Source organism: Clostridium neonatale (assembly GCF_001458595.1).
Classification (GTDB): domain Bacteria; phylum Bacillota; class Clostridia; order Clostridiales; family Clostridiaceae; genus Clostridium; species Clostridium neonatale.
Map to the genome: position 1 here is coordinate 1 of NZ_LN890323.1, position 57,671 is coordinate 57,671.

At 28.9% G+C, this 57,671-nt stretch carries 45 protein-coding genes, 2 tRNA genes, 1 other RNA gene and 1 pseudogene; 14 read left to right on the forward strand and 35 right to left on the reverse strand.

The window, feature by feature from the left end:
• Nucleotides 1-898: 898 nt before the first annotated feature.
• Entirely contained in the window at nucleotides 899-1,399 is a 501-nt protein-coding gene (locus BN2920_RS00125; protein WP_058293048.1) for a PTS sugar transporter subunit IIA, read from the forward strand.
• A 562-nt stretch (nucleotides 1,400-1,961) separates the two neighbouring features.
• Here the strand turns inward: BN2920_RS00125 and BN2920_RS00130 are convergent.
• The 4 genes from BN2920_RS00130 to BN2920_RS00145 form a co-directional block, all read right to left on the reverse strand.
• Nucleotides 1,962-3,641: a PTS transporter subunit EIIC gene (locus tag BN2920_RS00130; protein ID WP_058293049.1), complete on the reverse strand. Its 1,680-nt coding sequence runs from the start codon at nucleotides 3,639-3,641 to the stop codon at nucleotides 1,962-1,964.
• A gap of 294 nt (nucleotides 3,642-3,935) precedes the next feature.
• Nucleotides 3,936-4,793 carry a glucose PTS transporter transcription antiterminator GlcT gene (gene glcT / locus BN2920_RS00135; RefSeq protein ID WP_058293050.1) on the reverse strand — a complete coding sequence of 286 codons (858 nt, stop codon included), beginning with the start codon at nucleotides 4,791-4,793 and terminating at the stop codon, nucleotides 3,936-3,938.
• 57 nt (nucleotides 4,794-4,850) lie between these two features.
• Nucleotides 4,851-5,807 (reverse strand): GNAT family N-acetyltransferase, encoded by a 957-nt coding sequence (locus tag BN2920_RS00140; RefSeq protein WP_058293051.1) that lies wholly within the window; start codon nucleotides 5,805-5,807, stop codon nucleotides 4,851-4,853.
• Between the two features lie 192 nt (nucleotides 5,808-5,999).
• Nucleotides 6,000-6,764 (reverse strand): tRNA threonylcarbamoyladenosine dehydratase, encoded by a 765-nt coding sequence (locus tag BN2920_RS00145; protein WP_058293052.1) that lies wholly within the window; start codon nucleotides 6,762-6,764, stop codon nucleotides 6,000-6,002.
• Nucleotides 6,765-7,060: 296 nt separating this feature from the next.
• On the opposite strand from BN2920_RS00145, the gene BN2920_RS00150 reads away from it, so the two are divergent.
• Entirely contained in the window at nucleotides 7,061-7,753 is a 693-nt protein-coding gene (locus BN2920_RS00150) for a 5'-methylthioadenosine/adenosylhomocysteine nucleosidase (protein ID WP_058293053.1), read from the forward strand.
• Nucleotides 7,754-7,776: 23 nt separating this feature from the next.
• Here the strand turns inward: BN2920_RS00150 and BN2920_RS00155 are convergent, their stop codons facing one another.
• The 15 genes from BN2920_RS00155 to dnaX form a co-directional block, all read right to left on the reverse strand.
• Complete coding sequence (locus BN2920_RS00155) at nucleotides 7,777-9,033, reverse strand: DUF1015 domain-containing protein (protein ID WP_058293054.1); 1,257 nt, start codon at nucleotides 9,031-9,033, stop codon at nucleotides 7,777-7,779.
• Between the two features lie 147 nt (nucleotides 9,034-9,180).
• Nucleotides 9,181-10,089: a D-2-hydroxyacid dehydrogenase gene (locus BN2920_RS00160; RefSeq protein WP_058293055.1), complete on the reverse strand. Its 909-nt coding sequence runs from the start codon at nucleotides 10,087-10,089 to the stop codon at nucleotides 9,181-9,183.
• 419 nt (nucleotides 10,090-10,508) lie between these two features.
• Nucleotides 10,509-11,996, reverse strand: coding sequence for a carboxypeptidase M32 (locus BN2920_RS00165; RefSeq protein WP_172437862.1), 1,488 nt, complete (start codon nucleotides 11,994-11,996; stop codon nucleotides 10,509-10,511).
• 212 nt (nucleotides 11,997-12,208) lie between these two features.
• Nucleotides 12,209-13,858 carry a peptide ABC transporter substrate-binding protein gene (locus tag BN2920_RS00170; RefSeq protein ID WP_058293057.1) on the reverse strand — a complete coding sequence of 550 codons (1,650 nt, stop codon included), beginning with the start codon at nucleotides 13,856-13,858 and terminating at the stop codon, nucleotides 12,209-12,211.
• A gap of 70 nt (nucleotides 13,859-13,928) precedes the next feature.
• The gene (locus BN2920_RS00175) at nucleotides 13,929-14,909 is read right to left on the reverse strand and encodes an ABC transporter ATP-binding protein (protein WP_058293058.1); all 981 of its coding nucleotides are present in this window, start codon (nucleotides 14,907-14,909) and stop codon (nucleotides 13,929-13,931) included.
• Complete coding sequence (locus BN2920_RS00180) at nucleotides 14,909-15,916, reverse strand: ABC transporter ATP-binding protein (RefSeq protein ID WP_058293059.1); 1,008 nt, start codon at nucleotides 15,914-15,916, stop codon at nucleotides 14,909-14,911. The genes BN2920_RS00175 and BN2920_RS00180 overlap by 1 nt, the downstream gene beginning before the upstream one ends.
• Nucleotides 15,917-15,930: 14 nt before the next feature.
• The gene (locus BN2920_RS00185) at nucleotides 15,931-16,872 is read right to left on the reverse strand and encodes an ABC transporter permease (protein WP_058293060.1); all 942 of its coding nucleotides are present in this window, start codon (nucleotides 16,870-16,872) and stop codon (nucleotides 15,931-15,933) included.
• A gap of 13 nt (nucleotides 16,873-16,885) precedes the next feature.
• Nucleotides 16,886-17,803, reverse strand: a complete 918-nt coding sequence (locus BN2920_RS00190; RefSeq protein ID WP_058293061.1) for an ABC transporter permease — start codon at nucleotides 17,801-17,803, stop codon at nucleotides 16,886-16,888.
• Nucleotides 17,804-18,777: 974 nt separating this feature from the next.
• Nucleotides 18,778-18,948, reverse strand: coding sequence for a hypothetical protein (locus BN2920_RS21600; RefSeq protein WP_058293062.1), 171 nt, complete (start codon nucleotides 18,946-18,948; stop codon nucleotides 18,778-18,780).
• Nucleotides 18,949-19,062: 114 nt separating this feature from the next.
• A complete protein-coding gene (locus BN2920_RS00200; protein WP_058293063.1) occupies nucleotides 19,063-20,208 on the reverse strand; it encodes a CHAP domain-containing protein in 1,146 nt (381 codons plus the stop codon).
• 148 nt (nucleotides 20,209-20,356) lie between these two features.
• Nucleotides 20,357-20,626, reverse strand: coding sequence for a pro-sigmaK processing inhibitor BofA family protein (locus tag BN2920_RS00205; protein WP_058293064.1), 270 nt, complete (start codon nucleotides 20,624-20,626; stop codon nucleotides 20,357-20,359).
• A gap of 25 nt (nucleotides 20,627-20,651) precedes the next feature.
• Nucleotides 20,652-20,945 carry a DUF2508 family protein gene (locus BN2920_RS00210; protein WP_058293065.1) on the reverse strand — a complete coding sequence of 98 codons (294 nt, stop codon included), beginning with the start codon at nucleotides 20,943-20,945 and terminating at the stop codon, nucleotides 20,652-20,654.
• A 207-nt stretch (nucleotides 20,946-21,152) separates the two neighbouring features.
• Entirely contained in the window at nucleotides 21,153-21,749 is a 597-nt protein-coding gene (gene recR, locus BN2920_RS00215; RefSeq protein WP_058293106.1) for a recombination mediator RecR, read from the reverse strand.
• Between the two features lie 138 nt (nucleotides 21,750-21,887).
• A complete protein-coding gene (locus BN2920_RS00220; protein ID WP_058293066.1) occupies nucleotides 21,888-22,226 on the reverse strand; it encodes a YbaB/EbfC family nucleoid-associated protein in 339 nt (112 codons plus the stop codon).
• Nucleotides 22,227-22,316: 90 nt separating this feature from the next.
• Nucleotides 22,317-23,960, reverse strand: coding sequence for a DNA polymerase III subunit gamma/tau (gene dnaX / locus BN2920_RS00225; protein ID WP_058293067.1), 1,644 nt, complete (start codon nucleotides 23,958-23,960; stop codon nucleotides 22,317-22,319).
• Between the two features lie 477 nt (nucleotides 23,961-24,437).
• Between dnaX and BN2920_RS00230 the strand changes: the two genes are divergently transcribed.
• The 5 genes from BN2920_RS00230 to BN2920_RS00250 all read left to right on the forward strand — a co-directional run bounded on the left by BN2920_RS00230 (nucleotide 24,438) and on the right by BN2920_RS00250 (nucleotide 31,283).
• Complete coding sequence (locus BN2920_RS00230) at nucleotides 24,438-26,069, forward strand: PucR family transcriptional regulator (protein ID WP_058293068.1); 1,632 nt, start codon at nucleotides 24,438-24,440, stop codon at nucleotides 26,067-26,069.
• A 199-nt stretch (nucleotides 26,070-26,268) separates the two neighbouring features.
• Nucleotides 26,269-28,275 (forward strand): oxidoreductase, encoded by a 2,007-nt coding sequence (locus BN2920_RS00235; protein WP_058293069.1) that lies wholly within the window; start codon nucleotides 26,269-26,271, stop codon nucleotides 28,273-28,275.
• 36 nt (nucleotides 28,276-28,311) lie between these two features.
• Entirely contained in the window at nucleotides 28,312-29,460 is a 1,149-nt protein-coding gene (locus BN2920_RS00240) for a methyl-accepting chemotaxis protein (RefSeq protein WP_058293070.1), read from the forward strand.
• A 222-nt stretch (nucleotides 29,461-29,682) separates the two neighbouring features.
• Nucleotides 29,683-30,525 carry a thymidylate synthase gene (locus BN2920_RS00245; RefSeq protein ID WP_058293071.1) on the forward strand — a complete coding sequence of 281 codons (843 nt, stop codon included), beginning with the start codon at nucleotides 29,683-29,685 and terminating at the stop codon, nucleotides 30,523-30,525.
• A gap of 266 nt (nucleotides 30,526-30,791) precedes the next feature.
• Nucleotides 30,792-31,283, forward strand: coding sequence for a dihydrofolate reductase (locus BN2920_RS00250; RefSeq protein WP_058293072.1), 492 nt, complete (start codon nucleotides 30,792-30,794; stop codon nucleotides 31,281-31,283).
• A 314-nt stretch (nucleotides 31,284-31,597) separates the two neighbouring features.
• Here BN2920_RS00250 and ffs read toward each other — a convergent pair.
• The 4 genes and pseudogenes from ffs to BN2920_RS00265 form a co-directional block, all read right to left on the reverse strand.
• An RNA gene (gene ffs / locus BN2920_RS20825) (signal recognition particle sRNA large type) lies at nucleotides 31,598-31,864 on the reverse strand.
• Between the two features lie 254 nt (nucleotides 31,865-32,118).
• Nucleotides 32,119-32,571: pseudogene (locus BN2920_RS00255) on the reverse strand (amino acid ABC transporter ATP-binding protein); the annotation flags it as partial.
• Nucleotides 32,565-33,851, reverse strand: a complete 1,287-nt coding sequence (locus tag BN2920_RS00260) for a hypothetical protein (protein ID WP_058293073.1) — start codon at nucleotides 33,849-33,851, stop codon at nucleotides 32,565-32,567. The gene BN2920_RS00260 and the pseudogene BN2920_RS00255, both read right to left, overlap by 7 nt.
• 152 nt (nucleotides 33,852-34,003) lie before the next feature.
• Nucleotides 34,004-34,093: transfer RNA gene (locus BN2920_RS00265), tRNA-Ser, on the reverse strand.
• A 265-nt stretch (nucleotides 34,094-34,358) separates the two neighbouring features.
• Here BN2920_RS00265 and BN2920_RS00270 point away from each other — a divergent pair.
• Nucleotides 34,359-35,975 (forward strand): Na/Pi cotransporter family protein, encoded by a 1,617-nt coding sequence (locus BN2920_RS00270; RefSeq protein ID WP_058293074.1) that lies wholly within the window; start codon nucleotides 34,359-34,361, stop codon nucleotides 35,973-35,975.
• 98 nt (nucleotides 35,976-36,073) lie between these two features.
• On the opposite strand, the gene BN2920_RS00275 is transcribed toward BN2920_RS00270, so the two are convergent.
• From BN2920_RS00275 to BN2920_RS00305, 7 genes are all read right to left on the reverse strand, one after another.
• Nucleotides 36,074-36,532, reverse strand: coding sequence for a nucleoside deaminase (locus BN2920_RS00275; protein ID WP_058293075.1), 459 nt, complete (start codon nucleotides 36,530-36,532; stop codon nucleotides 36,074-36,076).
• A gap of 129 nt (nucleotides 36,533-36,661) precedes the next feature.
• On the reverse strand, nucleotides 36,662-37,936 hold the full coding sequence (locus tag BN2920_RS00280; protein ID WP_058293076.1) for an HlyC/CorC family transporter: 1,275 nt from the start codon (nucleotides 37,934-37,936) through the stop codon (nucleotides 36,662-36,664).
• Between the two features lie 230 nt (nucleotides 37,937-38,166).
• Nucleotides 38,167-39,114 (reverse strand): carbohydrate kinase family protein, encoded by a 948-nt coding sequence (locus BN2920_RS00285; protein ID WP_058293077.1) that lies wholly within the window; start codon nucleotides 39,112-39,114, stop codon nucleotides 38,167-38,169.
• Nucleotides 39,104-40,558 carry a sucrose-6-phosphate hydrolase gene (locus tag BN2920_RS00290; protein WP_058293078.1) on the reverse strand — a complete coding sequence of 485 codons (1,455 nt, stop codon included), beginning with the start codon at nucleotides 40,556-40,558 and terminating at the stop codon, nucleotides 39,104-39,106. Before BN2920_RS00290 ends, BN2920_RS00285 begins: the two co-directional genes overlap by 11 nt.
• 27 nt (nucleotides 40,559-40,585) lie before the next feature.
• A complete protein-coding gene (locus tag BN2920_RS00295) occupies nucleotides 40,586-41,575 on the reverse strand; it encodes a LacI family DNA-binding transcriptional regulator (RefSeq protein ID WP_058293079.1) in 990 nt (329 codons plus the stop codon).
• Nucleotides 41,576-41,775: 200 nt separating this feature from the next.
• Entirely contained in the window at nucleotides 41,776-43,134 is a 1,359-nt protein-coding gene (locus BN2920_RS00300) for a sucrose-specific PTS transporter subunit IIBC (protein WP_058293080.1), read from the reverse strand.
• A gap of 425 nt (nucleotides 43,135-43,559) precedes the next feature.
• Nucleotides 43,560-44,033, reverse strand: coding sequence for a hypothetical protein (locus BN2920_RS00305; protein WP_058293081.1), 474 nt, complete (start codon nucleotides 44,031-44,033; stop codon nucleotides 43,560-43,562).
• 244 nt (nucleotides 44,034-44,277) lie between these two features.
• On the opposite strand from BN2920_RS00305, the gene BN2920_RS00310 reads away from it, so the two are divergent.
• Nucleotides 44,278-44,802 carry a helix-turn-helix domain-containing protein gene (locus BN2920_RS00310; protein ID WP_058293082.1) on the forward strand — a complete coding sequence of 175 codons (525 nt, stop codon included), beginning with the start codon at nucleotides 44,278-44,280 and terminating at the stop codon, nucleotides 44,800-44,802.
• A gap of 125 nt (nucleotides 44,803-44,927) precedes the next feature.
• Here the strand turns inward: BN2920_RS00310 and BN2920_RS00315 are convergent, their stop codons facing one another.
• On the reverse strand, nucleotides 44,928-46,199 hold the full coding sequence (locus BN2920_RS00315) for a PTS sugar transporter subunit IIC (protein WP_058293083.1): 1,272 nt from the start codon (nucleotides 46,197-46,199) through the stop codon (nucleotides 44,928-44,930).
• A 281-nt stretch (nucleotides 46,200-46,480) separates the two neighbouring features.
• On the opposite strand from BN2920_RS00315, the gene BN2920_RS00320 reads away from it, so the two are divergent.
• Nucleotides 46,481-47,179 carry a GntR family transcriptional regulator gene (locus tag BN2920_RS00320; protein ID WP_242868277.1) on the forward strand — a complete coding sequence of 233 codons (699 nt, stop codon included), beginning with the start codon at nucleotides 46,481-46,483 and terminating at the stop codon, nucleotides 47,177-47,179.
• A gap of 201 nt (nucleotides 47,180-47,380) precedes the next feature.
• Here BN2920_RS00320 and BN2920_RS00325 read toward each other — a convergent pair whose 3' ends face one another.
• Entirely contained in the window at nucleotides 47,381-48,751 is a 1,371-nt protein-coding gene (locus tag BN2920_RS00325) for an MFS transporter (RefSeq protein WP_058293085.1), read from the reverse strand.
• Between the two features lie 622 nt (nucleotides 48,752-49,373).
• Nucleotides 49,374-50,285 (reverse strand): amidohydrolase family protein, encoded by a 912-nt coding sequence (locus BN2920_RS00330; protein WP_058293086.1) that lies wholly within the window; start codon nucleotides 50,283-50,285, stop codon nucleotides 49,374-49,376.
• A gap of 560 nt (nucleotides 50,286-50,845) precedes the next feature.
• On the opposite strand from BN2920_RS00330, the gene BN2920_RS00335 reads away from it, so the two are divergent.
• Nucleotides 50,846-51,547, forward strand: a complete 702-nt coding sequence (locus BN2920_RS00335) for a pirin family protein (RefSeq protein WP_058293087.1) — start codon at nucleotides 50,846-50,848, stop codon at nucleotides 51,545-51,547.
• A 39-nt stretch (nucleotides 51,548-51,586) separates the two neighbouring features.
• A complete protein-coding gene (locus BN2920_RS00340; RefSeq protein WP_058293088.1) occupies nucleotides 51,587-52,207 on the forward strand; it encodes a nitroreductase family protein in 621 nt (206 codons plus the stop codon).
• Nucleotides 52,208-52,423: 216 nt separating this feature from the next.
• Here the strand turns inward: BN2920_RS00340 and BN2920_RS00345 are convergent.
• Nucleotides 52,424-52,498: transfer RNA gene (locus BN2920_RS00345), tRNA-Arg, on the reverse strand.
• Nucleotides 52,499-52,548: 50 nt separating this feature from the next.
• Entirely contained in the window at nucleotides 52,549-54,939 is a 2,391-nt protein-coding gene (locus BN2920_RS00350; protein ID WP_058293089.1) for an HAD-IC family P-type ATPase, read from the reverse strand.
• A gap of 210 nt (nucleotides 54,940-55,149) precedes the next feature.
• On the opposite strand from BN2920_RS00350, the gene BN2920_RS00355 reads away from it, so the two are divergent.
• Together BN2920_RS00355 and BN2920_RS00360 are read left to right on the forward strand one after the other, a co-directional pair.
• Nucleotides 55,150-55,875 (forward strand): lysophospholipid acyltransferase family protein, encoded by a 726-nt coding sequence (locus tag BN2920_RS00355; protein ID WP_058293090.1) that lies wholly within the window; start codon nucleotides 55,150-55,152, stop codon nucleotides 55,873-55,875.
• A 214-nt stretch (nucleotides 55,876-56,089) separates the two neighbouring features.
• On the forward strand, nucleotides 56,090-57,667 hold the full coding sequence (locus BN2920_RS00360) for a DEAD/DEAH box helicase (protein ID WP_058293091.1): 1,578 nt from the start codon (nucleotides 56,090-56,092) through the stop codon (nucleotides 57,665-57,667).
• The last annotated feature ends 4 nt before the right edge of the window (nucleotides 57,668-57,671 follow it).

A 57,671-nucleotide genomic window follows, 5' to 3' on the forward strand; every position in this document is an offset into this window, starting at 1 on the left:
TTCGTCCTGAGCCAGGATCAAACTCTCAATAAAAAGTTTAATCTTTGCTCTTACTCTTATAAAAGAATTGCTGGTTTACTAATTGTTTATTATATTCTGTTCAATTTTCAAAGACCATTTTCTTTTCAACAACTTTCGCTGTTTTTCTCTGTCACCCTCAAGCGACTTACTTAGTTTAACACCGCTTTTTACATCTGTCAACAACTTTTTTCATTTTTTTAATGTTTAATATCAAGTTTAAAATCAATCTAAATAATTTGATATTTTTTAAGTTGTTGTGTCAGTTCCTAGCGACGTGTTACATAATATCATGTTATGTATGCATAAAGAAATTATCTTTTAAGTGATTTTTTCAATTTATATTAATATATCTAGCTTTATCTTCTATTTTTGTTCTTTTTATATTATAGACACGCTTGGACTTGTTTATATATATGTAACATCATATAATAAGCAAATTGTTATTATTCTTGCTTATATATAACTCCAAATTATAATATACACTTCTCATTTTTAATCAGTTAAATCTAAAATTTCTTAAATATTATCCTAATCCATCAACTACTACTTACAATAATAAATTCAATTATAACCATCCCTAATGCTAATTGTGTATAACCAAACTATACAATCTTACTTAAAATTATAATTGTAAATTGATATTTCTATAAATATACGTATTTCTTAGCAAGAATATAATTTAACCATTGACAGTGAATTGACATATATATATAATTTTAATTAAATAACGTGTTACTGTTAAATCAGGCATAAGTTTTCTTTTGTATTTAGAAAATTTATGTCTTTTTTTAATTATATTATCAATATTACGTTATATTTTGTTTAAAAATACTAACAATATATACATAGTATTTAATTTAGAAAGGATGTATTTTTTATGTTTGGATTATTTAAAAAGAAAAAAGAAGAAAATCAAGATAATAGTTTAAGATTAGTTGCTCCTGTTAATGGTAAATCTCTTCCTTTATCAGAAGTTCCTGATCCAGTATTCGCTCAAAAGATGGCTGGAGATGGTTTAGCAATGGATCCTGATGATGATATAATTGTTGCACCAGCTGATGGTGAATTAACTTTAGTCTTCAATACAAAACATGCTTTTGCTATGACTTTAGATAATGGTATAGAACTTTTAGTTCACATTGGTATCGAAACAGTTTCATTAAACGGAGAAGGATTTGAACAATTAGCTGAAGCTGGAACTAGAGTAAAGGCTGGAACTCCTATTATAAAAGTAGATAGAGAATTTGTTAAGTCTAAAAACTTACCATTAATAACTCCTGTTTTAATAACTAACCCTGATATATTAAAATCTATAACTCCAGTTGAAAATGTTAATACAGTTGCTGGAGAAACAACAATATTAGAATATACACTTTAATTTTTTGTATATATTTAAATAAGCTTAAGAAATAAATGAGTAGATTGTAATTAATCTACTCATTTATTTTTTTTATAGATTCCATTTTAATAGTTCATCCTTTAATCTTACATTATAAGTAATCTCTCTATTCTTAAATTAATATATAGAAAAGCAAAGTATAACTTTAAAATTATTATTACTATATTTATTGGTTACATAAAATAATTTAATACTTAACTTTTACTATATAATTTATATTATCATTATTAGTCCTTTTTACAGCTTTTAATTTATCTTGCAACTTTATTTATATAGAGTAAATGGGCCTAGGTCAATATTTTGGACACATCTCTCTTATTTCAATTATAATTTATTTTTTATGTGTCCACAAAACTATACTAGCAACAGTAAATAATTGAATATATAAATATATAAATATATAAATATATACAAATACATATATACAAGAATATACATATACCTATATAGATAAATATATCTATTTTTATATAAAAATAAGACATGAGTCCATATAACCCATGTCTTACTTTATTTCTAAATATTACTTAGTTTAATATCTTTAGTGATTTCCTAATATATCATTAATTGCACTCTTATATCCGTCTGCTTTAGCTCCGAATATAGCTTGAATTCCGTTTCCAACTTCCATAACACCGGCTGCACCTAATGATTTAAGTTCATTTTTATCAACTTTAGATTTATCTTTAACTTCTACTCTTAATCTTGTTATACAAGCATCAACACTTACTATATTAGCTTCTCCACCTAATGCTGCTAATACTGCTGGAGCTTTTTCTGCTATCTCACCTTTACCGCTAGGTGCTGAAGCATTTGATCCGTTAGAACCATTTCTATTTTGGTAATCTGCTTTAGTATATAACTTAGTTTCTTCTTCATTTTCATCTCTACCAGGAGTCTTTAAGTTGAACTTCTTGATTATGAATAAGAATAAGAAATAGTAAACTACCGCATATATTGCACCAACTAATAGAACCATATACCATCTAGTTGGAACTCCTGCACCTGCTGGAAGTAAACCAAATAAACTAAAGTCTATTAATCCACCAGAGAAAGTCATACCTATAAATACTCTAAATATATCCATTAACATGAATGATAAACCTGCTAATACACAGTGTACTCCGTATAATACTGGAGCAACAAAGATAAATGTGAATTCTAATGGCTCAGTTATACCTGTTAATAATGATGTAAGAGCTGCTGCTGCTAATAATGATCCAACTGTTTTTCTCTTACTTGGTGCCGCTGCTCTATACATTGCAAATGCAGCTGCTGGTAATCCAAACATCATGAATGGGAATTTACCTGCCATAAATCTTGTTGTACCACTAACTATAGTTGACATTGTGTCAGCTGAAGCTCCTACTAAATCAGTCATACTTGATAATTGAGCAAAATATGCTGTATTAGCACCAGCAACTGTTTGCCATGTACCATTAACTAATATTTGCCCTTCAACAAATGATCCAAACCAGAATGGAGTATAAAATACATGGTGTAGTCCAAATGGAATTAGTGCTCTTTCTATAAGTCCATATAAGAATGTTCCTATAAATCCTGCATCTCTAACTAGATTAGCTATAACACCTATACCATTTTGAACTATTGGCCATAAAAATGCTAATACTGCACCAACAAGTGCCATAGTAACAGCTGTTACTATTGGAACAAATCTTGACCCCGAAAAGAATCCTATAATTTGTGGTAATTGAATCTCATGGAATCTATCATGTAATACTGCTGTAACTATCCCTGTAATAATACCACCAAATACTGACATATTTAAAGTGAATATTCCTAAATTAGTTGTAACATATGTTCCATATTCGCCAACATTATCTGGAGTTAATACACCTAATTGAGTAACTCCTAAAGTAAGTAATGTTGAAATAACTTGGTTCATTACTATAAAACCAAAAACTGAAGCTAATGCTGCTGTACCCTTGTCTTTTTTAGCAAGACCAACTGCAACTCCAACTGCAAATAATATTGGTAAGTTACCAAATACTATATTTCCTATATCATTCATTACAGTTAATATTGCTGTAACTACAGGAATATTAACAAATGCTATTAATGGTTGGTATACAGCCGGAGCATTTTCTAACCCTGAAATTCCAAGTAAAGCACCGCCTACACCTAATAATATACCTGCTATAGGCAAAGCTGCAATCGGTAGCATAATAGCTTTACCTATTCTTTGTAAATATTGAAGCATAATAATTCCTCCTAAAATTTAAAAAATGTTATTTACTCTATAGTAAGTTCTTCATATTAAATAAAAATTATTCATCAAGCCGGCCAGCTTATATAAATTAACAACAAAAAAAGACTTAAATGTAATTTAAAAAGATTCATTACAGTGCTATAAATATAAAATTATATAGCAATAAATCTTTTATAAATAACATTAAGTCTTGCCTGCATAACCAGTTACACCTTAATTATTTTCTGTCGTGAAATTATAATATCATATAATAAATAGTTTGTAAATGTTCAATGTAAATGTTTTTTATTTATTTTTACTACTTATTCTGAATCGCTCTATATGTATAGTTAAAAAAGCGATTTCATCTTCTGATACTTTTAATTTTAATTCTTCTTCTATAACTTTGCAAATATTTTCAGAAATCTTATATGATTCTTTATATGTATCTTTTATAACTTTAGCTAATTCATTATTTACAGTGGTGTTTTCCATTATTCTTTGTATCGCAAATTTTATATGTGTACAAAAACGTGCATAATCAAGTGATTTTCTATTTATCTTTATATTTAATTCATTTTCAACATGTTCAACTATTACATTGCTTAAATATGTATTTTTGACTGTGTTAGATACCTTTCCATCATTTATTGCAGAATGAATATGCAATGTTATAAATCCTATTTCTCCTTCTGGAAATTTTATATGACAATGCTCTCCAACCATATTAGATATCATTTCTGCTAATTCATATTCTTTAGGATATAGTGTTTGTGTCTCTACTAAAAATGGATTTTCCACTTCCTTATCATTTTTTAATCTTTCTACTGCCACAAATAAATGGTCTATTAGTCCTATATGTATTCTTTCATTCAATTCACAATTCAATTGATTTGATATTTCATATATTCCTTCTTCACATACTCCCAAAAAATCGCTATCAATATTTCTAGTTATATATTTAAAGTTATTAATATTTTCTTGATCTTCAATACTAAACACCTTAGCTATTTCAGTTCCAGAGGGTATTATGCTTCCTTTCTTTTTCCCAAATCCTATTCCTTTAGCAAATAATATCTTTTCCTTATTCTCAGAATTAACTAAAACAATGTTATTATTAAAAACCTTTACTACTAATTCATCCTTACTTAATATCACGCTCATTATTTTACTCCTTCTTAGTTAATTTATACATAATCCTAAAGTTAAACAAAAGCTCTTTTACCCTTGATATTGTTTATAGAAGTCTTCTTTTACAATATAATAGCTAGCATGATCTCTCCATTTCCCATTAATTAATAAATACTTCTCATTTATACCTATTAATTTAAATCCACATCTTCTAAGTACATTTCTAGATTTCTCATTATCAACAAGTGCAGATGCTTCTATTCTATGTAAATCACACTCTTCAAATGAATATTTAAGTACTAGCATAACCGCTTGCTTCATATAACCCTTTCCACAATACTCTTTATCCATAGAGTATCCTATTATTCCACTTTTAAACGATCCATATACAATATTAGATACTTTAACTTTTCCTATCAATTTTTCCTCTTTAAAAATCCCTAAATCTATACTAGTCCCATTCATAAATTGTTTATAACTTTCATTCAAAATCTTTCTTTGAGAATCTATTGTATAAAAATCATTATCTCTTAAAGGCTCAAATGGAGCTAAGTGTTCTTTATTTCTTATATAATATTTTAGTAAATCACCTGCATTTGCTGGAGTTAAATTTTTGACAACTATATCATTTCCTTGTAACTCTATATTAGAATATTGAAGTCCATTTTCATATTCAATTCTAGTTATCCCCAAAATAAGTTCATCTATGTACTTACCATTTTTGAATTCATTTTGACCAATTATTCCTTCTAGAATAAATCCTAAATCTAAAAAAGGACTGATATCTAAATCTTCACAGATTTTTATATTCACCTTAAATATATTTACATTTTTGAATATGGCCCTTAAAATGCAAACTAATGTGTCTTTCAATATTGAATATTTATACTCTTTATAATATATTAAATCAATATCACATCTCTTCTTTTTATTATTGATACTTGCTATATTGAATCGTCCCAATATGATATTATTTAAATCTTTAATCAGATATTCTGATTCAGTTGATTTATCTGGTTCTATCTTTATAATTAAATCTGAATTCATTGTAAAATTCTCCCTATAGTTATAAGCATTAAAAAATTAGAATTTTATATTTTCTATCTTCCTTAATATTATAAACAATAATTATAACATTTTAAATATCCACATCTAAAATTAAAGTATGATAATAATCAACAAAATCCACAATATATTGTTGATAACTAATAAATTTTAGCAATATATTGTGGATTTTTATTATTTTTCTATTTTTAATATGTCCTTAATAACTTCTCCTGCTATTATCATGCCTGCAACTGGTGGAACAAAAGACATACTTCCTGGTATTTGTCTTTTACTTGCACACTTTTTAGTTCCTCCAGTACATACACATCCTGTTTTACAAGTTACTACATCTTCTGTTTTAGGTTTTGTCGGAATTTCTTCTGAATATACTACCTTCAGTTTTTCTACGCCTCTTTTTCTTAATTCATACCTCATTACTTTTGCTAAAGGGCACACTTTAGTCTTGTATATATCAGTAACTCTAAATTGAGTTGGATCAAACTTATTTCCAGTTCCCATAGAACTCATTATTTTTATCCCTTTTTTATAGCAATATTCTGCTAATCCCAATTTAGCTGATACAGTATCTATAGCATCAACCACATAATCCACATCATTAGGAATCAGTTCTTCTAGATTATCTTGTGTTACAAAAACCTGATGTGTAATTACATTACATTTTCTATTAATAGAAAGTATTCTCTCTTTCATGACTTCAACCTTTGGTTGGCTTATAGTTTTTATTGTAGCATGAATTTGTCTATTAAGATTAGTTAAACATACAGTATCATCATCTACTAATATTAATTCACCAATACCAGCCCTAGTTAAAGCCTCAACTGTAAAACTTCCTACACCTCCAACTCCAAATACAATAACTTTACTATTTCTTAATTTATCTAATCCTTCTTTTCCTATTAAAAGTTCAGTTCTTGATAAAGGATGTTGTAATTCCATAAGATTTCTTCTCTCCTTAATTTAAAATATGTATTAAAATAAACTGTCTATATAGTTATATTCCTCATAGTAATATAAACTTATACTGTAATTTTCTAATGCTATTATATCATAAATATAAATTCCTACTATATTTATAGGATAAATATTATTAAAAATAATTAAGCTGTAAGAATTTTTTTATCATTATTAGATAATTTTTATCTTAATTAATATACTTCTCTATTAAATTGTCAAAATTATGTTTATAATATGAATTATAGCAAGTAACATTTTATATATTTTAGGAGGATAATATGGTAATAGGAATCATTGCTGCAATGGCAGAAGAATTAGAAATTTTATTAAAGGATTTATCAATAGAAGATAAAAAAGAAAAAGCTAATATGACATTTCATAAAGGCAAACTATATGGAAAAGATGTTGTTGCAGTAGTTTGTGGAATAGGTAAAGTTAATTCAGCTGTTTGTACTCAAATTTTAGCTTCTGAATACAATGTTGATAAAGTTATAAATGTTGGAGTAGCAGGAGGAATTGGTAAGGATATATATCCTGGAGATATCGTAATTGCTGAAAACTTAATACAGCACGATATGGATACTACAGCTTTTGGTGATAAAATGGGTCAAATCCCAAGATTAGATACATTTGATTTTAAATGCGATCAAAATTTAGTTACTGTAGCTAAGAAAGCATGTGAGGAAATTTCTGAGTTAAATAGTTTTGTTGGAAGAATTGCTTCAGGTGATCAATTCATCGCAAATATCGAAAAAATCCAATGGCTTGAAAAAGAATTTGGAGCCATTTCTTGTGAAATGGAAGGTGCAAGCATAGCTCAAGTTTGCTACTTGAATTCAATTCCATTTGTAGTAATAAGATCAATTTCTGATAATGCAAATAACGGAGCTCATATGGATTATGAAAAATTCACTCCAATTGCCGTTCAAAATTCTACTCGAATACTAAAAAGAATGCTTGAAATGATGTAATAAAAAGTGCCTTTTGGCACTTTTTATTTTAATTTGTGAATAAACAATCCACTTCTAAGTTTTGGTTCAAACCAAGTAGATTTTGGTGGCATTACTTCACCTATATCTGCAACTTTCATGATATCACTAACTTCTGTTGGATACATAGAAAAAGCAATCTTCATATCAGTATGAACTCTTCTTTCAAGTTCACCAATTCCTCTAATTCCACCAATAAAGTCTATTCTATCAGATGTTCTAACATCTTCTATACCTAAAATAGGTCTTAATACATTTTCTTCTAGTATAGATACATCTAAACTCTTAATAGGATCTTCTGGATTATATATTCCATCTTTTGTTTCAAGGGTATACCATTTATCTTCTACATACATTCCAAAAGTATGTTTTCTATATGGTTTAACTGCTTCGTTATTTTCTGATTCTGAAACAACAAACTTTTCATTAAGTTTTTCTATTAAATCCTTAACACTTAATCCATTTAAATCTTTAACAACTCTATTATAATCCATTACCATCAAATCATTATCAGGAAATGCAACTGCTAAGAAATAGTTAAACTCTTCTTCTCCAGTATAGTTAGGATTCTCTTTTCTTCTTTTTAAACCTACTTTAACAGCTGATGCAGATCTATGGTGTCCATCAGCTATATATAAATAATCAACTTCTTTAAACAAATCAACTATTTCATTTATAATTATTTCATTATCTATTACCCAAACAATATGGCTTATTCCATCTTCAGCTATAAAATTATAGATTGGCTTTCTTTTGCTTTCATTTTCAATCCATGCTTCTATTATTTCAGATGCAATTTGATCTTCTTTATAAGTTAAAAAGATTGGGCCTGTATTAGCATCACAATAATCAACGTGATTTATTCTATCTTGTTCTTTATCAGCTCTTGTAAACTCATGCTTTTTGATAACATTATTTAAATAATCATCAATGGATGCGCAGAACACTATTCCTGTTTGAGCTCTTCCATTCATTATTTGTCTATATATATATAAACATGGCTCTTGATCTTGGACATATTCTTCGTTTTCTATCATCTTATCTAGATTTTCTCTAGCTTTTTCATAAACTTTTTTATCATGCACATCAATTGAAGGATCTAAATCAATTTCTGCTCTATCAACATGTAAAAACGAATGTGGATTTCCCTTAACCATTTCTCTAGCTTCTTCACTATTCATAACATCATATGGTAGTGCTGCTATTTTTGATGCCAATTCTTTAACTGGTCTTATACCTTTAAAAGGCTTGACTGTTGCCATTCAAAAATACCCCCTATTTTTATTTTTAATTTACGACTATACATATTAATAAAATCTAGATAATCGCATAAATTTAAATAGACTAATAAATACGTCTACATATATATTATACCTCAGAGATACGTTTCCCTGAGGTATTTATTTTTATTATAAATTAAAGAACTCTTTAATTATTGATACTACTTCTTCACCAATTCTTGTTTGAGCTTCATCAGTTGCTGCTCCAATGTGTGGTGTAACACTAACCTTAGGATGGTTTACTAATGTAGTATTCTTTGTTGGCTCATCTTCAAATACATCAAGTCCTGCACCTGCTATAACTCCATTATCAAGAGCTTCAAGTAATGCTGCTTCTTCAACAACCTTACCTCTAGCACAGTCAATTAGATATGCAGTATTCTTCATCATTTCTAATTCTTTCTTTCCAATTAATGCTCCTGCCTTCTTATCATATGGAACATGAAGAGAGATGAAATCAGAAATTTTTAATACATCTTCTAATGAAACAAAATCATATTCTAATGCTTCATTTTTTCCAAATAAATCTGTATAAATAACTTTCATTCCTAATGCAGTAGCTTTCTTAGCTAATGATTGTCCTATTCTTCCCATTCCAATAATACCCAATGTCTTACCTGCAATCTCAGTTCCTTGGTACTTCTTTTTATTCCATTCGCCATTTCTCATTGTTACATTTGCTATTGCAACATATCTTGCTAAAGAAAACATATGAGCAAGTGCTAATTCTGCAACTGAATCTGAACTTGCTGCTGGAGTATTTCTTACTGCCACTCCTACTCCTTCACCTGCTGGAATATCTATGTTATCTATTCCAACACCAGCTCTAATAGCTAATTTTAAGCTACCACCTTTTTCTGCTTCAAAAACATCAGCTGTAAGCTTTGTAGCTGATCGTATCACTATAGCATCAAAATCCTTTAAATTTTCTCCCAATACAGCTTGTTCGATGTGATCATTAACCACTTCTACTCCTAAAGCTTTTAGCGCTTCAATAGAAGCTTGTTCTAACCCATCGTTTGTTAATACTTTAATCATTTTTGTTCCCCCTAATTAATAAGTATATACTTTATTGCCTTTGCTTATTGTTCATATTATATGGGAGCTTAGAGTGGTAATTTATCTAAACTCCTATTAATTCCAACAAAAATCATCTGAATTAAATATATTAAAGTACTCTAATTTAAACTATAGATTGCACATGTCAATCTTATGTTAGAATACTTCAAATCATATTATAATCAAATTTATCAATTAAACTTATTTTGTTATATTTTACTACTTACTTACGTTTAATTCAATACTTTATTACTTTAAATTATATTTTTTCATAATAATTTTATAATTATATATACATTTTTCATTTAAAATAATTAATATACATATATATTATTATTAATTTTATATGTTTCTTACTGTTCTTCTACATATTTTTCCCATGTATTTGTTATATATTTCTAATATATTTTCATATATTTTTTCTTCAAATATTCCAAGTAATATTTTGTTAATAATTTTTCTCCAGTTGCATTTATAATTAATTCTTCTGGTTCATATATGCATCCATATTTATGAATTTTTTCTTTTAACCATTCATCTATAAAGCTTATATTACCATTTTTCAAATCAATTATTGCATTTTCATTTTCTTTTAAAAGAGCACTTAGAAGTTGTCCTCCATAAAGATTTCCTAATGCATAACTAGGAAAATATCCAAATGAACCATCAGACCAATGTACATCCTGAAGAACTCCTTCGCTATCATTTTTAGGTTCTACGCCCAAATACTCAACATATTTTTCATTCCATATCTTAGGCAGGTCCTTGACTTCTATTTCACCATTAATTAATAGCTTTTCTATTTCATATCTTATTATTATATGTAAACTATACGTCAATTCATCTGCTTCTGTCCTAATAAGAGATGGCTCAACATAATTTACTGCTTCATAAAATTCATCTAAATTCACGTCTTTAAATTCAGGAAATTTATTTTTTATCAATGATAATATAACGCTTAAAAATTCATTGCTTCTTCCAACTATATTTTCATAAAAACGAGATTGTGATTCATGTATTCCCATAGACACTCCAGTACCTAATCCTGTTCCTACTAATTCATCAGCTATATGCTGTTCATATAATCCATGGCCACCCTCATGAATAACGCTAAAAATATTAGACATCAAATCTTCTTCATAATAATGTGTAGTTACTCTTACATCTTTATTCCAAAAATTTGTTGTAAATGGATGCATAGATTCATCTAATCTTCCTGCTTTCATATCAAATTTTATTAACTTTAATAATTCTTTGCTTAATTCTCTCTGTTTTTCTATAGAAAACTTTCCTTTTAATAAATCTCTTTTTATAAACTTATTGCTCTTTTGTATATACTCTAATATCTCTAGTATTCCATCTCTTAACTCACCAAATATTTTGTCTAATTTTTTAACAGTCATACCTGGCTCATATATATTTAATAAAGCATCATATTTATTGTCCTCATATCCATAATATTCTGCAAATTCTCTTGAGAATTTGACCATCTTTTCTAAATGCGGTTCGTATATAGAAAAATCATTTTTTTCTTTTGCCTCTTCCCATGCCGCTTCCGATATAGGTGCAGACATCATAAACTCTCTATATTTATCTTCCGGAATATTTTTTATTTGATTATAATTTTTCTTGATATTTTTTATAATTGCCTTGTCTAAATCATTTAATGTATCCATAATAGGATCAAAATAATCTATAAATTCTTTTATTTTATCACTTGTTCTTAATTTAAATATTTCAGTTGATAAATACCCTAAAACCTCTGATCTTTGTTCTAACGCCTTTTTAGGCATAAATATCATATTATCATAAGAAACTAGATTATAAGTATACTCTAATCTATCTATATTTCTTACATATTCTTTTAATTCATTTATCTTTTTCATTATAATTCCTTCCTTTATAAATATAATTATTTATCTAATTAAATTATACTGGGGCTATCGCATAAATATTAAATTCTACTGTATATAATATTTTTATTTTCAATACTTATACTCTATATTATAATTATATTCTTTAATGTTACAGCCTCATATAAAAATAAGCTATCATAAGATGAATTGAAATTCATCTTATGTAGCTCATTTTTTAATAATTATTTTTCTAAAGTTACTTTATCGAAGTATATAAATCCTAAGTTTGATACTTTAAGACCTTTAACATAAGATTGTACACCCATAGGTTGAGTATAATAATATATTGGCGCAATTGGCATATCTTCCATCAACACATCTTCTGCTTGATGCATTAAATCCATTCTCTTAGCTGCATCTTGCTCTACTTTTGCAGCTTCAACTAATTCATCATATTTAGGATTGTTATATCCTGAGTTATTTAATCCTGAATTTGATTCAAGAAGATCTATGAATGTCATTGGGTCATTATAATCTCCAACCCATCCATCTCTAGCGATTTCATAATTTTTAGAAATTCTTGTGTCTTGGAATACTTTCCATTCTTGGCTTTGTATTTGAACATCAATACCTAAGTTATTCTTCCACATATCTTGAATTGCTTGAGCTATTAATGAATGATCCCCTTCTGGATTTATAAGTAATGTAAGTGTAGGGAAACCTTCTCCATTTGGATATCCTGCATCTGCTAATAATTTTTTAGCTTGTTCTACATCACCCTTAGCTGGAAAATACTCTTTATTTTTAAAGTCTTTTCCTTCAGCATCTGGAATTCCTACTGGCACAAAACTAGTTGCTGCAATTTGTCCACCCTTAGTTACATTATTAACTATTGCTTCTCTGTCAATTGCAAGATTAAGAGCTTTTCTTACATCTACATTTCCTAAAGCTTCCGCTGCTTTTGGATCTGTCACTTTATCTGTAACGTTAAGTGATAAATAATATGTTCCTAATTGTGGATATGTTGTAACATCTCCTTTTTTAACACCTTCTGGTACTTCTGCTGCTGGAACAGAATAAATCATATCAAATTGTCCTGCTTTATAATTTGCCCAAGCTGAAGTTGGTTCTGCAACGAATTTTATATTTAATTTATCAAGAGTAACTTGATCTTTATTGTAATAAGTATCATTTTTTTCTAATACTGCACCGTCTTTAATCTTATAATCTGTAAGTTTGAAAGGTCCATTTGAAACATAAGTTTCAGCTTTAGTTGACCAATCTTTATTTGCTACAACAGCATTCTTATTTACTGGGAAATAGCATGGGAATGATACTAAATCCAAGAAGTAGGCACATGGTGATTCTAATGTTACTTCTAGTGTATTATCATCAATTGCTTTAACCCCTACGTTTTCTCTATCTTCTTCTGTTCCTGATTCATTATATTTTGTTGCACCTTTTAAATATAACATTTGATATGAGTATTCAGCAGCTGTTGCTGGATCTAATACTCTTTTCCAGGCATATTCAAAATCTCCTGCTGTTACAGGATCTCCATTTGTCCATTTAGCATCTTTTCTTAAATGGAATGTATAAACTGTTTGGTCCTCTGATAAGTCATAACTTTCAGCTATTGCTGGTACCGGCTTGAAATCATCGCCTGGCTTATATAATCCTTCAAATAGGTTTTCTAATATAATACCACCATCTACTGCTTGGTTTAATGCTGGATCTAAAGTTTTTATATCTCCACCTATATTAAATGTAAGTTCTTGAGCTCCAGCTGTTGCTCCACTTTCTGATGAAGATCCACATCCAGCCAATACTGAAATTCCAAGTGTTGCAGCTAATACTACTGCACACATTTTTTTAATTTTACTTGTTTTCATTATAGTATCCCCCTCTTTAAATTATTAATTTTATTATTTTTATATAATAATTTGCTATGCAAAGAATTAACTAATCATATAAATGACATGCTACAAAATGTCCTGGCTTTACTTCTTTTAGCTCTGGATCCACTTCACTACATATTGGCATTGCACAATTGCATCTTCCTTTAAATCTACATCCAGGTGGTGGATCTATTGGAGATGGAATATCTCCTGTAAGTGTTATTCTTTTATTATTTTTAGCAATGTCTGGATCTGGTATTGGTACTGCTGAAAGTAAAGCTTTTGTATATGGATGTAAACATTCACTATATACTTCATCACTTAAACCTAATTCAACCATTCTACCTAAATACATAACACCAATTTTAGTTGATATATGCTTAACCATTGAAAGGTCATGAGCAATAAACAAATATGTTAATCCTAATTCTTCTTGAAGTTCTTCAAGCATGTTTATAACTTGAGCTTGGATTGATACATCAAGGGCCGATATAGGCTCATCGCAAACTATAAATGCTGGTTCTACAGCCAAAGCTCTTGCAATACCAATTCTTTGTCTTTGTCCTCCTGAGAATTCATGAGGATATCTATTAATATGATCTCCAGCAAGTCCAACCTTTAATAAAAGGCTTCTTATTCTTTCAGTTCTTTCTTCCCCTACAAATAGCTTATGTACATCAATTGCTTCTCCTATTATATCCCCAACAGTCATTCTAGGGTCTAATGATGCATATGGATCTTGGAAGATCATTTGCATTTCTTTTCTTAAAGACACCATTTCTTTAGGCGAATATTTAGTGATATCTTTTCCTTTAAAGATTATTTGGCCAGATGTTGGTTCATAAAGTTTTAATATTGTTCTTCCAGTTGTAGTTTTACCACAGCCTGATTCTCCAACTAAACCTAATGTTTCTCCTTTTTTTAATGAGAAAGAAACCCTATCTACTGCTTTTACATAACTTTTCCCTTTAAACAAACCTTTATTTACCGGGAAATACTTACATAAATCCTTTACTTCTAAAATTACCTCTTTGTTATCTTCCACTATTTTATCCTCCTTATAGGCGATTCAACTTTTGGTGCATCTTCATGGCATAACCAACAAGCAGCACTATGATTTTCTCCTACTTCAAATTGTGGAGGCTGTTTATTTATACAAATTTTCATTGCATAGTCGCATCTAGCCGCAAACGGACATCCAACTGGTGGTTTTAACAAATCTGGCGGCTGTCCTTCTATTGGTTTTAGCTTTTCTTTTGTGTTTTCTTTGGGATTAGGAACACTTCTTAAAAGTCCCCATGTGTATGGATGTTTTGGTCTATAGAATATATCTTCAGTTGTACCTGTTTCTACAACTATTCCACCATACATAACATTTATTCTGCTGCAAAGGTCTGCAACAACTCCTAAATCATGAGTTATCAATATTATTGATGTATTAAGCTTATCTTTTAAATCTTTCATAAGATCTAGTATTTGTGCTTGTATTGTAACATCAAGTGCAGTTGTTGGCTCATCTGCAATAATAAGCTTAGGTTCACAAATTAAACTCATAGCTATCATAGCTCTTTGCCTCATTCCACCTGAAAATTCATGTGGATATTGTTTCATTCTTTTTTCTGGACTTGGAATTCCAACTAATTTAAGCATATTAATAGCTTGTTTTTTTGCTTCTTCTTTTTTCATTCCTCTATGCTTAAGTAATGGTTCCATCAATTGATCTCCTATTGTAAAAACAGGATTTAATGATGTCATAGGATCTTGGAATATCATTCCTATATCATTACCTCTAATTGAATCCATTTCAGAATCCTTTGCTTTTGAAATATCTTTTCCATCAAAATATATTTGACCATCTGCAATCTTTCCATTATCAGCTAAAAGTCTCATTATTGACATCATTGTTACACTTTTTCCACATCCTGATTCTCCAACAATGCCTAATGCTTCACCTTTATCTAGATAAAAAGAAACTCCTCTTACAGCATGTACTTGCCCAACATTAGTTTTAAATTCAGTTTTTAAATTTTTTACTTCTAATAACTTTTCCATCTGAACTCCTACTCCTATCTCTTATTCTTAGGATCTAGTGCATCACTTAAACCATCACCAAAAAGATTAAATGCTAATATAATTAAGCATATAACTACTGCTGGTGGTACCAATTGATAAGGATATGTATATATAGCTACCATAGCTTCATTAGCTAATGTTCCTAATGATGCTGTTGGAGGAGTAAGTCCAAGTCCTATAAAGCTTAAAAATGCTTCTGTAAATACCGCTTCTGGAATTAATAATGTTAATGTAACCATTATTGATCCTATACAGTTAGGTATTAAATGTCTTATAAGTATTTTAAACTTTGATACTCCAAGTGATCTTGCTGCAAGAACAAATTCTTGTTGCTTTAATTGAAGTACATCACCTCTAACAATTCTTGCCATACCAATCCAATAAGATATGGATAAAGCTAATATTATTGTCCAAAGTCCACTACCACTTTGTCCTGGTTTATTAAAGATAGTCATAAATATAATTACATAAATAGTTAAAGGTATTGAATAAATAACATCAACTATTCTCATTAAGACATTGTCTACTGCTCCACCGAAATATCCTGCAATTCCACCATATAATATACCAATAACTAAATTTATAAATGCCGCAACTACAGCTATTATTAATGAATATCTGGCTCCATTGAATACTCTTACAAAAATATCTCTTCCAAGTGAATCTGTTCCAAACCAATGTTCAGCTGAAGGCTTACTGTTTACTAGTGATAAATTTGTTGCATCATATGTATATTTTGAAAATATTGGGACAAAAATCGCTCCTAAAACTATTAATAAAATAACAACTAAAGATGCTATTGCCATCTTATCTCTTAATAGCCTTTGCCATGCATCTTTCCAATACCCAATACTTGGTCTAACTACTGCCTCAACTTTCTTTTCTTCTGCTGTTAGAGGTGTAAATTCACTTTTGTCTATAATTAATTCTTCCACTTTTACGTTCCTCCTAATTATCTAGCTTTATTCTTGGGTCAATTATCAAATATAACATATCAACAACAAACCCTAAGACTACTAATAAAGTACAATAAAATGCAGTAACACCAAGCAACATAGAGTAGTCCCTATTTGTAACAGATTGTACAAATTCATTACCTAATCCTGGTATTGCAAATATTTTTTCTATAATAAAGCTTCCAGTTAATATACTAGCAATTAATGGTCCTATGTATGTAACTATAGGTATAAGTGAATTTCTTAAAGCGTGCTTAAAAATTATTTTTCCTTTGCCTAGACCTTTTGCTTTAGCAGTTCTTATATAATCGGATTTTAATACATCTAATAACTTATTTCTTGTAAGTCTTGTGATAAATGCTGTAGATGAAGCTGATAATGCAATTACTGGCATAATATAATTTTTCCATCCACTAAATCCAGTAGGCGGTAATAGCTTCCATTCAACACCCAAGAAATAAATTAATACAGCACTAATAACAAAGCTTGGTATTGTTATTCCAAGAGTTACTATAAATACAATTATTGAATCTGCCCATTTACCTTTCTTTAATGCTGCCACTATTCCTAGAGAAATTCCAACGATTATCGATGTCACTACACTCGCCATACCAACCTTTCCTGATGCCGGGAAAGATGTTTCAATAGTTTCAGTTACATTTCTACCAGGGAAAACCATAGATTCACCAAAATCTCCATGAACTACATTTTTCATATACATAAAGTATTGTTCACTTAGCGGCTTGTCTATTCCATATTTAGCCTCCATATTAGCTTTAGCTTGAGCTGTTAACTTTTCACTATCAAATGGACCACCTGGCATAAGTCTCATTAAGAAAAATGTTATTGTAATTACAACCCATATTGTTAATAGACTTGATATTAGTCTTTTGCCAACATATTTAATCAATATATTCCTCTCCTTTTTGATATTAGTATTCTGAATGTTTTATTCATAATCTTGTCTATTTATTTAACAATAAATTAAACTCTGTTTAGTGATTAATTTATCATTATTTAATATCTTTTTACTTTGTTAATCTGTTACCGCTTCCACTATTACAAATCTTCTTTGTTTAATATTCTGGAAATAAAACTAAGAATATCACAAAGGAGTTATTAAACAATTTATATTCTTAGTTTAATAACTCCATAGTTATTTTAATTCAAATCTAAAATAAATAATTTAATTTTTTTATATAATATTTAAATTATTCTCCATTAATTAACACATTTATAATACTATTTTAATATTTTTTTGTCAACACGCACCAGATTGTAGTATATTTATTCATTTACAATTTCATATTCATTTATAATAAAATGCTCAATTTTAATAACTATCTGTCGCATCATCATCCTTATATCACTTAGAAATAATTACATTCCTATGATTATATTTAAATTAATAATAAAATTTTATAAATTTATACTTATATTTTTCCTTATGAATTTTTATTCAAATTTTAATATTATTTTTAAATTTTTATTCATAAAATCACTTTTTTTTCTCAATATATCTATATAGTCACTGGCAAATTTTAAAATTTATCATTAATTTTAAAATTTCATTTCTAAAGTTGTGTATTAATGAAAATTTTTTAGGTTTTACTTACAAATTTTCACTTTACCATAGTATGTCTTATATAATCCAAATTCCCGCAATTTAGCTTAATCACCCACTGAATCATATTTTAACTATCCTAATTTCTGTTTTAAGCAGTAATACTAATCGATATACATTACTATAACGATTTTTATTATTATACATATTAAAAATTTATGAAAAAAGTGGATTCTTGTTGAATCCACTTTTTTCACAACACAGCAAAGAGGCTATCGCAATTTTGCAACAGCCTCTTTTAAATAACAATTCATTAGTTCTTAATCATCAAAATATAAAACGGATTCCGTCTCTCTACAATATTTTACACACATACATTGCGCTAAATTTCTTGGGCATTTATAGCATAGGCAAAGTAGGTCTTTTCCATTACATTTATTATTTTTAAAATCTACGCATTCTTTACAATTAACTCCATTACCTGCTGGCATAATCTATTCCTACTTAACTAAACTTAAGTAGTCCTCCTTTCTTAGATAATTTCATTAGTTATGTTAACTATTATAAATCTAATAAATATAAAAATCTATAAAGCCTGTCTTTATCTAAAAATTAGGTTCGTCTATGTATATGTATCCATATAAATAATCAGTAGAATATATTTCTCTATATTTAAATGTAGATCCATGCCAAGATGACTCTGATATGTAAATTTTATTATCTTCTATTTTTTCTACTACTGCTACATGTCCACATCCTCCTGAGCCCGGTAATGAGGAGTTCCATACTGCTAATGCACCAACTTTAGGTTCTGATCCGTATTTATACTTTCCTATCTTTTTATTTGCACCCCACCATTCATATGCATTCCCATTAAAACCTGCATCATTAGGTGCTTTTCCTGTTAATTCAAACATTCTTCCCCATGCATACCAAGTACAATTTCCCTTTATTTCCTTATTTCCGCTATAAAATGGAGGTGAAAGTTTAGCTTTATAGAATATATTTAGATCTGAATAATAATGATCATCATCTTCTTCTGGTTCTTCTGTTCTTATTGTATCCTTTGATAATGAATCATTTTCTAGATTTAAATCTCCATATGAAAAATCATTTGGTTCATCATCCTTACTTCTTTCTTCTTCATTTTCATTATCATCTTCTTTTTCTTCATTATTATATTTATCATCAATTATTGTAAAATTTTCATTACTACTAGTAAATACATTTCTATCTGTAACTGAAGTAAGATTTTGTGTAGGCTCTTTTATATCATTTGATGGTAATTCGACTGTATTATCAGTTATTTCTTCATTTGATGTCAAAACTCCACTTTCGTTAAAATTATATCTTTTTCCTTCAATATCAACAGTTCCTATCTGCATTACTCCGCTATCATCTAAATAATATTTTTCATTATTTACAGTGAGCCATCCTGTTTGCATTACTCCATTATTATTAAAATAATACCACTTTTTACTATAACATACCCATCCTGTAAACATATGTCCATCATCAGCTAAACAATACCAATTATTATTTTCTTTAATCCATCCAGTCTTCATATCTCCATCGTTATTAAAATAATACCATTTTCCACTTATATATTTCCAACCAATAGTTTTTGTATTATTCTCAACCCAATTCCAAGTTCCTGTAGAATTTTTAATCCAGCTAGCTTGTACAGGACTAGAAATCAAGCAAGTTATTGTTACCATTAAAATCATTTTTTCCAATAGATGCTTTTTCACTAGTTCTAACTCCTTTTAATCCAAATTTTATCTTCAACTTAAATATTAACTCAAAAATGCAATTTTAACAAACATAATAATTACATAATAAAAAAAATGCCTAACTAATGGATATAATTTTCATATAGTTAGACATTTTTTCTTATTTTTACATAAAGAAGACTATTATTGCAATGGCTATTATTCCTGGTACACCCAAAAATCCTGCAATCAGTGATGTTATTGGATTAATGGGTAATGAGAAGTTAAAATTTAATCCTATAATATTAAGGTTGGCTCCTATTATATTTACTATATACAATGATATCAATCCTATTATCCCATTTAATATTATCTTCATTGGCCATTTTAGTAACTTTATTATTATAAATAGTAGTATTATTCCTACTAAACCATATATAAAATACTGCTCGTTCATCCTTCAACTTCTCCCTTCTGCATTTCTATTCTGATAAAAACAAATTATTTTCTATTATATAATTTTTACTAACTCTAATTCCGTTTTCTTTTGCTATAGATAATAAATATCCGTATCTTTTCTTTGCAAGATCTTCCGAATAAATAGCAATATCTATAAGCGCATTATCTTCAACATTATTAAACATGTTTCGAGCCATATCAATTTCCATTTTAGCAAGTTGCATATCTCTTAATAGTTTTTCACTATTAAACCTGTAATCCTTGTCCAAAAAGCATTCTTGATTTAAGTAATTTTTATGAATACCTTTTCCATCCATATATATCCCTCCTAAATCTTCTCCTATTATATTTTTATCCAATTATTAGGAGGAATATACTTCATTTTTTTATTTTTTATTGTAACACTTTCCTTATATTAGAATACATTAATTCTATAAGAAGCTTTTCACTCATGTCAAACAAAAACTTCTAACTCCCATCTATGTAACACCTTTTTCATAGGGATCCTAATTTATTAGGGTCCCTTAAATTTCTTTTCTACCCTCTAAAGCTTTAGATAATGTGACTTCATCTGCATATTCTAAATCTCCACCAACCGGTATACCAGCTGCTATTCTAGTTACTTTTATATCCAATGGCTTAAGAACCTTTGCTATATACATAGCTGTAGCTTCTCCTTCAATATTAGGATTTGTGGCCAAAATTACTTCTTTAACATCTTCATTCATTCTTGCCACTAGTTCTCTAATCTTAATATCTTGAGGTCCTCTCCCCTGCATAGGTGATATATTTCCATGAAGAACATGATATACTCCATTAAATTCCTTAACCTTCTCCATCGTCATAATATCCTTTGGTTGCTCAACAACACATATAACACCTTTATCTCTATTAGGATTTGAACACAAAGCACACGGATCACTATCTGTAAAATTACCACATATAGAGCAATATTTAATAGTACCTCTCGCCTGTACCAAAGCATTAGCAAATTCTCTTACTTCATCATCTGGCAAATTCAAAATATGTAATGTTAATCTTTGAGCTGATTTTTTCCCTATGCTTGGCAATTTCGCAAATTCTTCTATCAACTTTTCTATGGCTACAGGATAAAAATCCATCATATTTACATATCTCCCTTCAAAATTAAAACTAAATATTATTAGCTTTTTAATATATCATAAAGTAATCATTGAAAAAAGCATACAGTATTAATATATTTCTATCTACTGTATGCCATAAATAAAATTTAGTTTTAATTAAAATAAGCCGCCCATTCCGCCTGTTAGCTTACCCATTTTGTTAGCTGTTTCATCTTCAGCTTTTCTTAAAACTTCATTTACTGCACTTAATATTAAATCTTCAATCATTTCTACATCATCTGGATCTACTACTTCTGGCTTTATGTTAATAGAAATTATTTCTTTTTTACCATTAGCTTTTACTACTACAGCTCCACCACCAACAGAAGCTTCAAATTCTTTTGTTTCCATTTCCTTTTGCATATCTTCCATTTGTTTTTGAAGCTTTTGAGCTTGCTTCATTAAATTATTCATATTTCCGCCGCCAAATCCGCCTGGAAATCCACCTCTTGCCATAAAAAAATCCTCCTTAATATCTTAAATCTCATTTTTTAATTATAAATCATCTTTTATCAATTCACAAGTTTTAAACTTTACCTTAATCCTCTATTCATCATACACCTCAAAAGGTATTTCGCCATCTAATTTTTGCTTAAGTAACTGTTCTTTATTTTCTTCTATACTATCATCTTCTTTTATTATATATTTTACAGCTACATTTTCATTTAATGCTTCTGAGAATACTTCATTTACAATTTTTTTGTATTCTTCCCTCTCAAGTCTTGCTTTATTAAATGCATATGTCGAATCATATTCAAGCGTAACTATGCCATTTTTAAAACTATAAGGCTTAGCTGTAACAATAGATGCGTATATTATCATGGCTCTTCTACTCTTAAATTTTTCTAATATTTCAGTCCATGCTCTTCCTACATCATCAATTGTAAGCGATGAATTAATGTTTACATCTTCAGGCTCTGAATCCTCTTTTTTAACAACAGTTTTATTTAATGTATTTTTCCCTTTGTTATTAGTAGTATTCATTTTTTCTTGATTTTCACTTCTTGAGCCATCATTATTTTCTAAAATTTGAATTTTCCCACTTTTTAAATTTTCTTCTAGCTTATTTATTCTAGTTAAAATCACTTCACTAGATGTATCATATTCAATTTTGCACATTTTTATTATTGAAAGTTCTAAATATAGTCTGCTTTGCTTACTCATTTTTGAATTATTTTCAGCTTCCTGAAGAATCCTTATAATTCTCATTATTTCTTCAACTCTTATTTTTCTTCCCTGTTCTTTAATAAGAGTTATATTTTCAATGGACATATCAAGTACTTCTTCTGGATTTTTTGTAACCTTAACCATTAATAAATTTCTAAAATGGTTAATAAGATCTTTTATAAACAATTGAATATCTTTACCTGCATAAACCATTTTATCTACTATAAGCATAGCTTTTTCTATATTTCTATCCGTAATAGCATTTGTTATATCAAATAAATATTCATTTGTGACAAGTCCAAGTATACTTATTAAATCCTCATACTTGATTTCATTATCTCCCATTGCTATAGCTTGATCTAATATGCTTAAGGCATCTCTCATGGCACCATCACAAACTCTAGATATTAGCTCTAAGCTTTTTTGCTCACATTCAACATTTTGTGAATCAGTTATCTTTCTTAATCTTGCACATATTTCTTTTTGATTAATTCTCTTAAAATCAAATCTTTGGCATCTAGATAAAATTGTGATAGGTAACTTTTGAGGATCTGTTGTTGCTAATATAAAAATAACATTTTTAGGTGGTTCCTCTAAAGTTTTTAAGAATGCATTAACCGCTCCAACTGATAGCATGTGTACCTCATCCATTATATAAACCTTAAATTTAGATTCTTGTGGTGGATACTTGGTATCATCAATTATATCCCTTATTTTATCAATACCATTATTTGAAGCAGCATCAAGCTCTGTTACATCTATAGCTAAACCATCATTTATCTTTCTACACATTTCGCATTCATTACATGGTTCTCCATCTCTTAAATCAAGACAATTTAAAGCTTTTGCCATTACTTTTGCAGTCGAAGTCTTTCCTGTACCTCTAGTTCCACAGAAAAGATATGCATGTGCAATTCTGTCATGTATTATTTCATTCTTTAGTGTAGTAGTTATATGCTCTTGACCTACAACATCTTCAAAATTCTTAGGTCTCCATTCCCTATATAATGCTGTGTAACCCAAAAGGCTCTCACCTCTCTATTTCTTTAAATATATCATTATTATACACTAATGTAATACTGATTAGTATAAATGAATCAAATATTTATATTATTCTCTAAATTAAGTTGTTCACTTTGTTTTTAAAAAGTACATGTTGAAATAATAGAATACTCTATAGAATTATGATCAATAATTCTATTATTAACCAAGTAAGAAAGAGAATATTTTTTAGAGGCATATATAATATCAATGTGACATATATATAAGTTCCTTAATATATCATTATATCATATTTTACTCAAAACATAATTATTATGGTATTATTGTATATTGATAGTTATATTTAGAAAATAACTTTTAAATATGCATATTATAAATCATGTATTAAAAGATAATTTTTCCATAATATATATAACTTACCGTTTAATGTTTGGAAAAGCTTTACTTTTAACATATATAATTGCATAAAAAAATCTCAAGAAAGGAGTAGTGCTGCAAATGATAAATTTAAGTGACTTTTTTAAAGAACTTGAATTAACTTATAAAATAATATCTCACTCTGAAGATGAGAAAATTTACATTTCATCTGTTAGTATTGGAATAAATGATATTATTTCCATAAGTAAATCTGTACATACTGGGAACTTTTTAAAAAGTCATTCAATAATACTTAATTATTCTAATATTAAGGAACTACTGGAATTAGATACAAATATAGAATTGCCTGGAGTGATTATCTTTTCAGAAGCTTTTGTTCTACCAGATATGATGACTAAAATAAATTCTTTTATTCAAAGTCATACTGATATTTCAGTAGTTTTAGTTGAGTCCAATATGAAAGAAGAAAATATATATATAAAATTAAATGAGTATATCAATGAAGAGTCTAATTTTATTCAAAAGCTTTTGTATGATGATTATATAAATTTAATAAATTTATTAAATAAAAGTGCTGAAATTACCGACATTGAAGCTATAGCATACAAACTTCTAAAAAACCCTATGATAATAACTGATAAAAGTTACAAAGTTATTGATTATACTAAATCACTTGAAATTAATGATCCTATCTGGAAAATAATAACGTCCAATAAGTATTGCCCATCTAATATAGTTAATATGACAGATTATAATAGATTTTGGCATAGGCTTACTCAAAACGGTCGCCCCCTATTTGTCGACAGTAAAGCTTTTTCTCCCTATGTAAAACGAGCTGTAGCTGAGATAAAATCTGAAAATAGAATTGAAGGTTATATTGCACTTTTAGAGATCAATAAAAAAATAACTGAAACTGACCTTCAAATACTTCAGATGATTTCAGAAGTTATTGCTGTAAAATTCACAAATAATGCAATGGTTTCAAGAGCTTTAGGAGATTTAGAAAATGAATTTATAAAAGAACTATTTTTAGGAAAAATACCAAATGAGACTATGGCATTTAATCAAGCCCAAAGTCTAGGATGGAATATAAGAAAATGGTTTATAGTTTTGGAAATACGAGATAGAAGTGAATCAAAAAATTTAAGCGAAAATTTATATAGCGTTAAAAATGAAATCAGAAGGCTAGTTCCATTTTGTATATATAGCTTTAATGATAAAAAATCATATTGTATTATTAGCTTCGATGATAAAAAAGACTTAAAGAATGTGTACAAAGAATTAGGTGAAATCAGTACAAGAGAACAGCTTATATGTAGTGCAGGTAATGCGGTTGATAGATTAATCTTAATTAATAAAAGTTATGACCAAGCAAAAAGGACTGGTGAAATAGTAGATTGTATCCCCAAAATTCCCCCCCAGAAATTCTTTTATTTGTATAATGAAATAGCAATTTATGATATGATGATGAATCTTAATAAAATGCATCCTATTTTAGGCATTACAAGTAAATCATTATCCCTATTAAAGAAAATTGATGAAAAAGAAGGAAGCGAATATATTATTACCCTCAGAAATTTTTTTGATAATAATCAAAGCATAAGTGATACAGCCAATGCCATGTATCTTCATCGTAATACTATAAGCTATAGACTTAATAAAATTCGTAAAATTATTGAGGATGATTTTGATAATCCTTTAATAAGATTACACATGTATATCTCTTTTATAATAGATGATATAAGTATATAAATTAAATATAAGCATATATTGCTAGGGTAAAAAGCTTACAAATAGCCAATTATTTGTAAGCTTTTTCCTTTTGTAATATTGAACAAAAAAGTTCCTTTCTATTTTTGCATATGTCAAAGGATTAGGAAAATATTATATGGAATTTAATTAATTGTAAAACTTTTAATATATTTTTTAAAAATATAAGGAGGATCAGATAATGAATTTTAAAAAACTTCTACAACCTGGGAAAATAGGTAATATGGAACTTAAAAATCGTATGATTATGCCTGGTATGGGGACTAATCTTGCAGCTGCAGATGGAACAGTCTCTGATGTCATTGTAAATTATTACGCAAGACGTGCTAATGGTGGGGTTGGGCTTATAATAACAGAAGTTTGTTGCCCAGATCCTTTAGGAAGAGTTATTGATGGTGAAATCGAAATAACTAGTGGTAAATTTATGCCTGGTTTAAGTCGTATACCTCATGCAGTTCACTCAGGTGGAGCAAAAGCTTGCCTTCAATTAGCTCATGGAGGTTGCTTTTCTAGTGAAAGTGTTACAGGTATTCAGCCAATTTCACCATCTGGCATAGGTACATTTCAGCTACCTAATGATAATCCGAGAACAATGAGCATAAAAGATATTAAAGAATTGATTGAAAAATATGGTTTAGCCGCTAAAAGAGCACGTCAATGTGGCTTCGATGCTGTAGAACTTCATGGAGCTCATGGATATATGCCATTACAGTTTCTATCAGGTTATACAAACAGAAGAGAGGACGAATATGGCGGAAGTTTAGAAAATCGTGCGCGCTTTGCCCTTGAAACTATACGATCTATAAAAAATCATGCTGGTGAAGATTTCACACTTATATACCGTTTATCTGCTGATGAAGATGTACCAAACGGAGTTACTATAAAAGAAGCATGTACTTTTGCCAAATGGGCAGCAGAAGCTGGAGCTGATGCTATTCATGTTTCAGCTGGTACTTGGGACTCAAGATTACATAAGTACTTTACTGTTATGGAAGGTAAAGAATCAGCAAAAGGAAAAAATTTAAGCAATGGTGTTGCTACTTCTATGTGGGTTCCACCAAATTATACACCTAGAGGTACTCTTGTTAACCTTGCGGCAGCAATAAAAAAATCTGTCAATGTACCTGTTATTGCAGTATGTGGTATTTCTCCAGAAATGGGTGAAGATATTATTGAAAAAGGTGATGCTGATTTTATAGCTATTGGAAGACAAACTATAGCAGATCCTGATTATCCTTCTAAAGTTGCTCTAGGAAAGCCAGAAGAAATCCGCAGATGTTTACGCTGTAACGAATGCTTAGGAGAAGTAATGAACAGTTGTGGAATCTCATGTGCTATAAATCCAGAGGCAGGAAAAGAATATGAAAGTTTTGTTAAGATTACTCCTGCTAAAATTAAAAAGAAAGTTGCTGTTATTGGTTCAGGGCCTGCTGGTATGCAAGCAGCTATAACAGCTTCTGAAAGAGGTCATGATGTAACTCTATTTGAAAAAAAAGATCGTCTTGGCGGCGCTCTTTATTATGTAGCAATTCCTGACTTTAAGCAAGATTATAAAGATTATAAGGATTATATTATAAACACTGTAAATAAATGTGGAGCAAATATTGTAACCGGTATAGAAGTAACTGCTGATGGCATTAAAGATGGTAAATTTGACACAGTTATTGTTGCTACTGGCGCTGAAACTTTTAGACCTAACATTGAAGGAGCTAAAAATCCTAAAATCTATGATCCATTAGAAGTATTAGATGGAAACATTCCAAGTGGTGATAACATTATAGTATGTGGTGCAGGAATGATTGGCTGTGAAGTATCTATGTTTCTTTCAGAAAAAGGAAAAAACATTACTATGATTGATAGGCTCCCTGAAGCTGCTCCAGATTTACCTATATATACAAAATGGGTGCTTAATTCAAAATTAGCCGAGCTTAATGTAACACAAAAATTAAATCACCAAATCATTGAAATGAACGAAACAAATGTAAAATGTACATTTGATGAAACAGAATTCACTTATAATAGTGATGCAGTTATATGTGCACTTGGATTAAAATCAGTAAGAAATCTTACAGATGAACTTAGAGAAAAATGTTCATCTATGGAAATTATTACTGTTGGAGACACAAATAAACCGAAAAAGATAATGCAAGCTGTACACGAGGGATTTCATGCAGCTAGAAGAATTTAATGAAACTTTTTTATGTAAAAAAGAAAGGAATAATATATGATTTCAATAAATGAATTAAATAGCATAAAAACTTTATCAAGCATACAAATTAATTTAACTAAAGAGTGGGCTTTATATGCTATTGTAGAAAATAATACAGTTGTTTGGCAAGTATGCTCAGATTCCATTAAGGAATATGAATTAAAAATCAAAAATAATATTAGTGCCAATAATTCAGTTAAAGCTTCTATTAAAGAAAAAGAAGTAGTATCAGAAAATATTCCTGCTTCTGTCTATGGATTTCGAATGAAAATCACTTCAATTCCAATTACAAATGAAGAAGGAATATGTAATGGAGCATTTGTAATACTTCTTCCAAAGATACACAATATCGAAAAGTCATTTAAAGAATTTGCACCGATGATAACTGAAATGTTCCCAGAAGGGGCTTTTCTTTCATTATCTGATGGTCATTACATAGTTGAAAAACAACCTTCCTCAAAATTTGATATGCCTGCTATTAATATCGGCTTTGATATAACAGTAGATGATACTTCTGTCAAAGCTATAGAAACAGGTGAAATCCAACGTGTAGATATTGATACATTAGATTACGGTTCTCCCGTTAGAGTTCTTGTTTATCCACTACATGATGATGAAACTAATGAAGTTGTTGGAAGCATGAATGTTATTAGACCAAAACAAACTGAGTTAACTTTACGTAATATGTCTGAAAATCTTCAAGACAGCCTTACAGGTATATCATCGACTATTGAGGAGCTTACTGCTTCATCTTCATCAATTCATGAAAATCAGCAGCTTCTTAACAATGATATTGACCAGATAATAGAAGTTTCTAATGAAATTGATAATATAAGCTCCTTTATTAAAGAGCTGGCTAATGAAACTAAGATGCTTGGTTTAAATGCAGCTATCGAAGCTGCCAGAGCAGGTGAAGTAGGCAGAGGCTTTGGAATTGTTGCTCAAGAAATTAGAAGATTATCTGATGAATCTAAAAGCACTGTACCTAAAATTCAACAATTAACTAATGAAATAAAAAATAGAGTGAACGAGGTACATAATAAAAGTCAATATTCACTTTCTGCGACCCAAGAACAAACAGCTGCAACAGAAGAAATTTCTGCCAGCATACAAGAAATAGCTGCATCATCAGATGAACTAGCAAATATTTCCATGAAATTGTAATAAAAATAATTTCTCTCTCTGAAAGATACAAATTAATCTTATTGAATTGCAAAAAGCCCTCGATTTTTCGGGGGCTTTAAATTTTATGAATTAAGCAATTATTAGTGGAGCTTTTTCGTGATATATATCCCCCTCTTTTATCTAACAGTTATTAATCATTTATTATAACTCAATATTTAACTATGATATAATATTATCGAAATCTAATTTAGAGGTGAGCTTATGACAACACATTTTATATCAAAAACAGATAAATTATTTAAAGATACACTAAATGATATTCTTACTAATGGAATAAGTACCAAAGGTCATAAAATAAGACCACAATATAAAGATGGCACTCCAGCGCACACAATATATGTAAATCAGGTTGTGGAAAAGTATGATATATCTAAAGGAGAATTTCCAATTACTACACTTAGACCAATCGCTTGGAAATCTAGTATCAAAGAGATATTTTGGATATATCAAAAGGCCTCAAATGAACTTTCTGTATTAGAGGAAATGGGTATTTCGTGGTGGGCCGATTGGGAAATCAATGGTACTAGAACGATTGGGCAAAGATATGGTGCTACTATAAAAAAATATGACTTAATGAATAAACTATTGAATGGCTTAGAAAACGAGCCTTATACTAGAAGACATATTATAGATTTATATCAATATTCAGATTTTGAGGAAACTGCTGGTTTGTATCCTTGTGCATTCCTTACAGTTTGGTCTGTTAGAGGAGATTATCTTGATGTAACACTTCATCAAAGAAGTTCAGATTATTGCACTGCTGGTCATATAAATAAAATTCAATATGTTGCATTAATGATGATGGTAGCAAGGCATGTTGGTTTAAAACCTGGTGTTTTTATGCATGTTGTTGATAATTTACACATCTATGATAGACATATAGAACAAGCAAAAGAATTATTATCTAGAACACCTAGTAGTAAACAGCCTAAACTAATACTTAAAGAAGGTAAAACAAACTTCTATGATTTCACAATTGATGATTTTGAAATGATTGATTATGAGCCTGTTAAACCACAATTAAAATTTGAATTAGGAATATAATGACATAAGTAATTTAGTTGTCGCTATGCATTCATATAAGGTTATAGATTTAACTTACTTTCAACAACTATTAAATTATTCAATTATTGAAAGTTCATATTAATTAGGAATATAGCGCACCTTGAATTAATCATGAAATTAAAAACTTCTATGATTTTACACATAGCCATATAAAACTTATTGATTACAAACATGGTAAAACAATAAAATGCCAGCATCATTTTAGATATTTTTATCTTTCAAAGAAAATTAAAGGAGTGATATAAATGCTATCATTAATAGTAGCTATTGCAAATGATAATGTCATAGGAAAAAATAATAAGCTTATATGGCATATTTCAGATGACTTAAAAAGATTTAAACAAATTACTTCTGGGAAAAAAATGATTATGGGGCGAAAAACTTTTGAATCACTTCCTGGAGTATTACCAAATAGAGAGCATATAATTTTAACTAGAGATAAAAATTATACTGTAGATTCAAATCAAGTAGCAATAGAACATGATTTTGATTCCATATTAAAAAAATATTTAAATTCAGAAGATGAAGTTTTTATAATAGGCGGAGCAGAAATATATAAACAATTCCTCCCACATTGTAATAAACTATACCTTACTAAAATCAATCATTCTTTTGAGGGAGATACTTATTTCCCTGAAATAAACTATAAAGACTTTAATATTGAATATGAATCTGAAAGTTTTAATGATGAAAAAAATGGCTTTACTTATAAATTTGTTAACCTCATTAGAAAATAATAGATTAACCTAAAAAACAATACCATATAAAAATCCAATTTATATAAAAAGTAATATATATTCCTATATTCCTAAGAATCTATATTTTTAAGAATATAAATTCTTAGGAATTTTAGAATATATATTCTTAAGAATTTGCTTATTCTATGGGCATTTGAAAGATTGAAAAGCATATAAAAATAAAATAGGACAAGAAAATGAGGGATTCCATAATGAAATTCCCTCACTTTCTTGTCCTATTGTGTCCTATATTGTTAATCCTATTGAAGAATAACCTAATTTTATCATATTTTAATTTCAAAACAAAGTTAGAACCATGCACCTCGCTTCGTTAAAAGCCCTCCATACGTTACTTCTACAGTTAGCTCAGACCAGATTAATCCACGGCACACGGAAGTGACCACTTATCGCTGCTTCCTTCCGGACCTGACGAGGTTCATGGGCTTCAGTTGCGTGGGACCCAGTCCTCAACACCACTTATAAAAGTCAGACTATAAAAGACTTATACCTAAGCGAGGAATTCAACCTTGCTATAGCGGATTGCAAGTTACAGGGCACCGCTAACTCCCCATCTAGCATGGCAATGGTGGTATGCCGAGGAATTGCACCTCATTACTTTTTAATTTTTTTCAATTATTAAAGTAACGTCCCTTTTGGACATCAAACCATATTAAATCCTTGCTACATACAGTATCATTATTAGATACTTACTCATAATAACATATAAGAATTTTAAATTCAAGGAAATTGTAAAAATACTTAAATTTAAAATTAGAAAGTTTTTAAAATTTTATTCTTTTATGCAATAAATAATAATTAATGTATATAAAATACATTAATTATTATTTATTACTTTATCTAAGAATTCCTTACATCTGTCACTTTTAGGTGCTGTAAATATTTCCTTTGGATCTCCTTCTTCTAATATATATCCTTGATCCATAAATATAACCCTATCCGCAACTTCTCTAGCAAATCCCATTTCATGTGTAACAATCACCATTGTCATTCCTTCTTCTGCTAGATCTTTCATAACCTTAAGAACTTCACCTACCATTTCTGGATCAAGTGCTGATGTAGGTTCATCAAATAACATAATTTTAGGATTCATCTCTAAAGCTCTTGCTATTGCAACCATTTGTTTTTGACCACCAGATAATGTGTCTGGGTAAACATCCTTTTTATCCTTTAATCCAACCCTATCTAATAATTCTAAAGCTTTTTCAATAGCTTCTTCTTTGCTCATCTTTTTTAATTGTACTGGAGCAAGTATCATATTTTCTAAAACTTGCGCCGCCACTCAACAATGCCCCAAATTACACCCAATATAGGGAAAACCAGAATCACTACAATAAAGCTACACTTGAAAGGTATATTTAATTTGCTTTCCAGCGTTTCAAGTGTTCCGACAGCGCCCAAAAGCGAAACTATATATAGTAAAATGTTGAGTAAAACCGCATTTCTGTTTTTCTTTGATTCGTTTTCGATGGTCATATATGAAATTTTAAGTCTAGTTGCTTCTTTATGATACTGATACGACTTGGTTTTATAGATATAGCTAAGTAGATTATGGGTTTCAATAGGTACTTGTGGGGCAAAAAATAAATTCTCCAAATACAAATCATTACGCACAACTTTGTTCATATCTAGTGTTATATCTGCATTGATGATTTGAAATAGGTATACGTATAATTTAATGGACTCCAGCATAATTCCATTATATAAAGGAATATCAATGTCATCTGGATTATAATTTTTGATAATACTTGCACCGTCTTGGGGATAATATTCATAATTCTCCGTAGTGCTAATATTTTCGAGTGGGGACGCTAATTCTCTCGTACCTATTAAGTTGCAAAAATATTCTGTTAGATTGTCAATTTCATTTGATAAAACTAGCGTACTATGTATAAATGAATACTCCTGAGCCTCAAATCTTTTACCAATCATTTCAGAGAAAAAGCCACTAATATTGTTATATATTATCTCTGAAATTTTATCATTAGATGACGTTGTACTTTCATCTCCAAAGTACTGATATTCGTTGACAGTCAATAAATTATAGTTACCCATTTTGCCGAAAACATCATCTCTTTTAAACGGAATTCCTGTTTTAAAGTCTATGACCTCAAAAGTAACTATTAAAACTCTATTCATTGAAAATATCACGGGGTCAATCTGAAAAAAATTTTCACCGATATGGACAAGAAAAGATTCCATGCAGATTAGAGAGTCGATATTAAAATATGATAAATCCGCTAAAACAGATTGAGCATGGAGCAATTTCATGCAAAATCCTGTGCTCTCTATAATTTCTTCAAAATCTTCAATATCTTGTTTTTCATTGATAGGATTAAATGAAAAGGAAGTGCTTTGATGGACATAATTATACTCTGTACTTAATCTTAACTTTCCTTTTGACGATATGAGTTTGTCACCCATCAATACATAGTTCAGATGATGTTTTTCCAACAACGTATCAAATTGTTGCTTCTGCTTAAAGAGTAGTTTAGATTTCGAATATCGCGTTGTTTCATATGCACTCATAAAAACGATTGTATCACCCATCAACCCCCCCCATTTCAAACGCTATTTATTATGCTGATTATGACAGAAAAACAGCAGAGTGTAAAACTCGACTGTTTTTCTATCTGTTAAATATAAAGCAATAATCCGAACCCCTCGCCAATCGGCACTAATGAGCTCGGATTATAATGCTTTGGCGGAGAGAAGGGGATTTGAACCCCTGATAGAGTTGCCCCTATACACGCTTTCCAGGCGTGCTCCTTCGACCACTCGGACATCTCTCCATTAATATTGTAAATTTATACTTTCTCATTCTATCATAAATATGTTTCTATCTCAATACATAATAATTCATTTCATTGTATAGACTAATTTAAGATAAATTCCACACTAATTTAAACATATGTTTTCATAATATATTATAATTTACTCGTCATTTTAATTACTTTTATACAAATTAATGTTAAATTATTGTTAAAATCATTATTATTTCATTAAAAACTTGTTAAAATTGGTACGTATGTACATAAAAATTAAGGAGAGGATTTTTTGAATACTTTAAAAATGATTATCGAATTATTAGGCGGATTAGGATTATTTTTATATGGAATGAGCTTAATGGGTGATGGCCTCGAAAATGCTGCCGGAGAAGGACTAAAAAATATTCTTGAAAAAGTCACAAGTAATAGACTGATGGGGATATTAGTCGGAGCTATAGTTACTGCAATAATTCAAAGCAGTAGCGCAACTACAGTAATGGTTGTTGGATTTGTTAATGCAGGACTAATGAATTTATCTCAAGCACTTGGAGTTATAATGGGTGCAAATATAGGAACAACAATAACTGCTCAATTAGTTGCATTCAAGCTTGATGCTATTGCCCCACTATTTGTATTTCTAGGAACTATTCTTATAATGCTTGCAAAAGCTAAACGTAGACGTGAAATAGGAAATATAATTCTTGGCTTTGGTATACTTTTTACAGGAATGTCCACCATGAGCACTGCAATGAAACCGTTAGCTAGCGCACCTTGGTTTACTCAATTAATTCTTGCTATAGGTGATAATTGGTTCATAGGAATAATCACTGGATTAGCTTTAACAGCATTAATTCAAAGTTCATCGGCTACTACTGGTATATTAATAGCTTTAGCTAATACTGGTGCAATAAATATTACTCTTGCTTTACCAATTCTATTCGGATGCAATATAGGTACTTGTATTACTGCATTATTATCTAGTATTGGTACAAATAAAACTGCTCGTAAAACCGCTATATTACATCTAATGTTTAATTTAATAGGTACAATAATTGCAGTCCCATTCTTGGGTATACTAGGCGATTTTGTTCAAATTACTAGCCAAGATATAAGTAGGCAAATAGCTAATGCACATACTGTTTTTAATGTAGTAAATACTATTATTTTATTCCCATTTAGTAATTATATGATAGCTTTTGTTAATAAAATTATACCTGAAGGCGATGATTCCATCGAAAAAATAGGGCCTAAATACTTAGATGATAGATTATTAGAAACCCCTGTTATTGCCGCCGGACAGCTGGAAAAAGAAACTATAAGAATGGCAAATAAGGCAAAGAAAAATGTTGAATTAGCTATGAATTCATTCATTAACAATGACGAAAAATCCATAAAAGAACTCTATGAAAATGAAAATATTATTAACGTACTTGAAGAAAGCATAACAACATACTTAGTAAAGTTATCAAAATGTGATCTATCTTCTAGAGAAAAAGAAATGGTATCATCAACATTTCATGTAATTATTGATATTGAAAGAATTGGTGATCATGCTAAAAATATTGCAGATTTAGCAGTAGAAAAAATCGATAGAAAGCTTAAATATAGCCGAAATGCAGTAGATGATTTATATGAAATATATAACTTAACAATGGAAGCTCTAAATATTGCAATAAACTGTTATGTAACTAAAGATGCCGAAATTGCTAAATCAATTGTAGAAATTGAAGAAAAAATTAATAAACTTCAAAAGAGCTTTAGGCAAAAACATATTCAAAGGTTAAACGACGAAAAATGTACTGCTTATGCTGGTGCTATATTTCTAGATTTAATAACTAACTTTGAAAGAATTGGTGATCATTCAACCAATATAACAGAAGCCATAACAAATAATCATGATAATTAATTAAACTTTGAAATCAATATATTATAATTGTACTTATTATATATTGATTTTTTTATATTCTAAATGTATGTTAGTATTTATATATAAGTAAATTCTTCTCACTTTTTACCTCTACTATTCTCAAAGAATTCTGTTATCAGATTCACGCATTTATCATTATACATCCATTCTACTGGCACAAAAGAATTCATATATCTATTATCTAGCAGGTTTATTATGCTACCACACGCACCCATTTCATTATTGAATGCACCTATATAAACTTTAGATATTCGACTTTGAATAATAGCACTTGCACACATAGAGCAAGGTTCAAGAGTTACATACATTTCACATCCATTCAATCTCCAGTCTCCAATAACTTTAGCAGCTTCTCTAATGGCAAGAATCTCTGCATGTGCTGTTACATCATTAAATATCTCTTTTAAATTATGAGCTCTACTTATTATAATTCCATCTTTAACAATCACTGCACCGATTGGAATCTCTCCTTTATTTCTTGCCAATATTGCTTCTTGTATAGCTTCATTCATAAATTCTTTTTTAAAATCATTCATAAAAGTTAAACATCCTCACACTTTAAGCTTAATATATGAAATTACATTTAGTAAGATTACTCAATAGCCACCAATTAACTATCTTTATATTTTAAAAAAACTGCTGAAATACAGCAGTTTTTTTATTAATTATTTTTCTTCATCTACTGGCGGTTTATAATTATTAATCAATCTAACTTTTTTAATTCTATTTTTATCTATTTCTTCTGCAATAAATGTTATATCATTGCTTACAACTTCTTCTTTTTCTTCAGGCATTCTTCCCAACGCACCAATCATCAGTCCACCTACAGAATCAAACTCTTCTGAATCTATATCAACACCTAAAAGTTCACTAATATCATGTAATCTGGCACTTCCATCAACTACATATTCATTTTCTTTTATAACTTCAATAGAATTATCTTCTTCATCATATTCGTCTTCGATTTCACCAACTATTTCTTCAACTAAGTCTTCAATAGTTACTAGTCCTACAGTTCCACCATATTCGTCTAGTACAACTGCTATATGATTTCTTGCTTTTTTCATCTCTTTAAATAATTCTACTATCTTTTTGAATTCAAAAGTATAAAAAGGTTCTCTCACATATTTAGTTACATTAAAATCTTCTCTTATATTTTCAACCATAGCGAAGTCTTTTACATTTATTACTCCAATAACATTATCTATTGTTTCACTATAAACTGGTATTCTAGAAAATTGCTCACTCTTAATGATATCCATAACTTCATCATATGTTGCTTCCTCATCTACAGCTACGATATCAACTCTTTGCACCATAACATCTTTAACCTGAAGATCAACAAAATCAAATACATTAAATATCATTTCTTTCTCTACATTTTCTAGTACTCCTTCTTCTTCACTGACATCAACCATTGTTTTTAATTCTTCTTCTGTTATAAATGATTCTGCTTTATTTGGATCTCCACCTAAAAGACGTATAAACAAAGAAGAAATAATTGTAAATACATAGACAAATGGTTTAAATATAAATACTATAAATTGTATTGGCTTTACCACCATTAGTGCAACAGTTTCTGACTTCTGTTTAGCAATAGACTTTGGAGTTATTTCACCAAATATAAGCACTAGTATAGTTATTACTCCTGTTGCTATTCCTACTCCACTATTTCCAAAAATATTTGTAGCCAATACAGTAGCCAATGATGATGCTCCTATATTTACAACATTATTCCCAATCAATATAGCTCCTAATAGCTTATTGGGATCTTCAATAAGCTTCTCTACTGATTTAGCTCCTGCAACGCCTTCTTCCACCATATGTCTTAATTTAATTTTATTTAAAGACATCAATGCAGTTTCTGACATTGAAAAAAAGCCTGATAGTCCAATTAAAATAATTAAGCTAACTATCTGCCACGTATAACTAGGGTCCAAAAATAATCACTCTCCTAATAATTTAAATATATGTTACTATCTATTATACCACAATTAATTGGACAAGTATCTTAAATAAATTATTGATATATATACATAATTAACATTAAATCTTAATATACCAGATACTCAAATTATTTAGTAACACACTTTAAATTCAGTATAAAAAATATTAGTGCAAAAATAAGTACTATATAATGCTTATTTTTTGCACTAATGCTTTTATTATACTACTTTATATCTTTTACTTCTTCTAATGTTGGCATTGAATCTATTGCGCCATAATTTGTGCATGTTATTGCTCCTACCTTATTAGCAAATGTAATTATTTTTTTCCATTCTTCCATGCTGATATTTTTTTTATCTTCTATTTCAGCTACTTGCTTTAATACTGCTCCAACAAATGAATCTCCAGCACCTGTTGAATCAACTTGAGTAATTTTTATTGATGGAATTATTACATTTTCTCCATTAACACTTAAGTATGTTCCTTTTGATCCTAAAGTTATAGTAACAACTTTAACTCCTAATTCATGTAATTTCTTAACTCCAGCATCTAAATCTTTTTCTTTTGTTATTAATGTTAATTCTTCATCACTTAATTTGGTAAAATCAGTTACTTTTAAGAATTCAATGCAGTCAGAAACAAACTGATCTAACATATCATCTTTAATTAATGCATCTCTGTAGTTAGGATCAAATGATACATATATATTATTAGTTTTTGCATGTTCTAATAATTTGAAATATGTATTTTTTAATTCCCCATCTAAAAATCCAGTTGCTGATCCAAAGTGAATTATATCTGAAGATGTTATTTTAGATGTATCAATGTTATTAAATGAGTATTCTCCATCACTTCCTCTTAAGAAGTCAAAGTTACGTTCTCCATTAGCATCAATACCAACTAGAGCTATTGTAGTACTTCCATTCTTAACAGTCATACTTGTATTTATATTTAAGCTTTCTAACATTTCAACTAAGAATGTTCCAAAGAAGTCATCTCCTACTTGCCCTAAAAAATATGAATTTCCTTCTAATTTACATATACTAGCTGCAACATTTGCTGGTGCTCCACCTGCTTTTTTTTCAAACTTTTCTCCATCTTTTAGTCCTTTATTGTCAACGCAAACCATATCTATTAAAAGTTCACCTATACAAAATATATTATTTTTCATACTTAATCCCCCTTAAGTTCCATACTTGTAACGTATTAATATTTATGTTATTTTTAATTTCTATTTCTAATCCTTCTTCTTTTGGGAAATACATTAAGGTAGTAGTTTCTAAACCATCTTGGTAATATATCTCCATAACCGAATTATCTATAAACATATGAAGCTTCATTGAATCTTCTGCTTTTAATTTAAATTTTCTTATTCCTTTACCACCAAGCTCCATATTGCTTCTATCTAAAATGCACACTTCATCTTTTTTATTATATAATAATGAAATATATTCATCTTTAAATTTAAATTTTATATCTAAATTTTCTATATTGCTTAAATCTAAATCCAATTTACATTCTACACTCTTAGAACCTAATTTTACAACATAATTTTCTTCTATTTGATTATTTATATCTATAATTTTTTTCTCTCTTAAATTTTCTATAAGCTCAAGTGGCTTTTGATATAAAACTTCATCTTTATACTCTAAAACTCTTGGCATAGTTAATCCAAGCATCCATCCATATTGTGATGTAGCATACTCATTGTCCTTATCAGGCATTCCTATCCATCCAATCATGATATTCCTACCATTATGCTTAAATACTTGTGGTGCATAAAAATCAAATCCCATATCTATTTCTTTGAATTCAGAATAGTTAGTTAATGAAACTTCATTTAAATCTAAATCTCCAATAACATATCCAGATTGGTATATATTTTGATATCTTAACTCTTCTGCTTTTAACCCTTGTGGTGAAAACATAAATGCAAATTTATCTTCGCTTACTCTGAATATATTAGGACATTCCCACATATATCCGAAGTCTTTCATATCAGTTTCTAACTCACCAATTAATTCCCACTTTTCTATATCTTCTGATTTATATATTAAAACTCTTCCTTTTAGATCCTTATTCTGTATTCCAAGTACCATATAATAAGTATTATTTTCAACAAATATCATAGGATCTCTAAAATGAGCTGTATAACCTTCAGGCTGCTTTTCTATAATTACGCCCTTCTTTTCAAAAGATCCATCCTTATGATAGTCAACTATACATTGATAAGATTCTCTTTCATTATTAGGTCCTTTTACATTACCAGTATAAAATAATTTTAAAATATCATCTTTTACATATGCCCCTCCAGAATAGCATCCATCTTTATCAAACCAATCTTCAGGTTTTAAAATTATTTCTGGCATGGTGAAATTAACAAAGTCCTTAGTCTTTACTAATCCCCAGTGTTTAGTTTTATGTTCACATCCAAATGGATTCCATTGATAAAATATATAATATTCATCGTTATAATATGCTAATCCATTAGGATCATTAACTAAACCAAATGGCATCTCTATATGAAATTTATTTCTCCATCTATTATTATCTTTACTAGAATAATATTTTTCTAAATCTTGCTTTATCTTTTGATACGTTTCGTTAATTTGCATACTTGACTCCTTCTGAATTGAGTTTTATTATAATTTTCTTACACTTTCGCGTTCTATTAGATCTAGTGATGCTTCTTCTTCATTGGTTAATTCTTTATCATTAATTAAATCTAATATTCCTTGTGCAGCCTGATTACCTATAGCTTCATAATTAAATGCAATGGTAGTTAAAGTTGGATAGGATACACTTCCCACATCATATCCTCCAAACCCTGCTACTGATACCTCTTCTGGAACACCAATTTTATTTTCATGTAAATATCTTAATACTCCAAGACATATATTATCTGTTGCACATATTATTGCTGTCGGCTTAAAATCTAAAGCTTCTTTTGACTTTTCATAACCTTTCATAAAAGAGAAATCAGCTTCAATGAAATCAACTCTTGAATTTTCATTTCCATCCTTAAAGGCTGATATAAAACCATTTTTTCTATCTATACCAACTGCTTCATCTTCTTCACTTACTCCAATAAATACGGCCCTTTTATGATTTTTCTCTTTAAAGAAGTTACCCATAATTTTTCCTGCTTCATAGTCATTTATTTTTATACAATCCACAAGATTATTTTTTTGTCCTGTAAATATAACAGGTATATTTAATCTATTTACTAATTTAATATGTTCTTTAGTTATTGCTATGGAATTAACAATGATTCCATCAACACCTTGTTGATATAAACTATTAATATGTGATAATTCTTTTTCTACACTTAATTCACTAATAAGTATAATGCCTTGATAACCTTCACTTTCTAGTTTCTTATTTATCCCAGTTAATAATTTACCAACTGTAACAGAATCAATTCTTGGAAGAATAATTCCTATAAGCTTGCTCTGTTTTGTTTTTAATCTTTTCGCAAAAAAATTAGTTTCAAATCCAGTTTTTTCAATAGCTTCTCTTATCTTTTCAGCTTTTTCTTCACTTACATATCCATTATTAAGATATCTTGAAACACTACTCTTAGATACATTAACCATATTAGCAATATCCTGAATCGTAACTTTACTTTTCATACAATTTATCCTCCAAAAATTTGTCTAACTAAAAGATTTATTAATATAATTATATCTCATTATAGTCTAGACTAAAAAATACTTATTGCAATATTTTTTATTTTTAAAGGATTTGTTAATTTAATCATATATAACACTAGATAGATTTAGTAATTTAACTCTACTAAATCTATCTATTAATTAATATTTTTATGTTAATCCTATTCTTCTGTCTTAAAGAAGAAGTAAGTCAAGCAGAACGCTACTCCCATTGAGATTGCATTTACTAATACATACTGTCCTAAATTTCCTATATATAATAGTGCTCCAGGAAGTACTGTTATTCCCATTCCTGTACCTGCTAAGTGTAACATTGCTGAAACCATTCCTCCAGCTGCTCCACCTATGCATCCAAAAACAAATGGTTTAATAAATCTTAAATTAATACCAAAAATAGCTGGCTCAGTGATTCCTAAAAATGCTGGAACTGCTGACGAAATATATAAAGAACGTTTTTTCTTATCTTTAGTCTTTAGTGCAACTGCAACTGATGCTGCACCTTGAGCTGCTATTGCACAAGTAATTATTGCATTAAATGGATTTGTTCCTGTAGATGCTATAAGTTCAACTTCTAGTGCATTTAAAGCATGGTGTATACCAGTAACAACTATAATTTGATGAACTCCACCTATTATTAATCCACCTATTCCAAATGGAAGTCCCATAAAGCTTCTTATTGCTCCAAAAATGAATAATTCTAAACTATGCATTAATGGTCCAACTACTAGAAGACCTAATATCATTGCTATTAATAATGTTAAAAATGGTGTAACTATTAAATCTATTACATCTGGAATTACTTTTTTAAGTGCCTTTTGAGTTTTAGCTGCAATTATACCTAATACTAATGCTGGTAATACAGATCCTTGATATCCTACTACCGGAATTGTTAAACCTAATAGTGATAAATAAATTGGTTCAGCAGTACCACCTGCTACTGAATAAGCATTTGGCAAACTAGGTGATACAAGCATTAAACCTATAACGATACCTATTACAGGTGTTCCACCAAATTTTTTCATTGTTGACCAAGCAACTAATGCTGGCAAGAATGCAAATGCTGTATCAGTTAAAACTTCTGTAAATAAATAAAAATTAGTTCCTGATTGTAATAATCCTAAATTAGTTAAAAGCCCTCTTAATCCCATGAATAATCCTGTCGCAACTAGTACAGGTATTATAGGCACAAAAACGTCTCCTAATGTTCTAGATATCTTTTGAAGCATTGTCATTTCACTATATGCATCTTCTTTTGCACTTGTGTTTGCCAAATCTAATGATTCCCCAACAATTACTCCATATACTTTGTTTACAAACCCTGTTCCAAGAATAATTTGATATTGAGCTGCGGCAAAGAATTGTCCTTTTACCCCATCAATGTTTTCAATTGCTTTTTCATTTAATTTTGTTTTATCTTTTAATATCAGTCTAAGCCTTGTTGCACAATGTTCGATTGATTTAATATTTTCTTTTCCACCTATGTGTTTTAAGATTTCTTCGGCTACTATCTTTTCCTTCATAACCATTCCTCCACATTTATTTATTAATCGTTTTCACAAGGTTTCCATATCCTTAATTGTGTATGATCACCTTGTAGCTATATGATATCAGTTCCATATAGTTATTGTCAATATATTTTTGATATTTTTTTAATTAATTTCCAATATATTAAATCTACGTTTAAATTTGTCTTCTTTAATTCCTCATACCTTCTACATTTAGATGATATTCTCATTAAGTGATCTTTTTAAGATTTAAGCATCTGAAACAAAAATGTGATATCAGTTTCACTTACAGATTGTAAAAAATTATAATTTAATTTTCAGCTTATGTTCCAACACTTATTATTTCTAAAATATAAATAATATATTAAAAAACAAAAAGATCTCATTTGTTATATAGCAAATGAAATCTTTTAAAAATTGATTTTTCTTATGATAAAAAATTATAATGTAAATTTTTGTTTATAATATATATCTACCATATCAGACATTTTTTTGTTTAGTGCTAATTGAACTACTTTTTGATTGTTTAGTTCGAATGTATATATCTTTAATCCATCTAGATTAGTGTTATAGTAAGCCTGAACACCTTTTTTTAATGCATCTTTTCTTTCAATAATATATACCCTCTTAACTTGATCTTTATCAATTTTTTGAGCTAATTTTCTTTTACTTGCTCTATAAATTTTACTTATAGTTATATTTCCTTCAAACATTTCATATTCGTAATCTATGTACATGAAGTAACTTCCTATAAAAAGTGCTGCTGCTGCTATTTCTAATGCTATTCCAATTATATTAGATGCAACAAATACTAATACTCCTGCAACTGCTAGTCCTATTGCTAAATTCTTAAATCCATTACTTATTCTTTTTGGTCTATCTGATGCTATAAATTGTTCTAAAACTGTATCCATTATTTTCTGTCCACCCTTCATATAATTATTACTATAATTATATTTTATATCATTTCAGAATATAATCAACATATTATAATAACGTTTACGTAAATTTAAAATCATTTGTATATTATCACAATTATTTTAAAAAATTATTATAAATTTCTGCTTTTCAAATTTTATTTTTCCATAAATATACAAATTCAGTATTGCAAAAATATAAAAAAATAATTAAAATATAAAATATGGGAGGTGGTAATTTTTGGGAATTAATGAAATAATCAAAGTTGGTAATAACATTAAAGATTTAAGAAAGAAAAAAGGACTAACTCAGAAGGATATGGCATCATTACTCAACATTCCTTCTTCAACATACTCAAATTATGAAAATAATAATAGAGAGCCAGGTAAAAAAATATTATTGAATATCTCAGAAATTCTTGGTGTGAGTATATATGACTTATTAAATTCAAATAGGAATGATATTTCTTTAGAATCAAAGGATATAGTTGTTCCTGAAGAATGTGACATTTCAAAAGAATTGACCACTATTGAAAGATTAATCCAGCTCTGTGGATTCAATATTAATTTTAACGAACTTAATGAACATGATTCCATATTAAATGAATATTTAAAGTCAGAAATTAAAAATAACTTAATTCCTCTGGCTTATATTAATAAAGGTGAGATGAATATTAATTTGACTAATGATCAATTTAAAGATCTTAGTGATAAGATTTTACAACTAGTAACATTTGAAGTTAATGAACTTATTGATAGCTTTTAAGAATCTTCATAAAAGAATCATTTAACTAATCATAATAAATTAGGTTTATGTTATATTAAGTTTATTGTTTAATATATAAAAAATATGGTGCTATAATTTGTGGCACCATATTTTTTTTTTGTTATCTAAATATCATCATTATCTAAATACTTCTTATCCATCATTTTCAAGAATGGGAACCATATCACCCCTACAATAAGTGCTTGAACTAATTGTAATACCCCACCCATTATTGAATTTGTAGCCATCATACCAGATATAAATATTGGTGTAGTCCAAGGAATTGCTACACCTGTTGTTAATGGAACTATTCCCAATTTCATTGCGAAATATGCAATAGCTGCTGAAATCATTGTTCCAAATACCCATGGAATGAAAGCTAAACTGTTTAATACTATAGGTAATCCAAATATAACAGGTTCATTTACATTAAATGCTCCTGGTCCAATTGCTAATTTTCCTAAACTCTTTAATGTTTTTGATTTCATAAAAAATATCATCATTAATACTACTATTAATGTCATACCTGACCCACCAAGACTTACTGTAAATATTTCTTGGAATTGCATAGTAAATATATTAGTTCTTTCTAGTCCAGCTGTATAAGCTTCTAGATTTTGCAATCCTAATGTTTGCAATATTGGTGTTATCATAGGATTTACAACATTGTGTCCATGAATACCAAAGAACCATAAGAACTGAATTAAAAATTGTGTAACCATTAAGGCTCCAAACGATCCGCCAATTCCAAGTAATGGAGCTTGTAGCCATGTAAAAATAAGAGAATGTAAGTCATCACCACATACTGTCGTAATAACATAATTCATTAAAGTTACAATCGTTAATGAAAATAACATTGGTATTAATGCAGAGAAAGATTTTGCAACTGTTTCAGGAACCATTTCAGGCATTGAAATTTTCCATCCCTTTCTTTTTACAAAACAGTGTAATTCTGCTGATATAAATGCAACTATCATTCCAACAAACATTCCTGATGCACCTAGATTAGATATATTAAATATACCATCAACAACTTCGCCTGATTCTAACACCCTTGTTGTTGGAGTTACTAATAGGAATCCAACTAATGATGTAATCCCAATGAAGTGTGCTTCATCATCATAACCATCTTGCTTAGCTAAATTAATACCTATACCTAGGCATACAAATATAGACATTATTGCCATAGTAGCATTATTACCATTTCCAAAAATTGAAGACATTAAATTAGTAAACCCTTCTGGAGCAAATGGCAGATTCATTAATACAACTGAAAATGAACCAAATATTGTTGCTGGAAATGCCATCATAAATGCATCTCTTAAAACAATAAGATACTTTAGATTTGAAATTTTCGCCATAGTCGGCACCATTTTGTTTTGAAAAAACTCTTTCATTTGTTTTCCTCCCTATCCATCTCATTTATTGTATTTTAAATATCGTTTACAATAAATTTAAAAAATATTGAATTGTTATAATTTCTATGACTTTATATTACATTAGATTTAATCTAAACAGTTTCATTGTCTATACAACTTTTTTAGTTTCATGATATAATTTTAATAAAATAAGAAATGTCTTTAAAATTCATTTACTTCATACTATATTATTTAGTCAATTTTAAAACACAAATAGTTATTAGTCAAAATATGTTATAAACTTTATACTTAGTTAGGATGTGATTAGTTTGAAGAGTGATGAAATAACAAATGATTTGATTAGACAAATTCTATCTGGAGAACTCGCTATCTCTAGTAATTTACCATCAGAAAATCAATTAGCTATTAAGTACAAATGTAATAGACATACTATAAGAAAAGTAATTAATCACCTAATCGAAAGGAATTATCTAATTAAAACTTGTGATAGAGTTACTTATATAAATAATCCTGCATTTTATGATAATAATAGATTATTTATATCCTCGCTATCTGATTTATATGATCCAAATTCCATTTTAACTTCAGTACATACATTTGAATTAATTACATCATCAGATAGGATTTGTAGTAAATTAAATATAGATAATAATTCTAAGGTTTGGCATATTATTCGAGTTAGATATGTTAATTCTACAGTAGATCATTTAGAAGAAATATATATGCCATACTCTCTTTTTCCAACATTAACCATAGAAGATTGTAAAAGTAGTTTAATTGCATTTATTGAAAACCAGTATGATTTTAAAATTAATTATGGAATAAGAGAAATAACCTCTGTGAAATTAAAGGATTTTGAGTGCAACTTGTTAAGTCTTCCACTTGAATCTACTGTTATGCGAATTGAAAATATAGGATATTTAACTAATGGCAGAATTTATGAATACTCACTTTCTACATGTACAGAAAATAAATTTTCATATTACTGTAGAAGATAAACTAAAAAAGAAAGTCTCTAAAAATTTAGTTTCTTAAAACGGTATTTACATTATTGACATAGATCCAGTTAAATAAGAGTACGGAATGTAGAACATAGAAATAAACTTCTATATTCTACATTCCGTAATAATACTTATCACTCATCTATAGTCGTATAATTTATAGATGAATTTAAACTAATATAATATTATTTATTTAATCTAATTTACTAATGTATCACCATTTCTTAAATCTTCTACTATAGCAGCGTACTCTTTCTCTGTTAGATTATATTTTCTTAGTATTAGAAATGTAATTATTCCAGCAATAAATGGTACCAATGATGACAGAAGGTGTATACCATTTAATGTAAAATGTGATTGAGTTGTATTTGCTTTATATCCAATATAAGAAAGTATATAACCACATAAAGAACCACCAATGGCGCCAGCAAGTTTACTCTTGAAAATATTAGCAGAAAAAATCATTCCTTCTGATCTTTTTCCAGTTTTCCATTCGCCATATTCTACACAATCAGCAAGCATTGATTGCAAAGAAATATATGATGCTCCATCTAAAACTCCCATTATAGTATTTAATAAAATTAAACCCAATAATGATGAATATGATAATATAAATAATGTAAAAGATCCCGCTACACTAACCGAAATTGCCATAAGAGCCGTATTTCGTTTACCCAATATTTTTGTTAAGTATGGTGATAATATACCACCAACTATACTTGCAGCAATACCTAAACTACCTGTAATTGGAATAAACATTTCTGCATTAAAATTGTATTTTATATAGTATATTGACACACCATTTTTCAAAGCACCAGAAAACTCTAATATTAACATTGTTATTAAAAGTATTCTTAAAGGCTTATTAGTTTTAATTAACTTAATAAATTGCTTAATACCTTGCTTCTCAGATTTTAATTTTTTTTGTTCATAATTATTTATTTCTTTAACTCCAAATACAGTAATCCAAGTTAGTAAAACTCCTAAAATAGAATATATAGTTGCTACCAATCTCCAATTTCCTGTTTTAGCTACTAAAGGTATTGTGAATATGGATACTATAAATCCTCCACCATAAGCAATTGTTCTTGCTGTTGTAATAATCTTAGTCTTACTTTCTGGATCTCTAGTTATATTCGCTGACAAGGACCAATAAGGTATATCCATAGCAGTAAAACATATTCCCCATAAAATATAAGAAGCATATAGCCATATAATCTTACCATTATAAGATAAATTAGGAGCTGAAAAACACATTACTGTAGCTATTCCCATAAATATAGGAACGATTAAAAGATAAGGTCTACTTTTTCCCATTTTTGTATTTGTGTTATCAACTATTACTCCCATTATAGGATCTGTTATAGAATCAATTATTCTAGCAATTAAAAATAATGTACCTATAGCAGCTGCTCCTATACCAAAACTATCAGTTAAAAAAATTAAAAAATAAGATGAAATCATTGCATAAATTATATTATTACCTAAACTGCCCATACCGTAGCAAAATAGAGTTTTTATCGACACATCATTATTTAAATCTTTAGAATTACTTTTTTTTAATATCAATGCTCCTCACTCCAATAATATACTTTTATTATTTACATTAATGCAAACCGTTTTCATTGAGCTCTAATATTATTTTAATCTTATTCTCGTTTTATTAAAATGGTGTTAAAGTGCCTAAATATGGTATAATGTTTCTAAGTAAGCCAAGATAATTATATTAAAAAGATTATATAATCTTTTTCCTAATTCCAAATTTTTTTGATATGCTCATCATATAGACTTTTCATATAATATTCCTTCTAGTATCAGCTGTAAATTTAAATTACTCTCTTCAATAATCATATTATCTGCATTATACCTATCAAAATAAAGAAGTCATTCAAGACTTTTATTATCTTGAATAACTTCTTTATTTTTCTTACAATGCTATTACATTCTCTTCATTTTAAAAATTTAATCATATATTTATTTTCTTGTGAATATTCTTATGCTATTAAGTTATTGATACATTTATTCTATTTAGGTGAAAAATGGATGCATTATATCAAGCATTACTATTCCCACAATTCCTGATTTTTGAGCTGAAAAATTCCTTGCTAATTTGCTAGTATAATTTAAATTGATCTATTTTTCTGTTTTTCAAAATAAAATAGTACAATTCTCAAGTCAGAACTCCCTGTAATTAGTGCTTGTTAAAATAAACATCTAATGCGTTGTCGTAAAAGACCATTTTCATTTCTTCTTTATCAAATATATCTTCATTTATGTAGTTTATAAGGTTCTTATATGGATCCCTTGCTGCTGTCATAGGTGCATCACTTCCCCAAATAAGCTTACTTGCTCCTACAATGTCTTTTGCTATTTTAATACTCTTTTGTGCAGAAGGAAATGGATATATATCTGTTGAAAAAATAGCTGGTAATGCTGCAAGATCAAACCATATATTAGGCAGATTTAAAAGTTCAAGATCTCTTTTTAAAATTTCTTCCTTTCCTTTTATAGGGGCTAATAAATGACAAACTACAATTTTAACATTTGGATATTTTAATGCCACTCTTCTAATAGCTTCTGGTTGATAGCTCTCCATAGTATAATCCCCAATATCAAGTGCTACTGTAGTATTGACTTCAGATGCTTTACGCCATATATCTTCCATTTCATTTCCATCAATTAAAAACTTATTATGATAGCCCATAAGTCCTCCACCGGAGCTAATTTCAAACTTCATAATTTTACAACCTAAGTCATCAATAAAGTGATTAAGTAATTCAATTTTATTCTTTGCAAATGGATCAATTGTGAATGCTCCAGCAAATCTTTCAGGATATTTTTTACACATTTCATATGTATATTCATTTTGAAAACCATACATACTACCTTGCAATAGTACAGCCTTTTTCACATTATTTTCATTCATAAGTCTAAGTAAAGATTGAGCTGTAAAATCCTTCTCTCCATATCCCTTAGGAATAAGCTCCATAATCTCGCCACTAGCCCATCTTGCTTTTCCATCTCCAATAGCACGAAGTTCCCCTCTTCTACCATAACCCGCCATTGCTTCAATTAAATGTATATGTCCATCTATAATCTCCATATTAATCTATCCTCCATTTCAATTTATTAATATAATACCATTTTTTGTAGGCAAGTTAAACTAAGGGATATCTTAAAGAAAGTACCCTTAAACAACGAAGATAATAATTTATGTTTTTACATATACTACATTCATTAATATTAGCCTCATATATTTTGTTAAAATACCTATTATCTTTTCTCTAGGTAGAGCTGAAAGTACTGTGCCTTTAAAATTCCTTCATCTGCAAAGTATATACAATTTCTAAAACAAGCTTTTCAAAGGCTTTTGTTTCATGCGTATCTGTTACCTTACACTCCATTTATTATGATGCTGAAATATTTTATAGCTTTTTAAATAAGGTGCTTACGCAATACCAGTTTGTCGTGTCTAATATTATTGACATAAATCTAAATATACTTGACTAGTTATAAAGCATATGCAATAATTAAATTACACTAACTTACTAAAAGTAAGTTAATATACATAATTAAGTTCTGAAGTGAATATTTATATGTTTTAATAAAATAATTCAATAATTTTCGATTGAGTTTTTAATATTAATCAAGGAGGGATACAAAATGTTAAGAAAGATTGACAGTAGAAATATGGGTAGTAGTAATCTGGGTTGGCTTAAAAGTAAATTTCACTTTTCATTTGCAGAATACTATAATCCAAATAATATAAGGTTTGGAGCTTTAAGAGTCATTAATGATGATTTAATTGAGCCGGATACTGGATTTGATACTCACCCTCATAGAGATATGGAAATAATATCATATGTAGTTAATGGAGAACTTACACATGGAGATAATATGGGGAATAAAAATACAATAAATCGTGGTCATGTTCAATACATGAGTGCTGGAACAGGAGTATACCATAGTGAGCATAACCTAGGAAAAGATCAATTGAGATTGCTACAGATATGGATTTTCCCAGATAAACAAATGTATAAACCTAATTATGGTGATTATAGATTTAATTGGGCCGATAGAAAAAACAAATGGCTTCATATGATTTCAAGTAAAGATGGAGATGCACAAATAAAAATAAATCAGGATATCAATATTTATTCTTTAGAACTTGATAAAGGCAAAGAAATTGATTTTCAAATTACTAAAGGAAGGCAGGCATATTTAGTTCAAATCGAGGGAAGCTCTATAATAAACAATATTGAGTTAAATGACAGAGATGGAATGGAAATAACTGAGGAAGATATTTTAATTAAGGCCAAAGAGACTTCTCATATTTTGATTTTGGAGATGAAGAAAGAAAATTAGATATGAAAAAAATAAGAATGAGAAAGAGATGAATTGATAATGAATGAATTTTTAAAAATTGTAAGAGAAAGAAGATCCGCCAATAAATTTATTGAAAATATCACTATACCTAGAGAGGATTTTGATGATATATTTAGAGAACTTTCATTAGCACCTTCTGCTTTTAATTTACAACATACCAGATACTATGTTGTAGAAGATAAAAAGTTGTTAGAGGAAGTTTATGATGCATCATTTAAACAATATAAAATCAAAACTGCTTCAGCAGCAATAATAGTTACAGGAGATAAAAATGCCTATTTATCAGCAGATAAAATTTACGAGGGCTCAATGATGCTTGGAATGATTGATAAAACTGAATATGAAATAATGATTAGTACTATTAAAAGTCTTTATGAAGGCTGGGGAGAAGAATTCAAGCATGATGAGGCTATAAGAAATTCATCATTGTCAGCAATGCTATTTATGTTATTAGCTAAAAATAAAGACTGGGATACATGCCCAATGATATATTTTGATAAGGATAAGATTAGTCAATTATTAAGTATTCCAGATAATGAAGTACCATCTTTAATGATTACAATAGGAAAAATGGATAAGAGTAGCAATAAAATTAGAGGATATAGAAAGCCAGCTGCTGAATTTGTGAAATTTTATTAATTGAACAAGCTAATATTTATTAAAGATATCAAACTTATAGAAGATTATTTTGTAGAAATTAATTGCAAGTAAAAAAACAATAAAAATTGCACATGAGATAAATCCAAAATTTAAAATAGTTTGCATGCTGGCAGCAGGTAGTACATATGTTATGTCAGTATTTTAGAAGATAAAAACGGCTTAACCTTTGTAGTTAAGCCGTTTCATTTTGCATATTGGTACTCCCAGCGGGAATCGAACCCACATCTATCCCTTAGGAGGGGATTGTTCTATCCATTTAACTATAGGAGCACATATATTAGAGAGTTAATAAAATAACTCCCTAATAAAGTTTATTATAATTATTTAGCAATGTCAAATTTATATTTTTTATTTACTCTTCTTCTTAATATGTCAACCAATTCTGTAATTAAGGGTCCTGACCCAAATATTACAGCAAGTGAGATTATCCAGTGTCTTAACTTTAATCTTTCTAAACTGAATATAAGTCTTCCTACTGGTGTTAAGAATGCTAATGCCATGATAGAAAACATCGCAATACACAATCCCATCTTAAATTTAGTTAAAGGTCTTGCAACTCGTATTAAAATCATCATACTTATTCCTGCAAATAACAGTAATGCTGCAGTTTTACTATAAGTTATATCTGATCCAATGTGTCTTGCTATTACAAAAGTACTTGTTGTAAATATTGCAAGTATTAATCCATTTGGAATACTAACAGTTAATACTCTTTCTAAAAATCCCTTTTCTACTTTTCCTGTACTAGGCAATAATGCTAAAAAGAACCCTGGTATTCCTATTGCACAGCTTCCTACCAACGATAATTGAATAGGATCTATTGGGAATTCTATTAAAAGTATGGATGCAATTACAGATACAAATATCGAAAATATTGTTTTTGATAAAAATAATTCAGATACTCTTTCTAAGTTTTGAATTTGCTTGCGTCCTTCTTCAACTACTTTTGGCAATGCCGAAAAATCGGATTTCATAAGAACTAATTGTGCTACTGCCTTTGTAGCATCTGAACCATTAGCCATAGCTATACCACAGTCAGATGTTTTTAAAGCAAGAACATCATTAACGCCATCACCAGTCATAGCAACTGTATGGCCATCTTCTTGAAGCGCTTTAACTATCCTTTTCTTTTCATGTGGAGTCACTCTTCCAAATACTTTTGTTTTTCTAACTATTTCTCTAAATTTATCATTATCATCTGGTAATTCTCTTGCATCAATGTAATTTTTCCATTCATTAACTCCAGCTCTTCTTGCAACCTCTGATACCGTTATAGGGCTGTCACCAGATATTATCTTTACTTCAACACCTTGTTTTTCAAAATATGCCAATACCTCTGGAGCTTCTTTTCTTATTATATCTTCAATTAGTATCAATGCCGCACTTTCTATCTTTCCAGTAAGCTCATCTTCTAACACATCATTGCATACATTTGCTAATAGTAAAACTCTCTTTCCCTTTTTAGCTTCTTCTTCAACTGCTCCTTTTATTAAATTGTACTTTTCTTTTAGTATAATTTCTGGAGCGCCAAGGACCCATGTACCTAAGCCTTCAAACTTAGCGCCTCCCCATTTTCTTTTAGATGAAAAAACAACCTTTTTTATACATTTCACTTCATTATTATATGAAGTATATTTATCTAAAATTGCTTTTTGTGTAGGATTGTTACTAGGCAAATTATGAATTAAAACCGATAATATTTCATCAATTTCTTTATCACTTCTACTGCCTATATTTCTAATATCACTTAATTTTAAATTACCTTGTGTTATTGTTCCGGTCTTATCTAAACAGAGTACATCTACTCTTGCTAAAACTTCTGTTGCGCAGAGTTCTTGCACAAGTGTATCATGCTTACCCAATTTTACAATAGATACTATAAATGTAGCACTTGTTAAAAGCATTAATCCTTCAGGAATCATTCCAATTATGCCTGATACTGTTCCTATCATAGCACTTCTCCAATCATTTCCTGTAGCCTTAAGCTGAGCAACTGTTAATAAAATTGATACAGGTATTATAATCCATATAAGAATTTTAAATATCTTATTTATAGCATTTCTAAGTTCTGAATTTATAACCTTAAACTTTTTAGCTTCTTCTGCAAGAATTGATGAATATGTTTGTTTTCCTATTTTTGTAACTCTAGCATATCCTTCTCCTGCAACTACAAAACTTCCTGAATATAAGTTATCTTTTAATTTCTTACTAATAGAATCTGACTCACCAGTTATCATTGATTCATCAATTTCTAATCCATTACTATAAACAACTTCTGCATCAACCATTATTTGAATGCCATTTTCTAAATAAATAATATCATCCAAAACAATTTCACTTGCTGGAATTTCTTTAGTTTCCCCCTCTCTTAAAACTTTAGCCTTTACCATGCTTACAACTGATAACTTCTCTAAAGTTTCTTTAGCTCTCAATTCTTGTGCTACACCAATTAGTGTATTACAAACAATAACTCCTACAAACAGAGAATTTTTGGGTGATCCAGCTAAAATTATTATTGCCGCAAGTATAAGATTTATAGCATTAAAACTAGTAAATAAATTAGCCCTTATTATTTGCCATATGGTTCTTGACGGAGCCTTAGGAATATAATTAACTTTACCATCTTCTTTTCTCTTTAAAACTTCTTCATTGCTTAATCCTAAAATATTTTTTTGATTGTTACTTATAAATTCTTCTTCTATTCCTGTCATCAATTAGTCTCCTATTATATTCTGTAAATTTTTACTTACTATAATATTATACCTTCTTTTATTAATAACTTCCTAAATTTTTTATTAAGTTAAAATTAAATTTATCAAAAAATTTACATTTCACACCTTGGATAATACTTTTAAATATTTAAAATTTATAATATACTGTTCTGTAGGAATAATTAATAATTTAAGGATGTGTAAATAAATATGTTAAGAACAATAGTTTTTTATCCTTGCATTATTCTAAGTCTCATTTGGGCTAATATAATCTATAGGATAAAAATAAGGTTTTTAGACAAAAAGGAAGATAAATCAGAAAAAGAAGCTTATATTTATAAAGTAACTTCTAGTTGGGCAAGATTTATATTGAAAATAGCTGGTGCAAAGGTCACAGTTAAAGGTGAAGAAAATATTCCAAAAGATGATACTGTATTATTTGTATCTAACCATCAAAGCAATTTTGATATTCCTTTATTAATGGCATACATTAATGTACCAAAGGGTTTCATCGGTAAAAAGGAATTAGAAAGCTGGCCTTTTATTGGCACATGGATGAAATATATTCATTGTGTATTTATGGACAGAGATAATTTAAGAAAATCTGCTGAAGCAATAGTTGATGGAATTAAATTGCTAAGAAGCGGATACTCAATGGTTATATTCCCAGAGGGAACTAGAAGTAAAGGTAAGCCTGTTGATGAATTTAAAGCTGGGAGCTTTAAACTAGCTACTAAATCTAAAAGAGCAATTGTTCCAGTAACAATCAATGGAACTCACAAACTATTAGAAGCTAATCATAATAGAATCAAATCTGCTGAAATAGAACTAATAATACATAAACCAATAGATGTTACAACTTTATCTAAAGAAGAAACTGACAAACTTCATGATACGGTTCAATCAATAGTAAGCAGTGGTTATAAGTCTGAATAAAATATACTGAATATTATCACTCTTTGGCACAATACTATTTCCCGTATTGTGCCTTTTCATCGCTATTATTATCGTATTGTATTATTTCCCATATGCATTGTTTTGACATTAGTACATTATTTATGTTATAATAATTTTATTTGCTTGTGTAAAGACAATTAAAATAGAATATTTAATTTTTAAATATAAAGAACAATAGAAACGAGGATAATTAATGAACAATAATGAATTTTACAATTTAGGTCTTAAAGAGACCGTTGTTAAAGCTATAGATGAAATGGGCTTTACAAAACCATCGCAAATACAAGAACAAAGTATTCCTGTAACTCTTAGCGGAGTTGATTTAATAGGGCAAGCACAAACTGGTACTGGAAAAACTGCAGCTTACAGCTTACCTATTATCACTAAAATGAGTAATGCTCCTGGAATAAAGGCTCTTATATTGGCACCAACAAGAGAACTTGCAGTTCAAGTTAATGACGAAATAACAAGACTTTCAAAGTATGAAAAGCTTAATGCTTTATCTGTTTATGGTGGAGATTCCATAGATAGACAAATAAGAGCTCTAAAAAAATCTGATGTTGATATAGTCGTTGGTACTCCAGGAAGAATGTTAGATCTTATAAAGAGAAAAGTACTTCATTTAGATAAAGTAGAATTTTTAGTTCTAGATGAAGCAGATGAAATGCTTAATATGGGATTCATTGATGACATAGAAGAAATATTAAGTCATACACCATCCGAAAGACAAACGCTTTTATTTTCAGCAACAATGCCAGACCCAATAGCTAAACTTGCTAAAAGATATATGAAGCCTGATGCTAAATTAGTAAGTGTTAAAAAGAGTACATTAACTGTATCTAAGATTGAACAAAGCTACTATATGGTAAATGGTAAAAATAAGCTAGAAGCACTTTGTAGACTATTAAGCCTAGATAATCCTTCTTCAGCTATAATATTCTGTAAAACTAAAAAAGGCGTTGACGATTTAGTTCACGACTTGCAAGCTAAAGGATTTATGGTTGAGGGAATGCATGGAGATATGACTCAAATCCACAGATTAGCTACTTTAAATAAATTTAAAAAGGGTACACTACATTTATTAATCGCAACAGATGTTGCAGCTAGAGGTATAGATGTTGATGGTGTAACTCACGTTATAAATTATGATCTTCCACAAGATGTTGAAAGTTATGTTCACAGAATTGGTAGAACTGGTAGAGCTAATAAAGAAGGAACTGCTTATTCTTTAGTAACCCCAAAAGATTTTTCTATGATAAAACAAATCCAAAAAGTTACTAAGAGTGATATAAAACAAAATCCTGTTCCAACAGTTGATCAAATTAATAACAAAAAATTTGCGGATATGGCTGATGAAATACAAAAGACTATCGAGTCTGGAGAATTAGGCAAATTCTTACCAAGTGCAATAAATCTTGTTGAAAATCATGATCCAGTAGCAGTAATCGCTGGATTAATGAAAATCAAATTTGATAATGAGCAAATATTTGAATATACTTCTAATTCTTTAGAAACACCTAAGAGCGAAGATGTACGTTTATTCTTCTCTGTAGGTAAAAAAGACGGTTTAACTCCTAAGATATTAATTAACTATATTAAAGATAAAACAAGAGTTAATGCATCAACTATAGGTCAAATTGATCTAATGGAGAACTTCTCCTTTGTAAGTGTCGACAGAAGCATATCTGAAAAGATATTAAATAAATGTCCAGGAGGCAAAATCAACAGAAAGAAAGTCAATGTTGAAGTTGCTAATAGAAGAAGAAAATAATCTT

Excerpts from the sequence above, each read along its gene's own strand:
- BN2920_RS00350 (WP_058293089.1), bottom strand. The coding sequence starts at position 54,939 with ATGACAGGAATAGAAGAAGAATTTATAAGTAACAATCAAAAAAATATT.
- BN2920_RS00360 (WP_058293091.1), top strand. The coding sequence starts at position 56,090 with ATGAACAATAATGAATTTTACAATTTAGGTCTTAAAGAGACCGTTGTT.
- BN2920_RS00180 (WP_058293059.1), bottom strand. The coding sequence starts at position 15,916 with ATGGAAAAGTTATTAGAAGTAAAAAATTTAAAAACTGAATTTAAAACT.
- BN2920_RS00220 (WP_058293066.1), bottom strand. The coding sequence starts at position 22,226 with ATGGCAAGAGGTGGATTTCCAGGCGGATTTGGCGGCGGAAATATGAAT.
- BN2920_RS21600 (WP_058293062.1), bottom strand. The coding sequence starts at position 18,948 with ATGCCAGCAGGTAATGGAGTTAATTGTAAAGAATGCGTAGATTTTAAA.
- BN2920_RS00145 (WP_058293052.1), bottom strand. The coding sequence starts at position 6,764 with ATGGAATTACAACATCCTTTATCAAGAACTGAACTTTTAATAGGAAAA.
- BN2920_RS00340 (WP_058293088.1), top strand. The coding sequence starts at position 51,587 with ATGAATGAATTTTTAAAAATTGTAAGAGAAAGAAGATCCGCCAATAAA.
- BN2920_RS00245 (WP_058293071.1), top strand. The coding sequence starts at position 29,683 with ATGACAACACATTTTATATCAAAAACAGATAAATTATTTAAAGATACA.
- BN2920_RS00170 (WP_058293057.1), bottom strand. The coding sequence starts at position 13,858 with ATGAAAACAAGTAAAATTAAAAAAATGTGTGCAGTAGTATTAGCTGCA.
- BN2920_RS00315 (WP_058293083.1), bottom strand. The coding sequence starts at position 46,199 with ATGAAAGAGTTTTTTCAAAACAAAATGGTGCCGACTATGGCGAAAATT.
- BN2920_RS00205 (WP_058293064.1), bottom strand. The coding sequence starts at position 20,626 with ATGAACGAGCAGTATTTTATATATGGTTTAGTAGGAATAATACTACTA.
- BN2920_RS00290 (WP_058293078.1), bottom strand. The coding sequence starts at position 40,558 with ATGCAAATTAACGAAACGTATCAAAAGATAAAGCAAGATTTAGAAAAA.
- BN2920_RS00125 (WP_058293048.1), top strand. The coding sequence starts at position 899 with ATGTTTGGATTATTTAAAAAGAAAAAAGAAGAAAATCAAGATAATAGT.
- BN2920_RS00165 (WP_172437862.1), bottom strand. The coding sequence starts at position 11,996 with ATGAAAAAGATAAATGAATTAAAAGAATATGTAAGAAATATAGATAGA.
- BN2920_RS00275 (WP_058293075.1), bottom strand. The coding sequence starts at position 36,532 with ATGAATGATTTTAAAAAAGAATTTATGAATGAAGCTATACAAGAAGCA.
- glcT (WP_058293050.1), bottom strand. The coding sequence starts at position 4,793 with ATGAGCGTGATATTAAGTAAGGATGAATTAGTAGTAAAGGTTTTTAAT.
- BN2920_RS00160 (WP_058293055.1), bottom strand. The coding sequence starts at position 10,089 with ATGATTAAAGTATTAACAAACGATGGGTTAGAACAAGCTTCTATTGAA.
- BN2920_RS00295 (WP_058293079.1), bottom strand. The coding sequence starts at position 41,575 with ATGAAAAGTAAAGTTACGATTCAGGATATTGCTAATATGGTTAATGTA.
- BN2920_RS00130 (WP_058293049.1), bottom strand. The coding sequence starts at position 3,641 with ATGCTTCAATATTTACAAAGAATAGGTAAAGCTATTATGCTACCGATT.
- BN2920_RS00230 (WP_058293068.1), top strand. The coding sequence starts at position 24,438 with ATGATAAATTTAAGTGACTTTTTTAAAGAACTTGAATTAACTTATAAA.
- BN2920_RS00305 (WP_058293081.1), bottom strand. The coding sequence starts at position 44,033 with ATGGATACAGTTTTAGAACAATTTATAGCATCAGATAGACCAAAAAGA.
- BN2920_RS00240 (WP_058293070.1), top strand. The coding sequence starts at position 28,312 with ATGATTTCAATAAATGAATTAAATAGCATAAAAACTTTATCAAGCATA.
- BN2920_RS00155 (WP_058293054.1), bottom strand. The coding sequence starts at position 9,033 with ATGGCAACAGTCAAGCCTTTTAAAGGTATAAGACCAGTTAAAGAATTG.
- BN2920_RS00150 (WP_058293053.1), top strand. The coding sequence starts at position 7,061 with ATGGTAATAGGAATCATTGCTGCAATGGCAGAAGAATTAGAAATTTTA.
- BN2920_RS00300 (WP_058293080.1), bottom strand. The coding sequence starts at position 43,134 with ATGAAGGAAAAGATAGTAGCCGAAGAAATCTTAAAACACATAGGTGGA.
- BN2920_RS00335 (WP_058293087.1), top strand. The coding sequence starts at position 50,846 with ATGTTAAGAAAGATTGACAGTAGAAATATGGGTAGTAGTAATCTGGGT.
- recR (WP_058293106.1), bottom strand. The coding sequence starts at position 21,749 with ATGGATTTTTATCCTGTAGCCATAGAAAAGTTGATAGAAGAATTTGCG.
- BN2920_RS00140 (WP_058293051.1), bottom strand. The coding sequence starts at position 5,807 with ATGAATTCAGATTTAATTATAAAGATAGAACCAGATAAATCAACTGAA.
- BN2920_RS00285 (WP_058293077.1), bottom strand. The coding sequence starts at position 39,114 with ATGAAAAATAATATATTTTGTATAGGTGAACTTTTAATAGATATGGTT.
- BN2920_RS00330 (WP_058293086.1), bottom strand. The coding sequence starts at position 50,285 with ATGGAGATTATAGATGGACATATACATTTAATTGAAGCAATGGCGGGT.
- BN2920_RS00355 (WP_058293090.1), top strand. The coding sequence starts at position 55,150 with ATGTTAAGAACAATAGTTTTTTATCCTTGCATTATTCTAAGTCTCATT.
- BN2920_RS00260 (WP_058293073.1), bottom strand. The coding sequence starts at position 33,851 with ATGGGTGATACAATCGTTTTTATGAGTGCATATGAAACAACGCGATAT.
- BN2920_RS00250 (WP_058293072.1), top strand. The coding sequence starts at position 30,792 with ATGCTATCATTAATAGTAGCTATTGCAAATGATAATGTCATAGGAAAA.
- BN2920_RS00210 (WP_058293065.1), bottom strand. The coding sequence starts at position 20,945 with ATGGATGGAAAAGGTATTCATAAAAATTACTTAAATCAAGAATGCTTT.
- BN2920_RS00235 (WP_058293069.1), top strand. The coding sequence starts at position 26,269 with ATGAATTTTAAAAAACTTCTACAACCTGGGAAAATAGGTAATATGGAA.